Origin of the sequence: Nocardia sp. CA-119907 (assembly GCF_050955995.1) — a bacterium.
Taxonomy (GTDB): Bacteria; Actinomycetota; Actinomycetes; order Mycobacteriales; family Mycobacteriaceae; genus Nocardia.
The window spans coordinates 6,774,519-6,830,510 of sequence record NZ_CP192091.1 but is presented as its reverse complement, the minus strand read 5'-3'; the positions used below and the strand labels follow the sequence as shown (position 1 = coordinate 6,830,510).

The following is a 55,992-nucleotide window of genomic DNA, read 5'->3' as shown; positions in this document are numbered from 1 at the left end:
CAGCAGCACCATCGGCAGTTCGTCGATGGTGGCGCCGACGAGTTCGCGGCGGTCGTCGGTGCCGAAGATGCGCACGGCCGCGGGATTGGCCGATTCGATGCGGCCGTTCCGATCGATCACCACCACCCCCTCCTCCAACTGCGAGACGACGGTGGTGAAGTGCTGTTCGGCCCGGCGCTGGGCGGCCTCGGCGGCGCGCTGCGCGGTGAGATCGTGGATGACCACCTGATAGGCGAGATGGTCGTGCCATGCGGTGAGTACCGACACCGACTCGACCGGGACGGTCTCGCCGTCGACCCGGACCAGCTCCATTTCGGTGGGCTCGGTGGCGGCCCCCGCAGTGGTCAGGTCACTGGTGCGGTCCAGCAGGCCGGGCACCGAATCGGGATGGACGAAACGGGTCAGCGGCTGGCCGATCACCTGGTCGGCGCTGTCGGCGGCCAGCATGCGCACGGTGGCTTGGTTGGCGTAGACGACGGTGCCGCGCTCGTGCACCACGATCCCGTCCGGGGTGTGTTCGACCAGGGATCGGTAGCGCTGCGCGAGCTGCTCGGCCTCGATACCGACGTCGGCCGCCTTGTCCTGATCCACTCGAACCCCCGATCGTCGACCCGGTTATGGCCATTGGAACATGGGATTATTCTGGTCTCGACGTCTCCAAGATCACATCGTCCACGCTATTGCTTCGATCACAGTTCGGGCACTTCATCGGGCGCTATCCATGATCATTACAAAGCCCGGATCTGCGCACATTTCCGAGCCGAACGTCGGTCGGCTCGGGGAGGTCCGTGGCGGAACGATGCCGTGCCGGGTACCAACTCGAAGCGCGAAGAGCACCATCACGATCATATGACGATCGCCGGAATCGGTGCCGTTACCGGGGACGGCTGGGGACGGGAGACGCTGTGGCACGGGTGGCTGAGCGGTAAGTCCACGGCCACGCTCCAGCCCGGCTACCGCACGGGCCGCCGATCTCGGTGTTGCCGGACGGTCCGACGCCGTTCGCGGGCGGGATCACGGTGAAGCTATCGCTCGGCATGGGCGGGAACCATTCGACGGTGGTGCTCGGCGCTGTCGACTGAGCCTCGCCGATGCTCAGGGCAGGGGGACCGACCAGCACAACCTCGTCCCGGGCATGCCGTCCGGTTCGTGCATACCGGCCACCACCGGTCCGATGGTGAAATGACCGTCCGATTTCTCGGCCCGCTGCTCCAAATTCCGCAATCCGCTGCGGATCACGTGATTCGGGATGCCCCAGCCGTCATCGGTGACGACGATGGTCAGGTCATCGGCCACGCTGATCTCCACCGTGACGGTCGCCGCGCCGGAATGCCGCACCGCATTGCTCACCGCCTCGCGCACCACCGCCTCCGCGTGATCGGCCAGTTCGGCCTCGAGCACCGACAGCGGACCGGTCACCTGCACAGTGGCCCGCAGCGGAGCGTCGGCGGACTGCTGGCGCACCGCGTCCTCGATCCGCTGCTGTAGCCGGATGCTGCTGCCATTGCCGCCGTGCAGATCGAAGATCGAGGTGCGGATCTCCTGGACCACCTCCTGCAGATCACTGATGACCGTCGAAAGGTGTTGGCGTACTTCGGGAACCTCGGCTCGCGGCACCACGCCCTGCAATGTCAGTCCGATGGCGAACAGCCGCTGGATCACATGGTCGTGCAGGTCGCGGGCGATGCGGTCGCGGTCGGCGATGATATCGAGTTCGCGCATCCGCCGCTGAGTTTCGGCCAGCTGCATGGCGAGTGCGGCCTGATCGGTGAAGGCGTTGGTCAGCTCGACCAGTTCATCGGTATAGGGCGGCGAGCCGATCGGACGGACGGTGACCAGCGTGCCGAGGGTGGCGTCGGGGGTGCACAGCGGCAGGATCAGCGCGGGCCCGACATCGTCGAGCGGTACGCCGAGATCGATCAGCGCGGCATCGTCGAAGCGCAGCGGCGTGCGGCGGGTGAATGCCTCGCCGAGTGCGGTGCCCTCGGCGTCCACGGTCAGCCCGTCGAATCCGCTACCCGGACCGGACCATTGGGTAATGACCAGTTCGGATACCGCGGCGGGCTGCGGTTGTGGGGCCGCCGTGCTGGCGAGGAACGATTGGTGCGATCCGGTGAGGGCGCGCGCGTGATCGACCACATGCGCGAGCACCAGATCGGGTTCGCTGCCCGCGAGGAATTCGGTAGCGATATCGCGAGTGGCCTCGATCCAGGCCTGTCTGGTGCGCGCCGATTCATAGAGCCTGGCATTGTCGACCGCGATGCCGGCAGCGGCCGCAAGCGCCTGTACGAGCACATCGTCGTCCTCGGTGAAGGGCTGGCCATTGGCCTTCTCGGTCAGATAGAGGCTGCCGAACACCTCGTCGCGGATGCACACGGGTACCCCGAGGAAGGTGTGCATCGGCGGGTGGTGCGCCGGAAAGCCGACCGATGCCGGATGCTTCGACAGTTCGTCCAGGCGCAGCGGTTTGGGTTGGGAGAACACCTCGCCGAGTACGCCGTGTCCGGCGGGCAGTCGGCCGATGGCTGCCCTGGTCTTATGGTCCATGCCCTCATCGAGGAACTGCGTGACCTGCTGTTCGTGGCCGCGCACGGCCAGCGCGCCGTAGCGCGCGTCGACCAGGCTGGTCGCGGTGTGCACGATGGCGCGCAGAGTTTCGTCGAGATCCAGGCCCGAGGTGACGGTCAGCATCGCCTCGACCAGGCCGTCCATCCGGTCGCGTGAATCGATGATCAGCTCGACGCGTTCCTTGACCTCGGACAGGAGCTCCCGGAGCCGCAGTTGCGAGAGCGTGTCGCGTACCGAATAGGGGCCGCTAACCAGCTCTTCGGTCATATCGGCATCCTGTTCTGGTGTGCGCGCAACAGCGCGTAGGCCAGTCTAGTTGGCCGATCGGGGACTTTCGGCCCTGTTCGCGACCTCGTAGCGGTGATGGCATGGTCGGACCGGGAATAGAAAGTAGGGCTGTCCTATGAATTCGCCGTTGCGTTCGTCGGAGCTGTGGGCAACCGCCGCCGATCCCGAATTGGCCGTGACCACCCGGGGCGCGGTGCCGCCCGCGGATGTGACCAGGGCCGTGCGGGGGATCGGTCGTGTGCTGCGCCGGCATCACCTCGACGCGGCGGCGCGGGTGCGGGTGACCGCACCGGTGGATGCGGACGAACCGACGTTGGTACAGGCCAACATTCGCATTCACGACACCCCGACCCGGGTGCAGGTCACCGGGCCACGCGGCTTCGCGGTGACCTTCGCCGTGGAACGGCTGGACCGCCAGATCGCCCGGCTGGCAACCAAACAGTCACGCGAGTGGCCCGATCCGGCGCGCCCGCCCCTGGCCAGGGTCACCGAGCCGCGCCCGATCGCGCGGAGGAAGCACTGTGCGTTGCTGACCGGTACACCCGCCGAGGCGACCGCGGTGCTGAATGCGATGGATTACGACGCGTACCTGTTCATTGATGCCGAGACCGGCGAGGACGCCGTGGTGTCCTGGGCGGATTCACTGGGCATCCGGATGGCCAGGCAGCGCACCACCACCGCGCCGGAGGCCGCGGTGGACCGGCCGCTGACGGCGAATTCGCTGTCGGTGCTCATGGATGCGCAGCCCGCGCCGACGCTGATCGAGGAGGTGGCGGTGACCAGGCTATGCCGCAAGGGCCTGCCGTTCCTGTTCTTCACCGACGCCGATACCGGTCGCGGCAGGCTGCTGTATCGCCGCTACGACGGGGATCTCACGATCGTCGTTCCCGTCGACTAACCCTCGCGCAGTTTGGAGGCCAGCACCGCGGCCTGGGTGCGCCGTTCCATGCCGAGTTTTGCGAGCAAGCGGGATACGTAATTCTTGACGGTCTTCTCCGCCAAGAACATTCGCGCCGCGATCTGCCGATTGGTCAATCCCTCGCCGAGCAATGCGAGCAGTCGGCGTTCTTGTTCGGTGAGTCCGGCTAGTGGTCCGTCGTTTTCGGTGCTGCTGCGCAGCCGCGCTTTGAGCGCGCTTGCCGCGCGGTTATCCAAGAGCGAACGACCGGTGCCGACCTCCTTGATGGCCGCCGCCAATTCCATGCCCTTGATGTTCTTCACGACATAGCCGCTCGCGCCCGCCAGGATCGCGTCCAACATGGCGTGCTCATCGGTGTAGGACGTCAGAATGAGGCAATGCAAACCGTCGATTTCGGCGAGCAGATCGCGGCACAGTTCGATGCCGTTGCCGTCGGGTAGCCGGACGTCGAGTACGGCGACATCGGGTTGCAGGGCGTGAATGCCCGTCATGGCGGTGGCGACGTCGCCCGCCTGGCCGATCACGGTGAGCTCCGGATCGCTCTCCAGCAGGTCGACGAGGCCGCGTCGGACGATCTCGTGGTCGTCGACGAGGAACACTGTGATCACGCGACCTCCCATGCGCGGCAGGGGATCTCGCGCCCCTGATCGTCTCACTCCGACAAGGTATCTCGTCGCGGCGCACACCGGTATGTCGGAGCCGACAATTTCGAGTAAATGACGACTCTAATTTACCGGCGCGAGTTACGAACCTACGGCAGAAACCGACCACGCGAAAGGCTTCGTATGAATCGGGGTTCCAGGTATGCTATGGCCGAAAGTCATTCAAAGAGGGCTTTGGCAGCGTGGCCTGGAGGGCCCCATGCACAGTTATCTCGAACAATGACATATTCAGCGCCGCTGGATTTCGGCACTATTTTCGGTCCGCCGCAGAGCTGTCCCGATTGCGGTTCAGATGCCATCGGCATCTTGGACGACCTTCGGGATACCCTGTTCCGCTGCCGCACTTGCGGTGTGCAATGGCGGCTCGCGCACGGTCGCACCATTCTGGAGGCCTCGGCCTTCGATGCGCAGCCGGTGCCCGAAGAATGGACGTGCCCATGAGAATGGGGCTGATCGTGCCGCCGTGAGTGCCGGCACCGCCGCCCGCCCTGGGCGGCAGCCGAGCGGTGGTCGGCAATCTCGCATCGGGGCTGGCCATGCGTCGGATGAACGCGGAGAAGGGCGTGCACCGTCCGGTCGAGGTGGCCCGGCTCCCGCGGCGAAAACTGGTGATGATCACCGAGTTCCGCGAATCCGAGCAGTGGCGCTATTACACTGAGCGGGTGCGTCCACTGATGGGCCCCGACGATCCGGAACCGCGCGGTGAGCGGACGAGCCGGGCCATGCCGCCCCCGCCGGTCGCTTGACGAGCCCGTGGGGTGACGGTGTCGACCCGGGCGCGCCACGGGCGGTCGCCGGGGTGACGCTGGTCGAGGGATCGACGTTCTGCATCAGTGAAGACGGCGGTGTCATCAGCCCGAATCGTCCCGAGGGGCTGTTCGTTCGCGATACCAGGGTGCTGTCGCGATGGCGGCTGACCGTCGACGGATTGCCCCCGCAGCCGCTCACCGTCCAGCACGCCGAGCCCTACAGTGCGACGCTGCTGGCCAGAACCCCGCCGCGGCCCGGGCGCGCCGACAGCACCGCGCTGGTGAGTATCGCGCGGCATGTCGGCGACGGTATGCGTGAGGACCTGACGGTGCGCAATCTGTCCGGTGCGGCGATCAGCTGTGTGGTGGCGCTCGAACTCGACGCCGATTTCGCGGATCTTTTCGAGGTGAAGGAGGGGCGGGTCGGCGACACCATTGTGGTCACCAAGAGCAAGGCGATGGCGGGCGCGCTCGAGATCAGTCGGACCGATCTGGCCCTGGCGGTGACGGTGACCGCCGCGGGGGCGACCGTGACCGATCGCGAATTGCGGTGGGAGGTGGATCTGCCGGGGCGCGGTGATTGGACGGCGTGCATTCAGTACCAGCCGACGCTGGGATCGGTCGTGACGCCCCGACATGTGTGCGGAAAGTCGGTATCGCACAGCGCGCCAGCGCGGCGGATGCGGGAATGGTACGAGAACTCGCCGCTGGTCCGGACCGGGGACGAGACGTTGGCCGCGGTATTGCGCCGTGCTGTCGTCGATCTCGGTGCGCTGCGCATCTTCGATCCGGGGCATCCGGAGCGGGCGGTGGTCGCGGCCGGTGCGCCGTGGTTCATGGCGCTGTTCGGGCGGGACTCGTTGCTCACCTCCTGGATGGTGTTGCCGCTGGATCGGCGGCTGGCGGTCGGCACGCTGCAGAGCCTGGCCGGCTTGCAGGGCAGTGAGATTCGCGAGGTGACCGAGGAACAGCCGGGTCGGATTCCGCACGAGGTGCGATTCGGTCGGGCGGCGACGCTGCTGCTCGGCGGTGACACCGTGTACTACGGAACCGCCGACGCCACACCGCTGTTCGTGATGCTGCTCGGTGAGCTGCACCGATGGGGACTGGATGCCGAAACCCGGGATGAGCTGCTGCCGCATGCGGATCGGGCACTGGAATGGATCGAGCGCTTCGGTGATGTGGACGGCGACGGATTCGTCGAGTACGAGCGCGCGGCCGAGCACGGGTTGGCGAACCAGGGCTGGAAGGACTCCTGGGACGGGGTGAATTTCGCCGACGGCCGATTGCCCGAGGCACCCATCGCGCTGGCCGAGGTCCAGGGGTATGTGTACGCGGCGTATCTGGCGCGGGCGGCGCTGGCGGTCGATATGGGCGATCACGCGATCGCGGACCGGTTCCGTACCAAGGCGGCCACCTTGAAAGCCGCGTTCAATGCCGCGTTCTGGCTGCCCGAGCGTGGTTGGTTCGCCATCGGTCTGGATCGGGACAAGCGGCCGATCGACGCGCTGACCTCGAATATCGGGCACTGCCTGTGGACCGGGATCATCGATGAGGACAAGGCGGGCCGGGTCGCGGACCATCTGCTGTCGCCGCAGATGTTCAGCGGGTTCGGCATCCGCACACTGTCCACCGACATGGGCGCTTACAACCCGGTCAGCTACCACAACGGCTCGGTGTGGCCGCACGACAACGCCATCTGCGCCGCCGGGCTGATGCGCTACGGCTACACCGAACACGCCAACCGCGTGATCGACGGCGTGCTCGACGCGTCGACCCGATTCGGCTATCGGCTGCCCGAACTGTTCAGCGGTTTCGATCGCGCGGAATTCGACGCACCGGTGCCGTATCCGACCTCGTGCTCGCCGCAGGCGTGGGCGTCCGCGGCGCCGCTGCTGTTCATGCGGAGCATGTTGCGACTCGAACCCGGCAGCGGGTCGGCCTCGGTCGCGCCCGCGGTGCCGGACCGGTATCTGCCGCTGCGGGTGAGCGGGGTGCGGGTGGGGGCGGATGTGCTGACGGTCACCGTGGACAATGGGGGTTGGCAACTGAGTGGGTTGTCCGGAAAATTGCGTCGATCGGATACCTGACCTGGGCGGATGTCCGGTGTGCGCGGCGCGCGGGGAAACTTGTCGGTGGGTCGGCCTAGCATGGCGCTGGGGGTATCACGTCTGTTGGACCGACACGATCGAGAAGGGACCACCTGGTGGCGGAACGCCTCACTGTGCGCGGAGCTCGGGAGCACAACCTCAAGGGGATCGACCTCGATCTGCCCCGCGACAGTCTCATCGTGTTCACCGGTCTATCCGGTTCGGGCAAGTCCAGCCTCGCCTTCGACACGATCTTCGCCGAGGGACAGCGCCGCTATGTCGAATCGCTCTCGGCCTACGCCCGCCAGTTCCTCGGGCAGATGGACAAGCCGGATGTCGACTTCATCGAGGGCCTCTCGCCCGCGGTCTCGATCGATCAGAAGTCGACCAATCGCAACCCCCGCTCCACCGTCGGCACCATCACCGAGGTCTACGACTACCTGCGTCTGCTCTACGCCCGCGCCGGCACCCCGCACTGCCCGGTCTGCGGTGAGCTCATCGCCAAGCAGACCCCGCAGCAGATCGTGGACCAGGTGCTCGCCATGGAGGAGGGCATCAAATTCCAGGTGCTCGCGCCGGTGGTGCGCACGCGCAAGGGTGAATTCGTCGATCTCTTCGATCAGCTGAACACCCAGGGTTACTCGCGAGTCCGGGTCGACGGCGTGGTGTATCCGCTGACCGATCCGCCGAAGCTGAAGAAGCAGGAGAAGCACGACGTCGAGGTCGTGGTGGACCGGCTCCAGGTGAAGCCGAGTTCCAAACAGCGTCTGACCGATTCGATCGAGACCGCGCTGCGGTTGGCCGACGGCATCGTGGTGCTGGACTTCGTCGACCGCGACGAGCACGCGCACGATCGTGAGCGCCGCTTCTCCGAACGGCTGGCCTGCCCCAATGGGCACCCACTCGATATCGAGGATCTCGAACCGCGCTCGTTCTCGTTCAACTCGCCCTATGGCGCGTGCCCGGACTGCACGGGTCTCGGTATCCGCAAAGAGGTCGACCCGGATCTGGTGGTGCCCGATCCCGAGCTGAGTCTGGCCGATGGCGCGATCGCGCCGTGGTCGCGCGGGCAGACCGCCGAATACTTCACCAGGCTGCTGTCGGGTCTGGCCGAATCCATTGGCTTCTCCATGGATACGCCGTGGCAGGACCTGCCGCTGAAGGCGCGCAAGGCGGTGTTGGAGGGCAGCTCCGATCAGGTGCACGTCTCCTATACCAATCGATACGGCCGGAAGCGTTCGTACTACGCCGATTTCGAGGGTGTGATGCCGTTCCTGCAGCGGCGCATGGAGAACACCGAATCCGAGCAGATGAAAGAGCATTACGACGGGTATATGCGCGATGTGCCGTGCCCGGTCTGCAACGGTGCTCGGCTGCGGCCGGAGATTCTGGCCGTCACCATCGCCTCGGGTGGTGAGCAGAAGTCCATCGCCGATGTGAGCGAGTTGTCGATCGGTGAATGCTCGGCATTCCTGAACGCGCTGACCCTGGGGGAGCGGGAGACCGCCATCGCCGGCCAGGTGCTCAAGGAAGTGCAGGCGCGGCTCGGCTTCCTGCTCGATGTCGGCCTGGAGTATTTGAGCCTGTCGCGGGCGGCGGCGACGCTGTCCGGTGGTGAGGCGCAGCGCATCCGGTTGGCGACCCAGATCGGGTCCGGACTGGTCGGGGTGCTGTATGTGCTGGACGAACCGTCCATCGGTCTGCATCAGCGGGATAACCGTCGGCTCATCGAAACCCTTACTCGGCTGCGGAATCTCGGCAATACGCTGATCGTGGTCGAACACGATGAGGACACCATCCGGGCCTCGGACTGGGTGGTCGATATCGGTCCGTTGGCCGGTGAGCACGGCGGTCAGGTGGTACACAGCGGTCCATATCAGGAACTGCTGACCGATGCGAATTCGCTTACCGGCGCTTATCTTTCGGGCCGCGAGCGGATCGAGGTGCCGATGGTGCGGCGGCCGGTCAGCAAGAAGCGGCAGCTCACCGTCGTCGGGGCGAACGAGCACAACCTGCGCGGTATCGACGTGAGCTTCCCGCTCGGCGTGCTCACCGCGGTCACCGGTGTTTCGGGTTCGGGTAAGTCCACACTGGTCAACGACATCTTGGCGACCGTGCTGGCGAACAAGCTCAACGGTGCGCGGCAGGTGCCGGGTCGGCATATGCGGATCAATGGGCTCGATCATCTGGACAAGCTGGTGCAGGTGGATCAGTCCCCGATCGGACGCACGCCGCGCTCGAATCCGGCCACCTACACCGGTGTGTTCGACAAGATCCGAACCTTGTTCGCGGCGACCACCGAGGCCAAGGTGCGCGGCTACCAGCCCGGCCGGTTCTCCTTCAATGTCAAGGGCGGCCGCTGCGAAGCATGTTCGGGCGATGGCACGTTGAAGATCGAGATGAACTTCCTGCCCGATGTGTATGTGCCGTGCGAGGTGTGCCACGGCGCCCGGTACAACCGGGAAACCCTGGAGGTGCACTACAAGGGCAAGACCATCGCCGAGGTGCTGGATATGTCGATCGAGGAGGCGGCGGAATTCTTCGAGCCGGTCACCTCGATCCACCGGTACCTCAAGACACTGGTCGACGTCGGTTTGGGCTATGTCCGCCTGGGCCAGAGCGCACCGACACTGTCCGGCGGTGAAGCGCAGCGCGTGAAATTGGCGGCCGAACTGCAGAAACGCTCGACCGGCCGAACCGTCTACATCCTCGACGAGCCGACCACCGGTCTGCACTTCGAGGACATCCGAAAGCTGCTGCTGGTCATCAATGGACTGGTGGACAAGGGCAATACGGTCATCGTCATCGAACACAACCTGGACATCATCAAGACTTCCGACTGGGTGATCGATATGGGCCCCGAGGGCGGTTCCGGCGGTGGCACGGTCGTGGCCGAGGGTGCTCCGGAAGATGTTGCGGTGGTTGGCGGCAGCTACACCGGTCAGTTCCTGAAGGAGGTGCTGGCGCTCCCCGCCGCGACCGCGCCGAAGGCGCCCGCCAAAAAGGCGGCGAAGAAGGCTCCGGCCAAGAAGCCCGCTGCCAAAGCGGGGGCGGACACCTCCTCGACCGCGAAGGCAACGGCGACCAAGATCCCAGCACCCAATGCGGCGGCCGCGAAGCGCGCCTCCCGAAAAGCCGCTGCGCTGCGCTGATCTCGGCTACACACCCCGTGTCGCACCGTCACATCCTGACGGTGCGACAACGAATGTGTCGGTATACCCAATGAGCTGGGGCCGTGCGGTCGTGTGGCTCGCCCGTCGAGCCGCGTCGATTGGTGGTCGCATCGACTGTGTTCCGATCCGCGACGATCACCGGGTGCAGGACCCCGCGACAGGTTGGGTGGATGCTCCGGAAGCTGCCGCGCTGTGTCAGCCGATGAAGGTCTCGGGGCCGAGGCGGCCCCATGCCACGAACACGGCCAGGGCGAGATAGGCCAGATTTACCGCTACCAGCATGGGTTCGCCGTGGCGGAAATGGGTGATCATCGCGCCGACCATCAGTGCTATCCAGCAGATGGCGGTCACCGGCACCATCACCGGTGCGATATCGAGCACGGCGGGCAGGATCAGACCGGCCGCGGCCAGGATCTCGAGGGCCCCGAGAGTTTTGACGAAGCCAGCGCTGATCTCGCCGGTCCATGCCCCGCCGGGGGCGGTGGCCAGCTTCTCCCTGGGCACAAACGTTTTGGTGATGCCGCCCATCAGGGCGACCGTGGCCAGCAGTCCGGCGCAGATCCACAAGGCGAGGTTCATGGGCTTTCTCCTTTATGAGCGGTTCGCCCAGAAGACGCCGGTGCCGCGATCCTTGTGACAGCGCAGATTTATGACGTGCACCACATGCAGGACGTTCGCGGCGCAACCACCCGACCCGTGATCTGGTTGCAATCTGCCATCGGGTGACCTACTGTCGGTGCTGCCGATTGCAAAACGCAAGCAGATTGCGGAGGCTGCCCATGGTCGACACGGAGCCGCAGGTAGCGAGTGGAAAAGTGTTGTGGCACTTCACGATGTCGCTGGACGGTTTCGTGGCGGGGCCGAACCGTTCGATGGACTGGATGACCGGATTCTCGGTCCGTCCAGGGCTGGTCGAGGAGTACGTCGAGACCACCGGTGCCGTGCTCGGGGGTCGAGACGGTTGGGATGCCGCGGGCGAGTTCCGCCCGTACGGCGGCGCCTGGCACGGACCGATTTTCGTGCTGACCCATCACCCCGAGGACGCGACGCCCGCCGACGGTGTCACCTTCCTCAACTGTGACCCCGCCGAGGCGGTGCGGATCGGGCTGGCGGCCGCAGGCGGCAAGAACCTCGAAGTGTTGTCGCCGACCATCGGCCGTCAGCTCCTCGGGTTGGGGCTGATCGACGAGATCGACCTCCACCTAGCGCCGATCCTGCTCGGCGAGGGCATCCGGCTGTACGAGAATCCCGGCGGTGTGCCGATCCGCCTCCATCATGTCGATGCAGGCGATCCCGTCTCGGCCGTCAACGTCCGATATCGACCGAGCGCAACCTGACGCCTCAGCGGTTCGCGACCGTATGGATCAGTTCGGCGAGCTCCTTGTACCGGGACCACATCGGCCAGTGGCCGGTGGGGAGATCCAGGTATTCGGCGTCGATCTTGGTCAACTCGGCGAACATCGGTTCCTGGCCAGCGTCGCGGAGTTTCTTGACCAGGTCGGCGGTGATGCTGTTGCAGATGACCGTGGTCGGGATGGCCTGGCGCGCAGGTGAATCGCTCAGTCGCAAGGGAGCGGCGGCGACACCGGCGGGTTCGGAGACGGCGCGCTCGCGGAAGCGGGCCAGGGACGCCTCGTCCAGTCCGGTGAGGCTATTGCCCTCGGCCTCCAACCGACCCCAATCCGGCAGTGCGAGTTCGCGAATCGACTCGTCCAGGGCGGAGTTGAGGATGAACCCATTGGGGAGCGGAGCGGCGTCGACATAGATACCGCGGCTGAAGCGTTCCGGGGCGGTATCGGTCGCGAGATAGGCGGCCGCCGCGCCGCCCGAGTGCGCGACGACCACCACCGCTTCATCCGGGGCGATGGCCTCGAGAATGGCCTGTGCCTGCATCTCCAGGGTGGCGTCGAGCCGGTCGTCGTCGTCCGGATCGAGTCCGGGCAGGGTCAGCGCCAGCACATCGTCACCCCGGCCGCGCAGATCATTCGCGACGTCGTCCCATGCCCACGCGCCGAGCCAGAATCCGGGAATCAGAAGTATCCGTGCCATCGCGTGAGCATCGCATGCCGAACCTCCGAAAACACAATTTCCCAGCAGGTTGTCCGGTTATCGAGATATATACGCGTACAGTGCCTTTCATCGTTCATGATGTGAACTGAATCGGCCGGCGAGATTGTTCCGTGATACGGATTCGGCTCAGGCGGTCAGGGGCGCGCCGAACCAGCGCGTCAGTGCGCTCATGAGCCGATCGGCATCGGGTTGTCCGGCCGTGCTGGCCGCCCACGCGATATACCCGTCCGGTCGAATGAGCAGGGCGTCGGCGGGGGCGTCGGGACTGGTCGCGACCACCGTGTCGACTCGATCGCGCCAGGGTCCGGCGAGATCGGCGAAGCCGGTGTCGTCGGCGAGCACGAGCAGCACCGGTCGTGCTTCGTGCAGGAGGTCGGCGACGCGCGCGGGTCGTCCTTCGATTTCGATGGACAGTTCGGGGACCAGATGTCCGGCCAGCGGGTGCGGGTCGCCGATGTCGTAGTGGACATCCGATCCGGCGAGCAGGTTTGCGATATGTGCGGTGGTGGACGGGATTTCGAGCAGTTCGGTGAAGAGTCTGCGCATGGCGGTGACCTGGGGGCCGGGGGCCATCAGGGCGAGTTGCGACAGCGAGTGCATCATGACGCGCTCGCCGACGGGATAGCGCTCGGACTGGTAGGTGTCGAGCAATCCGGTCGGCGCCCAGCCGTTCACATGTGCGGCGAGCTTCCAGCCGAGATTGGCCGCGTCCTGCAATCCCAGGTTGAGGCCGGGTCCGCCCATGGCGGAATGCACATGCGCGGCATCGCCGACGAGGAAGACGGCGCCGTCGCGATAGCGTTCGGCCTGTCGGGTGTTCTGGCCGATGATCCGGCGCAGCGCATGCGGGCCCGGACCGTGCGGCGGCTGGAGCGGCACATCGACGCCGAGCACCCGCCGCACGCTCTCGCCCAGCTCCGCCACCGTCATCGGCACCTCCTCCGGCACGGGTTCGGTATCGAATTCGATGGTGGCCACGATCGGTCGGCCGGGTTCGAGCTCGGCGAAGACGAAGCCGCCGCGCTCGAAGCGATTGTGTCCGAACGGAAGTCGCCCGAAGCCCGGAATCTCGACGCCGCCGTCGGCGGTGCGCAGCTGCTCGGGCAGGCTGACATGCGCCATCCGAGTGGTCGAGCCCTCGAATGTGCTTCCGGGAAAGTCGATTCCAGCATGCTTGCGGACCACGCTCTTGCCGCCGTCCGCCCCGATCAGGAAGATCGTGTCGATCTCGTAGTCGCCGTCGGGACCGGTCGCCGACACCGTGACGCCACCATCGTGTCGCGCCAGGTCGGTCAGCTCATGCCCCCACCGGATCTCCACGCCCAGTTCCAGCGCTCGCTTCTCCAACAGGCGCACCAACTTCGGCTGGGGGAGCAGCAGCATGTACATCGGATTTTCGCGCAGTTGCGCGAACGACATCGGAATGCCGCTGAAACCGTAGCCCGGCAGCGCACGGGGCGCACCGGGCTCGCCGCCGAATTCGTGATACAGGCCGCGCATATCGAGCAGCCGAATCACCTGGCCGACAAGGCCGTTCGCTTTCGGCTCGGCGCTCGGTTCCGCGAGTCTTTCCAGCACTATCGGATGAACTCCGGCCAGTGCGAGTTCGCACGCGAGCATGAGACCGTTCGGTCCGGCGCCGGAAATGATGACGCTGACAGAGTTTTCGGGCATGGCGAATAGACCCCTTTATTTCATTGTGTGATCGGTGGAGTTCAGTCGGTCGTGGGCGCCGGAAGTCCGGCGGCCACATCATTGATGGCCTGCCGCAGCAGTGTGGTGATCAGCACCGGCGGATTCGCGTGGACATAGGTTTCGGTCGTGGCCTGATAGACGGCGCCGAGCACCCCGGCGACCAGGCGCGGGTACATGTCCCGCACCGGATCGGTGCCGGTACGTTCGGCGATCGCTTCGACCCAGTCGTCGAATACGCCCTTGGACAACGCGACTCGCGTCTCCGGGGCGTCCAGCAACTCGCGGATCACCGCGAGTTGTTCCGGCCGCGGCGGTGCGAGTCCGGCGCCATCGGCCTCCAGCGGTTCGACGATGGCCGCGCGGATCGAGGTCCACAGCGGTTCATCGGCGGGCCGCCCGCGGAGTATCGCGAGGCTGCGCCTGACCCGCTCGACCTGCCGGTAGACCAGCGCCTCGTGCTTGCCGGTGAAGTAGTTGTTGAAAGTCCGCACGGATACGCCTGCGCGGGCGGCGATGTCGTCTCTGGTGATATTCCCGAGGCCGCGGGCGAACGCCAGCTCCAGCGCGGCATCGCTCAACGCCAGGCGCGTATCGCGTTTCTTACGTTCACGAAGACCGAGCTGTTCGTCCGACATGACACAAGCCTAGGCGGAATTGTGCCCGACGGGCAATGTTTCCCGTCGGGCAATTTTTTTGAGGGGTTGGGGATCAGTGGACCGGACCGGTGTACTTCTCGCCCGGCCCCTTGCCGGGCTCGTCGGGATGTGCCGAGGCCTCACGGAAGGCGAGTTGCAGCGACTTCAGACCGTCACGGTAGGGACCGGCGTGCGGCCCGAAGTATTCGATCGACGAGGTGACCAGTCCGGCGAGTGCGGTGATCAGGCGACGCGCCTCGTCCAGATCGCGGCGTGGACTGTTGTCCGGATCCTCGTCGGCGAGCCCGAGCTTCTCCGCCGCCGCGCTCATCAACATCATCGCGGCGCGGCTGATGATCTCGACCGCCGGGATATCGGCCAGCTCGCGGACGTCGGTCGCGTCGGATACTGCCTCGTCACTCATGTGCACGAGGATGGCATCGTGGTGGGCGGGCGCGCTCGGCGGGGCGGGGCGATTCGGCGATAGCGAGCGGGAATGTTAGACTTTCCGCTGACGACCGCCCCGGGCTTGCTCGGGGCTGATAAGTGGAGCCCGACTCCCACCGTTGCCGGCGAGCGATCGTACAGGTTAAACGGTCCGGTCATCCGCCCTTCCGAGGGCGGTTTTCTTGTGCGGAGGGTCCTCGTTGGGGATCGTCACGGACAAGGTCGACGCGAGCATGCTCGTGGTCGAAGGCCGGTCGACTCGGGCCCCGAGGCGGAATACCGCACCGGGGCTTTTGTGTTGAAAAGGGGTTGCCGTTATTGCGTGCGGTCGTCGGACGACACCGCTTGACCTAGGAGGCCCCATCAGCACTGAGACCCGCATCAACGATCGCATCCGCGTTCCCGAGGTCCGACTCATCGGACCGGGTGGTGAACAGGTTGGGATCGTGCGTGTTGAAGATGCACTACGCGTCGCCCTCGAGGCGGACCTCGACCTTGTCGAGGTTGCGCCGGATGCCCGTCCACCGGTCTGCAAGATCATGGACTACGGCAAGTTCAAGTACGAGACGGCGCAGAAGGCGCGCGAGTCTCGCAAGAACCAGGTGCAGACCGTGATCAAGGAGCAGAAGCTCCGTCCCAAGATCGACGACCACGACTACGAGACCAAGAAGCGCAACGTCGTTCGCTTCCTCGAGGCGGGCTCCAAGGTCAAGGTGACGATCATGTTCCGCGGTCGTGAGCAGTCGCGCCCCGAGTTGGGCTTCCGACTGCTGCAGCGTCTGGCCTCCGACGTCGCCGAGTTGGGTTTCGTCGAGACCTCCGCCAAGCAGGACGGTCGCAATATGACCATGGTCCTCGCGCCCCACAAGGGTGCGAAGACGCGGGTGAAGGCGCAGGAGGATTCGCGGGCACCGCGTCCCGCCGCCACCGAGGCTCCGGCCGCTCCCGCACCGGCTGCGGACGCGCCGGCAGCCGAGCAGGCCGCGTCGGCCGACCCGCAGTAATACCGATCAGAAACCGGTGGTCCGCGAGGACCACCGGTACGAGACAGATAGAGGAATCCATGCCGAAGATGAAGAGCCACAGCGGCGCCTCGAAGCGATTCAAGGTTTCGGGCCGTGGCAAGCTGCTGCGTCAGCAGGCGAACCGTCGCCACCTGCTCGAGCACAAGTCCACTCGCCGGACTCGTCGTCTGGACGGCACGGAGTCCGTCGCGTCTGTTGACGTCCCTCGCGTCAAGCGCCTGCTCGGTCTCTGAGACCGCAAGCGACCGTCGATAGGTCGCTCGAAAGGTAAGCATCCGCGCGACCGGGACTCCGGACGCCGACCACCGACCAATTACGGGGCGCTACGCATGCGTCCCCTAGATCTAAAAGGACTGACCCATGGCACGCGTCAAAAGGGCCGTCAACGCTCAGAAGAAGCGTCGTTCCGTTCTCGAGGCCTCCAAGGGCTACCGTGGCCAGCGCTCGCGGCTGTACCGCAAGGCCAAGGAACAGCAGCTGCACTCGCTCACCTACGCCTACCGGGACCGCCGGGCGCGCAAGGGTGACTTCCGCAAGCTGTGGATCGCTCGCATCAATGCCGCGGCGCGCATCAACGACATCACCTACAACCGCTTCATCCAGGGCCTGAAGGCCGCCGGTGTCGAGGTGGACCGCAAGATCCTCGCCGAGCTCGCCGTCTCCGACGCCGAGGCGTTCGCCGGTCTGGTCGCCGTCGCCAAGGCCGCTCTCCCGCAGGACGTCAACGCCCCGGCTGCCTGATTCGCCGCTGCGTGACGACACAGCATTCGGAACGACCCGTGGACGCGCTCTCCGAGCACAATCCGCGGGTCGTTTCCGCTGTCAAGCTCCAGCGCGCCGCGCAGCGCCGCAAGACCGGACGGTTTTTGGCCGAGGGTTCGAATTCCGTTGCGGCGGCATTGGAAACCGGTCGGGTGCGCGAGCTGTTCTATTCGATGCACGCCGCAACGCGGGAGCATCAGCTGATCGCCGGCGCCGCCGCCGCAGGCGTGCGCACCACGCTGGTGAGCGAGCGTGCCGCCGAACATCTCGGGGAAACTGTCACAGCGCCAGGGCTTGTCGCGGTGTGCGACCACATCGACGTTCCGTTGGCGGACGTACTGGACGATGCGCCGACGCTGCTCGCCGTCCCGGTGGAGATCGCCGAACCCGGCAATGCGGGCACTCTCATTCGAGTCGCCGACGCAGTCGGCGCGAATGGCGTTGTGCTGGCGGGGGATACGGTCGATCCACACAATGGCAAATGCGTCCGTGCCAGTGCGGGCAGTCTGTTCCACGTTCCGATCGCGCGCCACCGCGATATCGGTGAGGTACTCGATGCCGTTTCGGCAGCGGGTATTACGGTGCTCGCCACAGCCGCCAAGGGTGAGGTCGATCTGGACGATGCCGACGAACTGCTGGCCGGTCCGGTGGCCTGGCTGTTCGGCAATGAGGCGCATGGCTTGGATCCGTCGGTCGCCACCCGGGCCGACCATCGGATACGTATTCCGATCCACGGCCGTGCCGAGAGTCTCAACCTCGCCGCCGCCGCCGCTATCTGCCTGTACGCGAGCGCGCGGGTCCAGCATACGAAATAGGCCGGGCGCGAACCCACAGCGGAACACCCGGGCCGGGTGAGCCCGACTCAGCGCGCCCGTACATTCCCGCCGCCCGGCATCCGCTGCTCCATCGCCTTGGCGTCGATCATGTGATATGGCACCATGCGGAACTTCTTGCCGTCCTCCGTCAGCCACTCGTGCTCGGTGCGCAGCGGATCGAACTCGACGCGCGAGCCACCTGGTTGCCAGGCATTCCGTTTCCAGCTCCCGCCTGTCAAGTGAACTCCGTGCGCGCGGTCTCCCGCGCACGGCTTACCCACGCCGTTCACCACCGGCATTCGGCATCGGTCGAAAAGGGCTGTCGGACAACCGATCAGGGGTTGGGCGTGGCCAATGCCTCGGCGAGTGATAGACCTGTGCGTTCGGCGAGCATCCGCCGCTCACGAACCTCGCGGGAGGTACGGGGCCGGTAGCCGGGACCGGTGCCGCAGCAGCCGCCGTAGTAGTTCAGCCCGGAATCGAGGACTGTCGCGAGCGCTCGCCAACCTGCGTTGTCGACTTTCCTGGGGACCGCGAGATCCGGTCCGGCGTCGATGAATTCGCCATGACATTGCGGACACTGTCCCGGGCCGTGTCCGATCGTGTGCTTGTGAGAAACCCGGCAGCGCAGGCACACCAGATGCGTCCGACTCGGGTAGATGCACATGCGGGCAGCCTACGTTCGCGGCTTGTTCGGGTCGAGCCATTTCAGCTCGGGCGCAACCGTGACCGTGGTGACAACCGGTGTCAGCGTGGAGGTTCGGGTGCAGTGGTGAGTGCGTTGATCCACAGGTCGGTGGCAGTTTGAAGGCACTGGTCGATGGTGCGGCCCGACGGCGGGTCGAGCACTGTGTGGTGGAGTTGGGCACCCTGCTTGATCCCGCCTGTGGCAGCGGAACCCTGCTTGTCGAAGCAGAGGAACTCGATGAGCTAGCTGAGGCGGCTTCGGATGCGCCTGCCCGGGGGCCGAACTCAAAGGGTAATTTCGAGCGCGAAGTTGACGCCGGTAAAGCAATCGGTAGCGTGTCGGAGCAGTTAGGCGGACACGCAACTACTCGATACAAGATCATTACCGACCGCTTCGGTGGCATTATTACGATGTATCCGATCCCATAGTTAGCAGGAGTTGAAATGGGAATTGACATAATTCTTCAAAATCAAATCCATGAACGGATCGAGCTGGTTTACGGGGACGCCTGGGGAACATTCGCCAAGCTTGTCGATCGTGCCCCGGTCGGCTCGATGTTGTGGCAAATTCACGAGCACGCTGACACGATGTACAATATGGCCCAGCTCGCTCTGTTTCTGGATGAACTCGCGGACCTGTCGCCGAATAATGACGAAGAGCGGGAGCTACTCTCGGCCTTGCGCGACGCTGCTCAGATTGCTATCCGCAGGCATGGTTATCTCTGGTTCAGTGGGGACTGAAGTCGTGAACGTTTCCGCCATTGCTGCAGCCGGTCCTGCGCGCATCGCGCGGCGGCGAATTTGTGCATCCGGGGACCCGGCATAATGGCCGGCGTGGTTGCCCAGCCGTAACGCTGTTTGCGTTGGTGATCCGCGTGGCCGACGCGGCGTACCCGTCGGTCGACGCTTCGAAGCATTTGGGCATTCGCCACTATCACCGTTGTTGTGGCCGCAGCGGCGGTACTCCTTGTGCTGCGGAGAACACCGCGGTCTCTGTGCACGGCGACGGGTATATCGACGTCACCGACCGATAGTTCTCCGGCACCGCTACGGTAGATACTGACGACAAATGGTGATTGCCTTCGTCTTTGTCGCCGTCAATGCACCAGATCTGGGTCAGGGTTCTGGGCGGCTGTGTGCAGTTGTCCGAGTTCGTCGGAGGTCAGACGCAGGGCTGAGGCGGCTCTGCCGGTTGCGGAGAAAGTGACTCCTTCGCTTTCGAGTAGCTGGCGCGGGTTCTCGGGGATGTCGCCGGGCCCATATGAAATCATGCCGTGTGCGTCGAGGACGCGGTGAGCATTGGGCGCTGGGTGGGACCGCAGCCGGGTGCCGACGCGGTGGGCTGCGGTGCCGAGCAGGTTGCCGAGGTCGCCGTAGGTTGTCCAACGGCCGGCGGGTAACACCGACAGCAATTGGTGCATGGCGGCCCAGGTCGGGTTGTCGGGAAAGGCTGATTCGTCTGCTGGTCCGGGCCAGAATTCTATGATCCGCTCAGCCAATGCCAGGCCTCGCTTCTCGATTTGGCTCGGACCCCACGATTCGTGCGCGGCGATGTCTTGGTTCATGCGAATGCTGCTGGCACGCAGGGTCTCACGCTTGCGGGCGAAGTCGTGGTTGCTCAGGGATTCGTTGTAACCAGTCAGGGTGAGGTTGCCGAGTGTGTGGAGGTACCGCTCATGCAGGACATCGACCTCATCCGCTCCGTATTCGGCGCTCAGCTCAGCGCGCCACTGTGCCGAAAGGCTTTGCGGCATTACATGTTCGATCGACAGGGATTCCGGTTGGACGGTTTCTCTCGAGAGGAACAAGTCCTCGATCCAAGTCATCAGAATCTTGCGATGTGCATTGCGGCCATTCAGGTACAGCGGCACGGTCACGATCGCCTCGGTCAGTTGCTTATCGGTCGCGTAATGCTTGCGACCAGCCGAGAAGTGGACACGCAGCGCGGTGTCCACCGGCAGCGCGGCGTCGAGTTGCTGCGCGGTTTCCGCGAACAGGCGATTCAAACCCTGAGATACGCGACCAACAAGGAACCGCCGCACCAGCAACGATTCGATGTACAGCAGTGCCCGCGCTACCTGCTCGCTCGAGGCTTCGCCGCGGTCGCGTAGCAGCAGCAGATGGAGAACCAAGGGTGCAGGTGTGGTGGAGTCCCACTCGGCGAGTCGGGTAAGCCGCACGCGAACCTCGGGGTGGGGCTCGGCTTCTGGCTCGATCATCAGCCGATACAGGCGGCCGAGCCGGGCGATCCGTTCGATCTCGGCGACGATTTGTTCTTCCGAGGTCAGCTTCTCGAGTCTGATCTGCTGCGCGGCGAAAGTCTGGCCCTGCTTGACATTGGGACGCTTGTGCAGCATGTCGAGCCAGAACAGTGTCTCGATGCGTTCGTTGTCCAACGAGGCCTGCAACGGCAACCAGTGGGTGCGGTAGATCTCTTCACTGCGATGTGGCAGCCGCATGAACAGGTAGTTGCGCAGGAGGTCACCCTGAGTGAGTTTCAACCCAGTGTTGTTGAGGGATTGGAAGATTCGGTGGACATTATCGCCGGGGTGCGCACTGATCGACACCACGGACAGTCCCGAGACCACGGCTTGGACGACCTGCGAAAGCCCAAAGGGCATGTCGTCGGCCGCCGTGAGTTCGGCAAGGCGACTGCTGAAGAAGCGGTACGCGCTGCCGACATTGCCGTTGTCGTCGGTAGCGCTGCCATCGATGATGGCTGTGTAGGCGGGTCGGTCCACCTGTGTCGGAAGCAGTTTCAGGCGATCCGGGTCGTCGTGATACTGATTTGTCAGCAGCTGGTTGTGAATGCGGTCGGTGTCGCGGCTCGCGGAGCCGTCGACTGCGCGCAGGTAGTCGCGGATCGCCGCGAGCAGCAGAGTCAAGGTTGTCAGTCGCTGCTGACCATCGACGACGAGAAAGCGGGTGACCGCGCCTGCCACGCCGGCCGGCGTCGGGGCCAACACCACAGACCCGATGAAGTGGGTCGCCTGCGGCTCCTCTGTGCGATCTTCGGCGAGCTGGATTACGTCGTTCCAGAGCTCCTGTAGCTGCTCGTCACCCCATCCGTATGGCCGCTGATACAGCGGGACAAGGTACTGCGAGCTCCCCTCGAGGATCCGCTGCAGACTGGTTTCCTGCGCCGCGACCACTTACTTCCCCTTCGTTGTGATTCACCGACCGCCGATGAGGTGCCCGGTTACTCGAAAACGACGCCCTGCTCGTCTGCTGCCGCATCGATAGGGCGCGCCACGCTCGTCAGTAGCGCATTCGATTCCAATGCCCGTCTTGTTACCGGCATAGGCGCCCCCGTTCCAGTATTCGAACGTCGAGGGCCTGGGCCCGGCGGGCGACAGACCCGTTGCCGGACAACGCGTAAGCCTCGACCCATTCCGCGTGCGGTTCCTCGACAATGCGGCTCTCCATCCACAGACTGTCCCGCGATAATCGCGGAGTTGCCGTTGATGCTCAGTTCCACCCGCTGGTCTCGGCGCTGGGCGGACCATTCTTGGATGAGGGCGATGAGCACCCGCGCGGCGGCCTCCACACTTGTTGTCGCCACTACCGGCCGCAGCTAGGGTCGCCCAGAGCACCAGGTCGTGATCGACGGCTCCCTTATGTCCGTGGTCCGCTGTGGCGGTGCTCGTTTCGAATGCCGCGTTGACCATCTCAGCGCCGTCGAGCTGGTGACGCAGCTCGCGGGTCATCCGCTCCATCCGCGCGGTGTCGCCGCTGGGCAGAACCCGGATACGCCATCGAACCTCGTTCAGGTCCACGCCGCCCCCTTGCATATCGTGATGCCAACCCCTCGAATTGTCCGGCCCCATCACTTCGAACGTGAGACCAGGATTTTCTACGATCGATGACAATAGCCGCGATATCGTGAAAAGTGTTGAAAAGGAACCGATTTGGTGTGTCGATCCGACTCGGACGCCGCCGGGCAGGGCACGTCGGTGGTGTACTGGCGTACCCGATCGAACTGGTTGGATCGGCATACGCAAACGGCTACAGCGGGCTCGGCGGATAGGGAAGCGGCGGGAATGCTCCGCGCCCTACCTACGGCAACCCGCGAGCTTGCGGTGGCCCCCATGCTGCTACGTCGGGCCGTGTACAAACGGGCACGGTATCGGTCGCCCCGCAGGCAGCCTCCTCGTGTAGGACGTAATGCGATGGACTGCAGAGGTTTACTGCTGGTAGTGTCGCATGCCGTTGATCATCAATGGGGGGAACGAGCACTACAACGGGCAAAACTGGTCCGCACCGACACCCCAACATCCCTACCCCAACTTTCCTGGCAATCAAGGTGGTTGGCCGCCGCCGGGATTTGCGCCGCAGCCAGGTATGCCGCCGTACCCCGGAACGCCCAGGTCGTCGAATCCCACTGGCTGGATCGTCGTTGGTGTGGTGGTGGCGCTTGTCGTGGCTGCTGTCCTGGCGTTGGTCGTTCATCCGCAGTAAGGGCGGGGGTGAGTCGGAGCTCGCCAAGATGAAGGACGCGTTTCCTGGTCTGGTGCAACCGGTCGGAACGGGTCTATCCGGTACCGGCTACGACGGGCGCAAGTGCTACCACGAAACCGCGGGCAGCACGTTGATTGCGCCCCATAACGACTCGCTGAATCTCGGTCCGTGGACCGACGCATGGGATTGCTGGGGCTTCACTGATAAACCCACGTATGTGGTGTTGGCTTATCCGGCGCAGTCGGATGTGCGCCGGGTCGTCGACTCGCTCCCGAGCAACGAACAGAGCTTCGGCGGCGGCTACAACGGCTATCGGTGGCAGACGCCCGAGTCGGCAACGCCGGTCCGGTACTGGAAGGTTGAGGCGTTCCCGTCCGGTGCGCGTTCCCGGTACCTGATCATTGCGCCGGACGAATATTGGCGGAACTCGAAGCAGGGTAGGGATATTCACGTTTTCGACCGCTGGTGCGTCGCCATGCCGCTGTAGTTGTCCGCCGATGCGGGTCAGGGCGAACGGTGTATAAAGGCTTCACCTGCAACTATTTATGCGCCAGCTTTCTGGCTACGTGCGAGCTCTCTGGCTACATGTGAGTTTGGCGGCGGAGCGCGTTCAACGTGCGGGATGGATTGCGTGGCAGCGTCAGTCGCCGTTGACGCGGAGGTCTTCGAGGAGGTCTTCGGCCCAGCAGACTTGGACCGAATCCGGTCCGGTGACACCCATGGCGGTCATCACCGTCAGCAGCATGCCGGTGCCGAGGAAGCGGCGCATCTCTTCGATCGATGCGTCGGTGAGCTCGCGGATCACGCGGTAGATGCCGCCGAAGCGTTCGCGGACGGCGGGGCCGATGGCCGGATCGGAGGAGGCGGCGAAGGACTGCAGCAGGACCAGGAGTAGTTCGCGTTCGTTGAGGAACGTGTTGTAGCCCTTGCCCAGTGCGCGCATCTTCTCCTCCGCTGTCGAGTCGGGTGTGATGCCCTCGGCGGCAGCCGCGCGGAAGACGTCCTCGATGCGGTCGCAGACTCGGTGCGATGCGGCCAGGAACAGCTGCTGTTTGGTGCCGAAGAGGCGGATGACATAGGGCTGCGAGACGCCGGCGCGCCGCGCGATCTCATCGGTTTTTGTTGCGGCGTAACCGGATTCGGCAAAGGCGGCGATTGCCGCGCGCAGTACTTCCTCGCTGCGTTCGGTGGCGGTCATTCGGGTACGGGCTGCACTCGCCATCGGGCTCCACTTCGTCGGTCGGCCGCTTGCGCTTGACATGTTATCAGTCGATGCATACTCTCCGATTCTGTTAGTTATCAGTCGATTACAACAAAGGCTGGAACATGTCTCTCGAAACCTCCGCGCCACCGGTTCTGGTCGAACAGCGCATGGGTGGACGCCGATTCGCCGCGGTACTCGCCGCCGTCGGCCTGCCGATGTTCATGGTCACGCTGGACAACCTGGTGGTGACCAATGCGCTGCCGGTGATCCGCACCGAACTCGGCGCATCGCTGGCCGACCTGCAGTGGTTCGTCAACGCCTACACGCTGTCGTTCGCATCGCTGCTGCTCACGGCCACCTCCATCGGCGACAGGCTCGGCCGCCGCCGGGTCTTCCTGTTCGGTATCGCGCTGTTCACCCTGGCCTCGGCCGCCTGCGCGCTGGCCACCGAACCGTGGATGCTGATCACCGCCAGGGCGGTGCAGGGATTCGGCGCCGCTGCGGTGATGCCGCTATCGCTGACCCTGCTGTCATCGGCCGTGCCCGAGCGGATGCGCAGCGCCGCTATCGGCATCTGGGGTGGCATCTCCGGACTCGGCGTCGCACTCGGCCCGCTGATCGGCGGCGCGGTGGTCGAGGGGCTGAGCTGGCAGTGGATCTTCTGGATCAATGTGCCGATCGGCCTGCTGGTACTGCCGTTCGCGGCGCGGGTGCTGACCGAATCGCACGGCCGGGCCAAGCGGCTGGATCCGCTCGGGCTGGTGCTGTCCGCGGGCGGTGTGCTGGCCGTAGTGTGGGGCGTGATCCACGGTGCCGATGACGGCTGGACCTCGACCGGTGTGCTGTCCACACTGATCGGCGGAGCGGCATTGCTCGGCCTGCTGATCGTCTGGGAGCTGCGCACGACCGACCCGATGCTGCCGCTGCGGCTGTTCCGTTCCCGCGCCTTCCGGGTGAGCAATACGACCGGCTTCACCTTCTCGGTCGGCGTCTTCGGCTCGATCTTCCTACTGGCGCAGTACTTTCAGGTCGTCCAGGGCTACGGGCCACTGCAGTCCGGTATCCGCACCATGCCGTGGACGATGGCGCCGATGGTGGTCGCTCCGCTCGCCGGTCTGGTCGTGGACCGCGTCGGCGCGCGGACGCTGCTGACGGCAGGTCAGGCGCTGCTGGCCGTGGCGCTGGGCTGGATGGCGGCCATCACCTCGGTCGATGCGAGCTACGGCGCCTTCGTCGGGCCGTTCCTGCTCGGCGGCATCGGCATGGGCCTGACATTCGCGCCCAGCTCCACGGTCGTGATGGCCAGCGCGAGCCCGGAGGACCGAGCCATGGCCTCGGGCACCAACAGCACCATTCGCGAGGTGGGCGTCGCCATGGGTGTCGCGATCCTGGCATCGGTCTTCGCCTCCCACGGCTCCTACACCAACCCGCAGACCTTCGTCGACGGCCTGATCCCGGCCATATGGGTCGGCGCGGCGATCGTCGCGGCAGGCGCAGTGCTCTCCCGTCTCCTGCCCAGCCGCATCGAATCCGCACAGTGATCCGCTGATCGAGACCGCGCACCCGCCCCAGGCCGATCGCCTCGGGCGGGCGCATTTGCGTGTGGCCGTCCCCTGCGGTGTGGACGTCGCGTTGCCTTGCGCTGATCGGCGGCGCGGGCTGACTGAGGTGGCTGATTTCGAGCGGTCGTACTTCGGTGGCGGTGCATGTGCGGCTGGTTCACCCGCAAAGCGGTGTCCGATGCCGTGTGTTGAATCAACTGCCGACCGAGACCCTGCACCTGGCGTGGACTGATCGCCTGGGGCGGCGCATTTGCATGTGTTCGTCCCTCGCGGCGCGGCCACACCTCGGCGATCCTGCGCAGTAATTCGCGCGCGGGTCGCATCGTGGGCCGCCTCAGGTCGCTGGTGGCGGCGCAATTTCATATCGGCGCGCGGGTGGTTCAGCCGTCCGTGCTGATCGACGTCGTGAATCATTCGCTGATCGAGACCGTGCGTCCGTCCGGGGCGGGCCGCATTTGCGTGTGGTCGCGCCGCGCCGTGCGGGCACACCGCTGCCTGCGCGATCGCCGCCCTGCGCTGATCGGCGTCGCGGGCTCGCCGCGGGTTGCCGCCGCAGGCGGGCGCATTTCCGTGTGGGCATTGCGCTGCGTTGCGTGCTGATCGCGGTTCGGGCCGCTTCAGGTTGCCAGCCGCGGGCGGGTGCACTTCCGTGGCGGTGGGTGGGCTGCTGGGCATTCCTTCATGCGCTGATCGGGGGTGGGTCCCTTCACCGGTTCCCGCGTGGCGTACTTGCATGTGGCTGTCATGTTGGTGGACGCGTGGTCTGTCCAGCGCGAACGCTGTCGGCTGTCGCGCGTGGGTGGTGGGTAGAAGGTCGGAGGTGCGGGTATTTGCGCGACCTGCAGTGATGCTCGAGTGCTATCGGTAGACTCGCGGTGTGGCGAGCCCAAGGGGTGAAGTGCTGCGGGGGCGCGTTCCCGCTGTGGTGCGGGTGGCGGGTGGGCTGATCGCGGTGGAGGGGGCGGGGTTGGTGGCCATGGCGGCGGGGTCGATCGGTAGCGAATCGGGTATCGCTATTCAGATCTACTGGTTGATGGCGCTCGGACTGGTGGTCTTTCTGGCGGGGGTGGCGTTGATCGTCGGCCGGAAATGGGGGCTGTTGCGTGTTATTGCGATCGTCATCCAATTGCCGCTGTTGCTGGCGGCGCTCGGACTCTTGCTGGCCGGCGATCTGATCTATGGGATCGTGATCGGTGCGGTTGCCTGTTCCGTCGTTGGTCTGCTGTATGCCCCGTCGGCCCGAGAGTGGCTCGGGCCGCCGCATGGGCGCTGGCCTGGGTGAACTCTGCGCGAGCTGGTGGTGGCACAGGTTCGGCACGCGACGCGGCGGTAATCCGGATGAATTGGCTTCGGCGCATCGAATACGATTCGACCAGCAGCAATGTGGGTAGGCAATCACGCGGACCCGCGAACCGATCCCCAGGGGAGAGACGAACGATCGTGGCCGACGACAACGATGGAGTCGAGAACGCAGCGCTGACCGAGGAGGCTTTGGCCGCTGCCGCGGCGGAGGCCGAGAAGGCGTTTGCGGCGGCCGCCGATCTCGATGCGCTCGCGGTCGCGAAGACCGAGCATCTCGGCGGTAAGGCGCCGCTGGCCTTGGCGCAGCGCGCACTGGGCGGGCTGCCGAAGTCGGAGAAGGCGGATGCGGGCAAGCGCGTGAATGTCGCGCGGGCCCGGGTGTCGGAGGCCTTCGAATCGCGCCGCACGGTGCTGCTCGCCGAGCGCGACGCCGCCGTCCTGGTCGCCGAGACGATCGATGTGACACTGCCCGCGAGGCGGGCCGCCGTCGGCGCCAGACATCCGATCACCGTTATCTCCGAGCAGATCGCCGATGTCTTCGTCGCGATGGGCTGGGAGGTCGCCGAGGGTCCCGAGGTCGAGACCGAGCACTTCAACTTCGACGCGCTGAATTTCCTGCCCGACCATCCGGCCCGGACCATGCAGGACACCTTCCACATCGCGCCGGAGGGTTCGCGCCAGGTGCTGCGCACGCACACCTCCCCGGTCCAGGTGCGTTCGCTGCTCGAGCGCGAACTGCCCATCTATGTGGTGTGCCCCGGCCGCACCTTCCGCACCGATGAGCTCGACGCCACCCACACCCCGGTCTTCTCCCAGGTGGAGGGGCTCGCGGTGGACAAGGGCCTGACCATGGCACATCTGCGCGGGACCCTGGACGCGTTCGCCCGCGCCCTGTTCGGGCCGGATACGCGGACTCGTATGCGCCCCAACTACTTTCCGTTCACCGAGCCATCGGCCGAGGTCGATGTGTGGTTCCCGGACAAGAAGGGCGGCGCTGGCTGGGTCGAATGGGGCGGCTGCGGCATGGTGAACCCGAAGGTGCTGATCGCCAGCGGGATCGATCCCGAGGTGTACAGCGGGTTCGCGTTCGGCATGGGGCTGGAGCGGACGCTGCAGTTCCGCAATGGCATCCCGGACATGCGCGACATCGTCGAGGGCGACGTGCGGTTCACGCTGCCCTTCGGTATCCGGTCCTGACCCTCCATCCATCGAGAGAGCGAAACGTCAAGTGCGAGTAGCGCAGTCCTGGCTGACGGACATCATCCGCCGGACCACCCCCGAGTGGTCGGTGACGCCGGAGGAGCTCGACGCCGGGTTCGTCCGTGTCGGTTTGGAGGTCGAAGAGGTCGACAAGCTCCAGCGGGTGACAGGTGATATCGATAAGCCGCTGGTGGTCGGCCGCGTCGCCGAGATCACCGAGCTGACCGAGTTCAAGAAGCCGATTCGGTTCTGCAAGGTCGATGTCGGAAATCCGGACCTACAGGAGATCGTCTGCGGCGCAACCAATTTCGCCGTCGGCGATCTGGTGGTCGTGGTCCTGCCCGGTGGTGTGCTGCCCGGTGGCTTCCAGATCTCCTCGCGTAAGACCTACGGGCATACCTCCAACGGCATGATCTGCTCGGTCGCCGAACTCGGTATCGGCAAGGATCATTCGGGCATCCTGGTGCTCGAGCCGGGTACCGCCGAACCCGGTACCGACGCCAATGAGCTGCTCGGGCTCGACGATACGGTCATCGAGTTGAACATCACGCCGGACCGCGGCTACTGCTTCTCGGCCCGCGGTCTGGCGCGCGAGCTGGCGTGCGGATTCGATCTGGAATACGCCGATCCCGCCGTGCGGATACTGCCCGATGACGAGCAGCAGGCGTGGTCTGTCCGGCTCGAGCCGGAGTCGAAGTGCACCCGGTTCGCCGTCCGCCGAGTCACCGGCATCGACCCGAATGCGGTGAGCCCGTGGTGGTTGCAGCGCCGACTGCTGCTGTCGGGTGTGCGCCCGATCTCGCCCGCGGTCGATGTCACCAACTACGTGATGCTCGAACTCGGGCAGCCGCTGCACGCCTTCGACGCGGACAAGCTCAATGGCGGTCTGGTCGTGCGGACCGCCAACGCTGGCGAGACGCTGCGCACCCTCGACGAGGTCGAGCGGGTGCTCGACGCCGAGGATGTGGTGATCGCCGATGATTCCGGCGTCATTTCGCTCGCGGGTGTCATGGGCGGTGCGACAACGGAAGTCGGCGTCGGGTCGACCGATATCGTGCTCGAGGCCGCCACCTGGAACCCGCTGCTGGTCTACCGCACCGCGCGCAGGCACAAGCTGGTCTCCGAGGCCGGTAAGCGCTACGAGCGGGTCGTTGATCCGGAGATCAATGTCGCCGCGCTCGATCGCGCCGCCCACCTGCTGGCCGAAATCGCCGGTGGCACGGTGGAATCCGCGCTCACCGATGTGCGGGTGTCGGTGCCGGCCGCGCCGCCGATCCGGATCGATATCGATCTGGCCGATCGGGTGGCGGGCGTGGTCTACCCGACCGGTACCTCGGCGCGCCGCCTCGCGCAGATCGGCTGCACGGTCGAGGTGGGTGTCGACGAGGCCACCGGACACGGTCAGTTGGTGGTCACGCCGCCGAGCTGGCGGCCCGATCTGGCGCAGCCCGCGGACCTCGTCGAGGAGGTGCTGCGGCTGGAAGGGCTCGAGCAGATCCCGTCGGTCATTCCGACCGCCCCGGCCGGACGTGGTCTGACCGCCGGGCAGCGGCGTCGTCGTGCGGTGAGCCGGGCGCTGGCCTTCGCCGGATGTGTCGAGGTGCCGCCGCCGGTGTTCCTCCCGGCCGGGGTGTTCGATACCTGGGGCCTGGATGCCGACGACCCGCGCCGCAACACCACGCGGGTGCTGAATCCGCTCGATACCGAGCGTCCGGAACTGGCGACCACACTGCTGCCCGGTCTGCTGGAAGTCGCCGCGCGCAATATCTCTCGCGGTGCGCGTGATCTCGCGATCTTCGGCATCGCGCAGGTGGTGCAGCCCGGCCCGAACGTGCGCCCGGTCGACGTGCTTCCGGTGGATCGCCGCCCCACCGACGAACAGATCACGGAACTGCTCGATTCGCTGCCCGCGCAGCCGGTCCATATCGGCGCCGTCCTCACCGGTCGCCGGGAACCGCGCGGGCCGTGGGGTGCGGGACGTCCGACCGAGGCCGCCGACGCCTTCGCGCTCGCCGATGCGATCGGTGATGCGGCGGGTGTGACGATCGAGCGGCGCACGGCTTCGTATCTGCCGTGGCATCCGGGACGGTGCGCCGAGTTGGTGGTCGATGGCCAGATCATCGGGCACGCGGGCGAATTGCATCCGGCCGTCTTGGAGCGTGCCGGTCTGCCGCCGCGCACCTGCGCCCTCGAACTCGATCTCGATGCCCTGCCGCTGCGCGAATCTCGGCCTGTCCCAGTGGTTTCCCCGTTCCCGGCGGTGCTGCAGGACGTTTCGGTGAGTGTGGCCAAGACCGTTCCCGCCGCCTCGGTGGAATCGGCGCTGCGCACCGGCGGCGGTGCGCTGCTCGAGGATATCGCCCTGTTCGATGTGTACGAGGGCGCGCAGGCGGGCGAGGGACGCAAGTCGCTCACCTACGCCCTGCGCTTCCGCGCCTCCGACCGCACGCTCACCGAGGATGAGGCGAGTGCGGCTCGCGACTCGGCGGTCGCCGCGGCCGCCGACGCGGTCGGCGCGGTGCTGCGCGGGTAGACGGTCAGTTCGACGGCTGCATAACCGCATCGCGTACGCACCGGCCTCGAACGAACTGTTCGACCCCCGAGCACCGGCTCGTACGGGCTGTCTTATCGCAGCTGATGAGCGTTTGCCGAGCCGGTGCGGGGGCTGGGGCCGGGGTAGCAGATCAGATTCACCTATCCCGCGGATGCCCGACTTGTGCTCGGGCTATGCCGCAGTCGGTGCTGTTCGATACCGCGATGCTGAATTGGGGCGCGCAGTCGGCGCCCGGAACCACCCAGGCAGCGGGGGCCGTTCACCCATGCCGCTGGCGTTCACGATGATTCCGTAGGGGTGGTCGACAACTGCTGCCAGTTCATCGCATCGAGGTGGCTGGTGATCCGGCGGACCAGTTCGCCGCTGCTATTCGCCGTGCTGTCGGTAAAGAGGTTGCCCGCGACATGGCCGCCGGTGCAGTGTGCGCAGACCTCCGGCGACACGCCAGGTCTCCTCGATCGAACATCTCTCTTCGAGGATGCCGCGCGGTGGCAAGGCGTGAGCGCCGCCGCCGCTTCCTCGTTCGGTCCCATGAGCCGCCCCCTCGCTCCGCCGCACAGATTGTGGACGAAAGCCCATAGGCTGACCAAGGTTCGCGGTATGCCTGCCCGGCTCGATTTCGAACTCGGAGACTCGGTCTGCAGCAGAATTGGTGCTCGTCGACAGGAGATGGTTCACCATGCGTGTGCTGATTGTCGAGGACGAACCGAAGATGGCCGATCTGCTGCGTCGCGGCTTGGCCGAGGAAGGGTATGCCGTCGATATCGCTGTCGACGGGCCCGACGGGTATGGGGCGGCGGTGAGCCGCGCGTATGACGCGATCGTGCTCGATGTGATGTTGCCCGGGTACAGCGGGTTCGATGTGTGTCGGCGGTTGCGGGGCGAGGGAGTCCGGGTGCCGGTGCTGATGCTGACCGCGCGCGGTGCGGTGCGCGATCGGGTCAGCGGATTGGACGGTGGTGCGGATGACTACCTGACCAAGCCGTTCCACCTGGACGAGCTGTTCGCGCGACTGCGGGCGCTCATTCGGCGCGGACCCGCCCCGCGGCCGACCGTCCTGGCCGTCGGCGATCTACGTTTGGACACCACCGAGCGACGATGTTGGCGTGGTGACGACGAAATCGTGCTCACAGCAAAGGAATACGCGTTACTGGAGATGTTCCTGGCGCAGCCGGGCGCGGTACTGACCCGCGAGGTGCTGACCGAGCACTGTTGGGACTTCGCCTACGAATCGAAATCGAATGTCGTCGACGTCCACGTCCGCGGACTGCGGGACAAGATCGACCGGCCGTTCGGGGTGGTCTCGCTGGAGACGGTGCGCGGTGCGGGCTATCGGCTGCGCCGCGATGGCGGGCGGATGGAAGGTTCTGCCCCATGATTCGCCGCTGGCCTATTCGGATCCGGCTCACCGCCGCGTTCACGGTCATGATGGCCGTGGTGCTCGCCGTCATCGGGTACGCGACGGTCACCCATACCCGAACATTCTTGGACAGGTCGGTGACCGAGTCGCTGACCTACCAGCTCGCCGAGTCGCGCCCGCTGGCCGCCACCATCGAGCCGACGCTGCCCGGGCCGAGCGAGGACACCGCCGTGCAGATTCTCACCGACAGCGGGCAGGTCGTCGCGTCGACTGCGGAACTGCCTGGGCCGTCGGTGCTTTCGAGCTCCGAGCTGGTAGCCGCACAACGTGGGACTGTAATCGTCGATCACGCGGCGGCCGGGCAATTGGCTGGTCCGGTGCGCTTGGCCGCCACCGGCGCACCTGACAACCGGGTCGTCGTGGTCATGGTGAGTCTGGCCGACCGCGATGCCGCCGTGGCGGAGCTGGCTCGCGAACTCGCGGTCGCGTTCCCGCTCGTATTGATCGCCGCGGCCGTCGGTGCGTATCTGCTGGCCATGGCCGCTTTGCGGCCGGTGGAACGCATGCGCGCCCAAGCCGCGGGCATCACCGACACCGATCCGGCCGCGCGTCTGTCGATTCCGCCCGCCGACGACGATATCTCGCGTTTGGGGACTACCTTCAACGATCTGCTGGAACGGCTGCACGAGGCGGTCGAGCGGGAGCGGCGCTTCGTCGCCGATGCGGGCCACGAACTGCGCACGCCGCTCGGCCTGCTCACCACCGAACTCGAACTCGCCCTGCGCCGTCCCCGCGACAACGCCGAACTCACCGAAGCGCTGCGCTCCGCACTCGACGAGGTGGAACGACTGTCGCGGCTGGCCCGGAATATGCTCGCGGCCACGACGGGCAAGCCCCGCGCCCCCCGCGCCCCGTTGCCCGCCGTCGAATTGCGGCCGCTGCTCGACACGGTGATCGCGCGCCACAACGCGGCCACACATGACATCGCCCTCGAGTGCCCGGCAGATGTTCAGGTCTGCGCGGACCCGGACGATCTCGACCGCATCATGACCAATCTGCTCGATAACGCGATCGAATACGGCAGCCCGCCCGTCGTCGTGCACGTCGATCGCCCCGATGCCGTGACGGTCGCCATCGGCGTTCGAGATCATGGGCCGGGCATCGCGTCGGAATTCCTGCGGCACGCATTCGAACCGTTCACCCGCGCGGACACCGCCCGCACCCGTGGTGGCAGCGGCCTCGGTCTGGCCATCGTCAGCACGCTCGCACTGCGCAACAACGCAACCGTCACCGCGGCCACCCATCCGGACGGCGGGCTGGCCATCACCGTCCTGCTCCAGGCGTCTGGCAGCTGACTATCCGGCGGGTCATCGCCTCGCTGAGCCCATCGGATGTGACGAGTGGTCGGCCGCCCGAATCGAGAGGGTGGTCTCGTTCGCTATTCGGGTGATTCGCCAACAGCCAGCAGCATGCGCAGAGTCATTGCGGCAAGGTGTTCTTCGAGGTGGCGTCGGCCGGGCATAACCGCGGCGCGGAAGCGGTGGGCGGACAAGAAGGACAGCACCATCCAGGCTCCGGCCTCGGGGTCGAGATCGGCGCGCAGCTCGCCGCCGCGCTGCCCGCGCTCGATGACTTCGCCCAGCACACTTGCCAATTCGCCGACGTGCTGGCGAACGGCCGCTTCGATCGCGGGTTCGGCGGTCAGGGTCATGGCGTCGGCGAAGATGACGCCGAGCGAGCCGGGAGAGTGCAGTTCGTCGATGTGCTCGGGGTTCAGCAATTGCGTCAACACCTCGCCGATCGAGTCGGTGTGCTCGGCGAAGGCGCGCATCATCGCGGCCATATGGCCGGAGGCGTGGGCTACGACGGCGGCGTAGAGGGCGTTCTTCGAGCCGAAGTTCTGGAACAGCACGGGTTCGGTGACACCGAGTCGAGCGGCGATCTGCCCCATGGTGGCCCGCTGGTACCCCGACTCGGCGAACACCTGAGTGGCCGCGTCGATGATCGATGCGCGCCGGTCGGCGGCACTGAGGCGGGTACGGGGTCGATCGTTCGGGGGCGAGGAGCGGGGGCGGGGCATGTCGCAATGGTATCGACCCTTGCGGAATAACTTAGTTCCTACTAAGTTGACTTTATCTTAGTCGTCACTAAGTTAAGGAGGGGTCATGGCCCTCGGATATTTCTTGCACAGTGCCGGATCAGGGCCTGGCTCAGGTCATTTCGCGGGGGCGAGGTTGGTGGCATCCAGTGCCGGGCGCAGTGCCTTCGCGAGGGTGACCGCGTCGTCGACGGCCCAGTAGTGCAGGTAGAACAGGTGCGGATCGTCGGCCAGCATATGGTTGTGCAGTTCGACCACCTCGATGCCACCCTTGCGCAGGGCCTCGATCACCTTGTTGACTTCGGTTCCGATCAGTACGAAGTCACCGTTGATCGCCGCCTTGCCGTCGCCGACCGGCTGGAAGTTGATCACCGTGGTGACGCCGAAGGTCGGCGGCAGCACATGCCCCGCGTCGCTGATGGTTTCGGCACGCGCCAGGTTGTACTTGAACAGGCCGCCGTCGGCGGTTCCCTTGCGGCCCAACGCCGCATCGATACCGGCGGTGTCGATGTCGACCGGCGTCTGCTGCGCGGGCGGCGCGGTGGCCGGGGCGATGGAGGTGGCGGCGAGGGCGGCCTGCAGGCCGTTGGCCAATTGCGTCGGGTCGCCCATGCCTTCGATATGCGTCCACCAGATCGGCGGTGACTGCTCGAGCAGGTGCTTGTGCAACGCGGTCTGCCGGAAGCCGTTGGCGTGCAGGGCATCGGTGACCTTGGGCAGCTCTTCCTCAGTGACGACAAGGTCGCCCATCACCATGGTCCCGTCGTCGTATTTGCCGAACACGGCATAGCCGCCGAGGGACAGGCCGGGTTTGACGGCCACGCCCCGGGATTGCACCTGTAGGTCCGAGCGGACCAGCGGAATGCGGTAGACGGTGTTGTTGTCGCCGAACTTGCCGGTGCGGCCGAGGGTGTCGGTGACGGGCTTCCAGTCCGTGTCGGTGGTCGACACCGGTTTATGGGTGCCGCTCATGGGCGTGGTGCCGGAGGAGGTGCTGCTGTTGCTCGAGCAGCCTGCCGCCACCGTGACGGCCAGTAGTGCGATCAGTACCGCAATGCGTCGAACAGGTCGGCGAGCACAAGCGCGCATGGGAGTTCCTGTCGTCGTAGGAAGCAGTTCGGTTGGGACGAGCCGAGCTATACGGCAAGGTCTAGCGGCAGTTCATGAAGCCGCGATGAAGATCCCTCTCGGTTACGCGGTGGGCTCGAACTCCCACGACACGGGTTCGCCATCGCGGTGCCCTTGGGGATCGGGCAGTAGATGTGCTGGCTGGCCAGGCGAGTGCCGGAGTGCGCGCGCCTCGTCACTCTGGGCGGCGCGACGCCTGTCTGGGTGCGATCGCAATTTGCTGCCTGGTGGAGCTGGAGCTATCGCGCACAGCATGTCTATATGTTCGCAATTGCGCACTCTTTGTCGTATGGTGTTCAAGTTTGTCGGATGCGGTTGGTTCGGAGGCTCGTGTGATCGAGGTGTTGCGGCACCCCCAGTTCCGTCGTCTGTTCACCGCCCAAGTGGTGGCGCTCGTCGGCACAGGGTTGCTGACCGTGGCCCTCGGGCTGCTCGCCTACGACTTGGCGGGCAGCGATGCCGGTGCGGTTCTCGGTACCGCGCTGGCGATCAAGATGATCGCGTATGTCCTTGTGGCGCCGGTGATCTCGGCCCTGACCGACCGTGTGCCGCGGCGCGTCCTGCTGGTGTCGGCCGATGTGATCCGGATGGTGATCGCATTGACGCTGCCGTTCGTCACACACGCCTGGCAGATCTACGTGCTTATCTTCATTTTGCAGTCGGCGTCGGCGACCTTCACCCCGGCGTTCCAGGCGGTGATTCCGTCCGTGCTCGTCGACGAGGAGGACTACACGCGCGGACTGACGCTGTCCCGGCTCGCCTACGACCTCGAATCCCTGCTCAGCCCCGTGCTGGCGGCCGCGCTGCTCACGGTGATCAGCTACAACCTGTTGTTCGTCGGCACCGCGGCCGGATTCGTCGTTTCGGCGATCATGGTGGTCGGCACTCGGCTGCCGCGGCTGGTGCCCGCCGATCGCTCCATCCCGCTGGCGCGGCGGATCACCGGGGGAGCGCAGCTCATGTTGGCACGCCCGGTGCTGCGCGGCCTGCTGGCCATGAACCTCGCCGTCGCCGCTGCGACCGCGTTGGTCGTGGTGAATACCGTTGTGTACGTGCGCGATCTGCTCGACGGCCCCGCCTCGGCGGTCGCCCTCGCGCTGGGCTGCTACGGCGGCGGCTCGATGCTCATCGCCCTGTCGATCCCGCTCCTGCTCACCACCGTGTCCGACCGCCGCCTGATGCTCACCGGCTGCGCGCTGCTGCCGGTGGGTCTACTCACGGCGGCCCTCATCGCGGGACTCGCGCCCGCCTCCGCGCTCGGCTGGACGCTGCTGGCGATCGCGTGGATCACCCTGGGCGCGGGTACCTCGCTGATCAACACCCCATCGGCGCGACTGCTGCGCGCTCAGTCCGATACCGATACGCGCACAGCGGTTTTCACCGCTCAGTTCTCGCTTTCGCACGCCTGCTTCCTGGTGACCTATCCGATCGCAGGGTGGGTCGGCGCGGGCGCTGGCCAGCTCGCCGCCGCGTTTGCGCTGGCCATCGTGGCTACACTGGCTGGAACGACGGCCGCACGGATGTGGCCGATCGGCACTCCCTCGGGAGCCGAGCCGGTTGCAGTAGGAAGTCGATAAAACATGAGCGGGATGGACAATTCGCCAGCGATCGAGCCTCCGGTGAGCCTCGAACACCCCGTGGTGGCCGACCAGGCGCACCTCGAGGCCGCCACCGGAGCGTTCCGCATGCTCGCCGACTCCACCCGCCTACACATCCTATGGCTGCTCGCCGATGGCGAGGCCGATGTCAACACGCTCACCGAAGCCTGCGGCGCCTCCCGCACCGCCGTCAGCCAACACCTGGCCAAACTCCGCTTCACCGGCATGGTCGCCACCCGCCGTGAAGGCCGCCGTGTCATCTACCGCATCCGCGACGGCCACCTCGCCCGCCTCGTCCGCGAAGGTCTCAACCACGCCGACCACATCGTCACCGGCGAACCCCCGCACGCGTAGACATGCCAGCGCACCGATGACGTGGTCCCCGGCCGCGCCGTGCGCCATCCTCGACGATCGCATCCTGATGCCGCGGCCGGGCATACGGAAGTATCTCCCCGCCGCAGCAGGCCGCGGCGCCACCCGCGGCCGCACCCGGCCGGGCCGCCTGCCGCGCCGACGCAGGTACCGGAAGCAGAGAAGGGACCATCCCTCGTCGCAGTGGCGGGTACGGATGGGGGCGATGATCCCAAAACGCCACGCGCAGACGGTGATCGACTGTGCCTCTAGTGCCAGGGCTGAGAACGGTTTGGTGAGGGGCAGGTGGGGATACCGTTTGATACGGTAAGGATCTTCGGACGGTCGAGAGGGTGGGGATGGCGCACCGAGTGACGTTGATGCTGCGATCGATGGGCGGTTGATCCATGGGATTCGGCATGTTCAATTGGAGCGCAGGTGATCTCGGGTCCGCGATGTTGGAAAGTCTCACCGACTGGATCGCCGGTGAGCAACGTCAGCCGGGCGTCGATCCGGCGGCCGTGCAGGACAAGTACAACCAGCAGCGCGACGGAGTTCGCAGCGCCGCCAATGGCATCGGCTTCCAGGGCGATTACCGACCGCGTTCGGTAAAGGGCCGCGACGATTTCGATCGGCCGTCCACCGCAGAGCTGCGCGAGAAGGTCGACAAGATCGATATCACCGCGGTCGACAATCTCGCGACCGCATGGAATGAGATCGGCAAACGCGCCGAGACGTCGTTGGATACCTTCAAGAAGGCGATGGAACGCGCGACCGATGAAGGCATCTGGAAGGGGGCCGCGCGCAACGCCGTCGCCAAGGCCGTCGGGGATTACAGCACCCAGGCGGTGCAGCTGGCCAATGCCGCCAAATTGACCGGCAGCAAGGTCGCCGAACTCACGACCGGTTTGGAACCGACCAAGGCCCTGGTGCCGCACGCACCCGAGCTGCGTTCGAATGTCGAGAATGCCAGGCACTGGATCGCGGGCCGCGGCTGGCGCGATAACGATGAGGCCGAGGGCACCGCACATGCCGAGGCGGTCCGGGTGCTGCGCACCGTCTACGCGCCGGTCATCGAGGAGACCGACACCGACGTTCCGGTCATCCCCAAACCCGACAACCCCACGACGAAGCCGGGCGAAACTCCCGGCGGCGGGCCGGGCAACAGTCCTGGCGGCGGTCCCGGCTCCTCCCCGGGTAGTCAGCCGACGGACAAGCAGGAGCCCAAGCCCACCGAGCAGAGTCCGTCCACCGATCCGTCGAGCACGCAGTCGACGGGTAGTTCGACGACACCCTCGTCGACCACCAGCACCGAGCCGACATCGACGAAGCCGGATACCACCGCGACCAACCCGTCGTCGACGACAACGCCGACCACCACGGGTTCGCCGATCCGTTCGGCCAGCCCGAGCGGCACCCCCGGTACCACCAGCCAGTCGCCGGGCCGAACCGTCACCGGCACACCCACCGGCACCGCCGCCGCCACCGCGGCGGCCGCAACCACCGCCGCGACCTCGGGGCGCAACGGTATGTCCGGTATGGGCGCACCCGGCAATCGCGGCGGCAAGGACGAGAACGAGTCCACCAAGGGCATCCCCGATTACTTGATCAACCAGCAGAACGGCGAAGAGCTCACCGGGCTCACCAATGCGCCGAAGACGGTCCCGCCGGTCATCGGCGAGTAGGAACAGGAAGACCGCATGACAACCGCGCGGCGGTGGCGATTCACCGCGCTCGAATTCCGAGTGCTCTGGGAGTCGACCGGACGGGACGTGCTCCCGTATCCGCTGCGACATCGCTCCACCGAGGTCTTCCAGGAGGATTCGGATCGGCTGCGCCGGGCCGCGGCCGAGGTGGTGATGCCGCAACTGGACGAGGATCTGGTGCGCGCCGTCGAGGTGCTGCTGGCACCGGAGGCGCGGGTGGAGGTGGCCGGATTCCACGGTCCGCGCAACGAGCGGAAGATCCGTGCGCACGGTGGCGTGCATTTCCAGCACGCCGCGCTGGCGATCCAGCAGCCCGGCCTCGATCACGAGCACGGCGGGGCGGTGGACCTGCTGTTCCTGACGGTCGAGGATCTGGTCCCCGCGGTAGTCGATGTACTGCCGGAATGCCGTGCGGGACAGGGTAAACCGATGCAGGTCCCGATCGAGGAGTTGGAAAAGCCGCCGCCGGTGGTGCGCGATGCATGGCGTCCGACGGTGCGCGAGGAGTTCGAGAAGTTCTTCCGTCGGCCGACCTCGGCCACCGTGCACGTCGGGGTGTACCCGTTCGGCAGTGTGGACAATCGGCATACCAAGGGCCGCAAGGACTTTCAGATCACCGATTTCGACAATGACGGCCGCTACGTCAGTTTCGGTAGTCGGACCGTGGTCGTGAAGCCGACCGACCGTCAGCGCATCACCGCCACGCTTCGCGAAATGATCTGCCGCACTGTCGAAGAGGTCCGCAACGGCGATCATCTGGCCCCCTGAGGGGTTCCCCGCGCCCACCGGACGCGGGGAATCTCATACTCAGCCCTTGACCTCGCCCAGAATCCCGAGCACCACATCCGAGGTGTAGAACGGCTCCAGCCGCTCGCGAATCAGCTTGCCCAGCACGCCATTTCGCTTCGCGCCCTCGATCACGGCGGGACCGTAGCGCAGGATCTCCTTGGCGATATCGTCGCCGGACAGGCCGAGTTCCGGCAGCATCGCGGCCAGCGTGTAATCGCCGTACTTGGTGAAGAAGACGTCGACGCATTCGTCGACGAGCAGCCCGAAGTATTCCTTCTCCCTGGTGGTTACGGCGATCTCGTAGCAGAGCAGGACCAGTTCGTTCAGATCTTTCTGGGTCAGGTAGTCGCGCAGACCGCTCACCGGTTCGTCGGCGTGCAGGTCCCAGAACTCCATCGCGGCATCGTGCACCGGAGCGTCGCGCAACATCTCGCGGATGGCATTGTTGGTGCGCTTGAGTGCGAAGACCGCGCCCTTGCCCGCCATATCGCCGATGAAAGTGCTCTCGGTGGCCTTCTTGGCGGTTTTGGCCGCCGACTGTCCCATGGAGATCAGCGAGGAGACACCCGGAATCTTGCCCGCGATCTGCTTGTTCGCCTCCATGAAATCGGAGATGAGCTTGTCCACGAATTTCGAGGCGACGGTGGCGACCAGCGGGCTCTCGGTGAGCCGCTCCAGGATGCGCTCCTGCGCCTGGTGCATACCGAAGATCTTCTCCAGCAGCGCCTCGACCGGTTCGCGTTCGACCACCTGGCCGAGGGTGTAGTCATTGTTCGCGGCGATATTGTCGTAGATCGAGTCGGCGAAGACCCCGACCATATCCGCGATCACCGGGCTGCCGCCGATCAGGTCGATAACGGTGCGGACCGTCTCCTTGGCCTGGTCGATCTCCACGATGTCGCGGAAGATGAGGGTGTCGGCCACCCCGATCACCGATTCCACGTCACGGGCGACGACCTCGGTGAATCGGTCGCCGCTCACCTCGGCCAGCAGGAAATCCACCTGGGCATCGAGAAGCCGTTCGGCGATCTCACGCGGCTCGCTCATCGAATTCCACCATCACATTCATAGTCCGTCGCGCTCGGCCAGCCTACGGATCGTTCGATTCGACGTCGTTGCCGCGCAACGATTTCCGTATCTGTTCCAGACGCTCACGCGCGGCTTTCTCGCGCGCCTCCCATTGTTCGTCGGCACTGCGGCCCGCCGGGGTCTGCCGGTCGAGTTCGCCCATCCCCTGCGCGGTGCCGAAGCGCTGCTCGACCTTATCGCGAACTGACTCGAAGGTAGGGACTCCGCCGGAGGAATATCCGCCCACCTCGGGGCCGGACGGAATACCGGTCGGCGGTACCGGTACCGCGGGTACCGGAAAAGCGCCTCCGACCTGGCCGGATGCCGCGGCATCGGATTCCCGATCATACGTCTGCGGCGTTGGAGTGGCGCGACTCACAGTCGCATCGGATCCCATATGACCGAGGCCAGCGGCCTCGACTACCGCGGTGTGCACCCAGGCAAGCCGCGGTCGTCCGGCGGTGACTGTGCCCAGCACCGCCAGGAGTTCGTCATCGGACAGTGCCGCGAGCCGTGCGGTGATCTCACCCAAATCACTCATATCGCCAGGCTACGCACGCCTGCGATCAGGCCGTGAGCAGATTGCCGGCCCAGGTGCGGATCAGATCCAGCCAGGAGACTTCCAGCGACATGATCAAGTCGTTGTGACCTGCGCCGGGGAAGATCACCAGCTGTTTCGGTTCGGGTGCGGCCTCGTACAGGCGCTCGGCATGGCGCAGCGGCAGGAGTTCGTCGTGGTCGCCGTGCATGATCAGGACGGGGGCGCGCAGTGTGCGGATGCGGCGCAGGCTCGGGTAGGCGTCCGGGACGAGTGGACCGGGGAGGAAGGGATATACCGAGCGAGCCGCGTCGCGCAGGCCGGTGAAGGTGGACATCAGCACCAGTCCGGCGGGCGGATGTTCGGTGGCCAGCTCGAGCAGTACGCCGCCGCCGAGCGACTTCCCCAGGTAGAGGACGCGTTCCGGGTCGACTCCCGGCTGTTCGAGCAGCACCCGGCGAGCCGCGTGGGCGTCGAGGTAGGTGCCGCGCTCGGTGGGTCGCCCGGTGCTGCGGCCGAAGCCGCGATAGTCGAAAGTCAGTACGTCCAAACCGATTTGGGTGAGCATCGCGTAGATCGGCACCCGGTCGCTGATATTGCCCGCGTTGCCGTGCGCGAACAGGACATGCCCGATCGAGCGTTCGGCGGGCACCCACCAGCCGTGCAGCGTCTCGCCGTCGATTGTCGGGATGGACAGCTCGGTGTAGTCCAGATCGAGGACCGACGGCGTCTGCACGACCTGCCGATCGGGCATGAAGGTCAGCGCGTTGAGGATCGGGCTGGCGGGGTGTCGCATGCCATCGTTCTTACTCGGTGCACGCCACCTGTGTGCGCCGACTGCCCGGACTACGCCTCGACGACGTCGACGCCCTTCCAGAAGGCGACGCGATCGCGCACCTGCTCGGCCTCCGGCTTCGGATCCGGGTAGTACCACGCGGCATCCGCATTCTTCGCACCCTCGACCTCCACCGTGTAGTAGGACGCGAGCCCCTTCCAGCCGCACACGGTATGGGTATCGCTGTCCCGGAAATACTCGGTATTCAGCGACCCCGCCGGAAAGTAATGATTGCCCTCAACTACTACGGTGTCATCGCTCTCGGCCAGCACAATGCCGTTCCACACCGCTCGAATGCTCATCGAATCTCCCACCGTCGCACCGGATTCCGCCGCACACACAGCACGGCTACGGGGTGTAACCCAAACCACACCCGCCGTATTCCCCGCACCCAGTGCTCCCACTCGTTCTCTGCCCCCGCACCGATTTCGCCCACCTGCTCTCGGCACGGGCGTGCAAGAGGTTTGCGTCTTATACGCCGAGACCGGCTTTCAGGGCGGGCCAGGATTTGGGGAGGGCGGCCTTCCAGTACGGCCAGGAGTGGACGCCGATGGCGGCGTAGTCGAGGGAGAGGTCGGCGCCGAAGAGTTTCATTGCGGGCGAGAGGGCGAGGGTGCAGTCATGCGAGACCTGTTCGATCTCGTTCGACCGGATCGGGTCGTTGGGCCACGACCAGCGATCATCGAACGGGGCGTCGTCCGGACCGGGCACGCCCGTACCCACGTACAGGTGGACCGGTTTGCCGCGCAGCGTGTCGAGATGTTTGCTCGGATCGTGTGCGGCCCACTCCGGGTTGCCCGCGGTGCCCCACATGTTGTCCGGGTTGCCGCCCTTCGATTCGACGACGGGGCGCACCGACAACTGTCCGACACCGTCGGTGGAGTAGCAACCGCTGAAAGCGGCGAGGGCTCGGAACATATCGGGGTGACGGACGGCGAGAATGGCGGCCGCTCCCGCGCCCATCGAAAGTCCGCCGATGGCGTAGACGCCATTGCCCTTCAGTTCGCGGTCGATCAGCGGCGGCAGTTCCGAGGTGAGAAAGGTTTCCCACTTCTGGTGCCCGATTTTGGGATCATCCTGCAACCAGTCGGTGTAGTAGGTGCCCCCGCCGCCGACCGGCATCACCACATTGACCGGCTTGTCGGCGAAGAACTCTTTGGCGCCGCCGCGCAGCGTCCACGTGCTCGCCGACTGGGATTCCGTCGCCCCGTTACCGTCCAGCAGCAGCAAGGTGGGGCGGGGTGCCGATTGGTTCGCGGGCACCAGCACGTCGAGGTGGATGGTTCGCTTCATCGCGGGGGAGCGAACGTACATCTGCCATTGCTGTGCGGAGGTGCGCTCGATTCGCTCGACGACGGCGTCCGCGTTCGCGCTCGCCTGCGGAGCGACGACGAACAGCGGCGCGACCGCGACGACCACGGCCGCGGCGACAGCTGTCATCCGCCGGTACCGCCGGCGTCCTCGCAATACCGATATGCGCAAATCCATGCTGCCAACCCTCATCGACGGTTGGCCCCCATAGGAGGCCGTGACATTTCGCGTCGACAATGCCATGGAACCGGCAGCGTCGGATTCCCACCGCCGGTGAAGAAGTTGGGTTTCAGATTGCGGCATCGTTGGGTGGTCCATGCGGGCAATGCGGGTATTCCGCAATCGGTCGGCAACCCAAATGGATTGGGGTGCAATTTGATTCGTCCAGTGCCATGATGCGCGCTGACGGTCTGGTCCCGGTTCGTGTGTCGGGCCGAGGCGGCCGTATTTCTGGAGGGTCTCAAAAGGCTTGGCCAGCGCCGACTTTCTGACCTACGGATGCCGATGTCGTCTCAAATGGTGGCCGCATTGATCTGTCTCCAGCTCCTCTGTCGAGTGGCAGTAAGGGTGGCCATTCCTCAACTGGACGACGCGCTGCGCTGGCTCGCCAAGGTCGTCCACCCTCGGCTGATGAGGATTCCTAGAGCCACCACGGCGCGCGACTGGAGAGCCATCACCCGGCGGCTCCTTCGCGGGCACCGCAGTCCGGGTCGCGTACTCGAATTGGATTCGTGGACGGGATGATCAGGGCTTTCGCGCGTCAGATGATGTGGTTGGGCTGCTGGGCGTGCGAAGAGTCCGGCGGATGGCATTACGGAGCCAGTGGTGGGCTCCGTCGGCTGTGTGTCGGGGGTGCCAGGCCATGCCGATGGTCAGTGGTGGCAGTGCCAGGGGGATGTCGAGGAGGCGCAGTCCGAGGGTGGTCGCGTCGTCGGTGAGGGGCGACGGGTCGGCACCGGGGAGTGCGGCAGGTACGAGGCAGACGATGTCGCTGCCGGCGGCGAGCGTCATGGCGGCCAGGTGGCTGGGGAGGACGACGCTGACCCGCCGTTGGAGGTTCTGTTCGGCCAGCGCGGTGTCGAGAGGGCCGGTGAACCGGCCGCGGCGGCTGACCGCGACGTGTTGGGCGGCAGCGAGCCGGGCCGGGGTCAAGGGTTCTTCGGTGAGGGGGTGGCCGGGCCGGACGGCCGCCACCATGCGCAGCCTGACCAGTTCTTCGACCTGGGTTTCGGGATCTACGTGGTCGATGGATCCGATCTCCAGATCGATCCGGCCGTCGCGGAGTGCGGATCCGGCCTCCAGCTCCTCGGCCCGGAGCCGGAACGAGACCCCCGGCGCCTCCTGCTGGGCCAGTTGCAGCAGTCCGGGGGCCAGTGCCGCGCCGACGAGGTCGGCGGCCTGGAGGGTGAAGGTGCAGCTCAGGCCGGCGGGGTCGACGCCCGTGCCGGGGCTGAGCAGTGCTCCGAGGCTGCGTACCACTGCGGCGGCTTCGTCGCGCAGGGCCTCGGCACGCGGGGTGGGGACCATGGTCTGCCCGGCCCGGACCAGGAGGGGGTCTTGGAGGATGCGGCGCAGGCGGGCGAGGGTGCGGCTCATGGCGGCGGGCGACGTGTGCAGGCGGGCGGCGGCGCGGGTGACACTGTGCTCGGCCAGCAGGGCGTCCAGCGCGATGGCGAGATTGGCGTCGATGGCCGGATTCGGGCTGTTCACCAGCATTATTCCATTTCAGTCAATGATTCAGTGCTGAAGTTCCTATTGTGGCAACGCTTGGCTCTCCGCAGGATGACGGGTGTACCCGATCCGACACGACCTGCGAGGCATTCATGATCGTTATTACTGCTCCTACCGGGAACATCGGCCGTCCCCTGCTCTCCGAGCTCCTGGAGTCCGCGCCCGCCGCGGGCGAGGAACTGCGGGTGATCGTGCGCGATCCCGCGCGGCTCCCGGACGCGGCCCGCGGACGTGTCGAGGTGATCACCGGCTCGCACGCAGACGCCGGTGTCCTCGACCGGGCCTTCGAGGGCGCGGACGCCGTCTTCTGGCTCGTCCCCCCGGACGCCTCCCTGCCCCCGCACGACGGCTTCAGCGGCTTCACCCGCCCCGCCGTGAAGGCGCTCGCCGCCCACGGCGTCGGCCACGTCGTCGGGGTCTCCGCGCTCGGCCGCGGTACCCCGGTTGCCGACCGCGCCGGCCTGGTCACCGCCTCCCTCGCCATGGACGACCTCATCGCCGGCACTGGCGTCGCCTACCGGGCCCTGGCCAACCCATCCTTCTTCGAGAATCTCCTGGAGGAGTCCGACTCGATCCGCGACAAGGGCGTGTTCACCGACGTCGTCGACCCCGACCGCAAAGCACCCCTCGTCGCCGTCGCCGACATCGCGGCCGTCGCTGCCGGCCTGCTGCTGGACCGCTCGTGGACCGGCACCGACAGCGTCCCCGTCCTCGGACCGCAGGACCTGTCGCCCAACGACCTGGCCCGCATCATGACCGAACAGCTCGGCCGCCCCGTCCGCTACGAACGCCAGCCGCTCGACGAGCTGTACACCACCCTCGTCGGCTATGGCCTCAACGAGGCGTTCGTCCAGGGTGTCGTCGATATGAAGCGGGCCAAGGACCAGGGCCTCGACGCCGGAGTCGCCCGCACCCCGGACACCGCGTCCCCCACCAGCTTCGAGCAGTGGTGCGCCCAGACCCTCGAGCCCGCTGTCCGCTCCTGAGGTCCACCACCCGTCGCCCGAGCCCATAATGCCCAGCGCACCAACACCTTTGGAGACACCCTGATGCCCGCTGAAAAGACCGAACCACCGGTCACGGCGTTCATGCTCGTCAAAACCACACCCGAGTGGCTCGCTCTGACCGTCCAGGAACGTGCGGACGCCTTCACCACCCAGGTTCTGCCCGCCATCGAGGCCAAGACCACCGGCGTACGGTCACGCTTCTACGACACCGAGTTCTACTCCGCACGCATCACCGACGTCTGGGTATGGGAAGCCGAAGACCACCACACCTACCAACTCCTCATCGACGCACTGCGCGAAACCCCGTTCTGGGATCGCTACTTCGAGGTCATCGACCTCCTCGTCGGCACGGAGAACGGCTACGCCCGAACCTACGGCCTCGAACCCGTTGCCACCATCACCACCTGATCCCCCGCGCGACTGGGTTGATGTCAACCGGCCGGAGGACATCGGCCAACAAGCTCGCCCACGGCCATCGCACGCGTCGATGCCGCTATCGCGGCCAGACACTTCCTGCCGCCAGCCGTAACTGGCGACGATCATGCATCAGCGAAGGTGACCGCTAGGGCCGGTTGAACTCGCCGTTCTGGATGCCAGTGGTGAAGGCGTCCCACTCGGGTGGGACCGAAGACGAGTGCCGGGCCGGTCGGGTTCTTGGAGTCGCGGACTGCGGCATCGATGGGGGATCAATTCGAAAAATGCCGTATTTCGCAATCGGTCAGCAATGCGAATGGCTTGTGCTGCAACCAGATTCGTTTTGCTGGTCCGGCCCACCCGTTTCCTGGTGGGCCGGACCCAAGCCATCGTGGTCACCCGCGTCGTCTGGTCAGCGGCTGAGCAGCTGCATGTGCCTGGCCTGCTGCCGGATCTGATTCAGCTGCATGTCCGCCTGATTGGACCGGTCGTTCGCCCGTGAAGCCTGATCTTCGGCCTGCTGCGCCAACTGGCTGGCCTGCTCGGCCTGATCCTGCGCCGAGCTGGCCCGTTGCTGACACTGGTTGGCCTCTGCCTGGGCCTGTTGCGCCTGGCTGTGTGCCTGATCGGCCTCATTCTGGGCCTGTTGCGCCTGACTTATGGCCTGTTGCGCCTGACTTGCGGCCTGTTGCGCCTGCTGACGAGCCTGCTGTGCTTGCTGAACCGCCTGTACCGCGCTCTGGTGCGACATCTGGGCCTGATGATGTATCTGCCGCGCCTGCGTCTGCGCCTGACGTGCCAGGGCTGTGGCCTGGGTCGCGGCCTGGCGGGCGTTCTGCGCGTCCACGCGCGCCTCATTGCAGAATGCCTGGCACTGGATCTGTGCCATTTCCGCATCCCTCCTGGCCATATCGAGCTCGTCGCCAGTGCGGGTCGCGCGGTCCGTGCGTGTATCAGTGTCCTGAGCTGGCATTACCTAACTCCCTTCCTCAAAAGTGGATGTGGATTGGTACGGGCAGAACTCAGGGTGACCGGTCTCATCTTCACTGAAGCTGCACCGGATCGTGGATACTTCGCAGCAAACTGTCGGAAACCGCGGCGAAATATATCCGAGACCGGGAACAACGTCTCTGCGCCCACCGCCGGTCGGGTCATCGGGGGGAATGGAATCTCGAATCATGGCCAACTGGCCAAGTCGTGGCCGATCATTCTGGGAATTGGCCACGACTTCTGAGACTCTGAAAACCGTATTTCAGAGGGTGGCCGCTAAGAGGGCCGGTTGAACTCGCCGTCTTGGACGCCAGCGGTGAACGCATCCCACTCGGAGGGGGTGAAGACGAGCGCTGGGCCGGTCGGGTTCTTGGAGTCGCGCACTCCGACCATGCCCGCCTCGAGGTGTGCGACCTCGACGCAATCCGAACCGGTTGTGCTGCGGCTGCTCTTGAACCACTTGGCTTCGGAGAAGTAGATGTTCACGTTTCTTCCTCCTTGCTTCGAAGGCTCGTTGCTACACAGGCCGATTGAACTCGCCGTTATGGATGCCAGCGGTGAAGTCGTCCCACTCCGAGGGAGTGAAGACGAGTGCTGGGCCGGTCGGGTTCTTGGAGTCACGGACTCCGACCCTGCCCCCGTCGAGGTGCGCGACCTCGACACAGTCCTTACCGCTGGCGCTGCGGCTGCACTTGAGCCATTTCGCACCGGACAGGTTGGTGTTCACGCCTCGTACTCCTTTGCAAACGCCACGATGCGACTTCGAGTGTCGTGCTCGTCCAACGCTACTCGGTGGATGTCGGCATACGCTGCCAGATACTGCTCAACCTCTTCGCCCTTGTCCAAGTACAGGGCACCGGTGAAGCCCTCCACGTAGACCACGGGCGGCTCCTCGAGTGCCGGATTCGGATGATCTGGAAACTCCATGTAGACGAAGTCTTTAGTGGTCAGCCCCAAGTGATTCGATGCATTGAACCGAACGATGCGAATTGACACGTTCGGACGATCGCCAACCTCGATGAGCCGATTCAACTGACCTGCCATGACTTCGTCGTCCCCCGACGCGGTGCCGCAACACGGACTCGCTCAGCAGCACTTCCAACGTGAAAGTCTCCGAATCGTGAATCCGGCTCTGCCGCTTTGTGATCAGATCAACTTCACGATCGGCATCAAGAGGCCGACCCGGCTGGGCCGTGGATATTTTCCACATGGCACGCCGGTAACCGGGTGTTTGGAGCAAGCCTGGCAGCAACGTCGACTGGCACGAGATAACGCGGCTGGCGGATTGCTCGAGCCCGAAGAACATCCCGAAATTCGGAGCTATTGCGTCGGTATACGACTGCCACCATCCATCCTTCCGGGACTCCTGGGCGAGCCACAGTAGCACCCGCCGATCGTCATCGCTGGCTTGATAAAGGTCGCAGAGCGCGTTGATAACCATTCTCTTGATTTCGCTGCCGCGTCCAGATTCCAAGCGCCACAAGGTCTGTGATCCCATTTCGCACGCCTGCGCGGCGCGCGTTCGGCTCAGGTTGCGCTCCTCGCGAAGCTCGCGCAGGCGTCGTCCGAGCACTCGGCGCGGCAGAGTCGTGTTGTTCGATTCGGTCGACAAAGTAATGCCACCCGCCCTCTTCGTTAGCGTTACTCACGGTCATGTCGAGCTAGCTGGAATAGTCAGCCTGTTTGGAGCGAATTCGATTCGGGCCGAATCGAATTGGAGTGCTCCCAACGTACCCGTTCGGTGTTTTACTGGCCATGCGCCAGACGGTCGGGTCGACCGAACATTCGCCCCCGCTCATCCACCCCGCGCGGTGGCGAATTCGGCGATGCCGCGACCGACCGTCTGACGCTCCAAAATCGCTGCCGTCACAATATCTTTCGGAGGTATCCCCGTGTCCGGTCCGACAGCAATTGAGCACAATACGGTGCCGCCCGATTCGAGGACGACCGCGATTCGCCCCGCGAGTGTCGCAGCGCGCGGTGCCGATGTCGAACGGGAGCGGCCGAAGGCGGTCGGATTGGTGCGCAGCGATGTGTCCGGACTACAGGCACCTCGGCACGCGATCGCGGTGCAGCGGCACGCCCGCACGCTCGGCTATCACTACGTGTACACCATCCGACCGCCGCAGGATATCGACGATGCGATCGGCTACGCGCTCGGCATCGCGGCAGGTCTGGATGTGGCCGCGATCGTGGTCTACGGCCTGGACCAGGTGGACGATCGGCCCGCGCGAGTATGTGAGGACTTCGATCTCGAAACCGTCTGTCCCGCAATGACATGGGCGCGCGTCGCGAGTCCGGCACCGGTCGAGACGGGTGCGGCGTGAGCGACGAGGCGATACTCACCCGAGATGGGAGCGGCGTGAGCGACGAGGCGATACTTACCCGAGACGGGTGCGGCGTGAGCGACGAGGCAATACTTACCCCGCCGCAGGTCTGCGGTCGTGCCGATGTGCGACTGGCGCACAAACTGATGCGGCAACACCGGGTCTGCCGGGTCGATCTGTGTATCTGGAAGTCGGCGGCGTACTACACGCTGGTTGCCGCGGGCCATCTCGCGCCGCAGACATTGACGCCGCGCGAGCGGGCCGCGGCGCGCAATATCGCCTTCCCGCCGTTGGACGCGCAACTGCCGGTATGCGGTGGCCCTCCGCTACGAACGCCGCGCGAGGTATTGGAGAGGTTGTCGGAGTTGGCGGTGCCGGTGCCCGACTCGAACGGCACTGCCAACCACAGGGATTGACTCCGATGGGGGCCGAATATGCGCGAACGTCGCACCGCGGTCGACGGGTGGGTGGTCATTTAGGAGATCGACCATTGGCACATCCGAATCATGCACGTGCGCAGCGTTATCGATAGTGCTCGGCCATTGCTGAGCGCTGATGTCGCGGCGGCTGCACCCGATCTGGCCGATATGCGCGAAAAACATCCGAACCTGTCCCCGTTGTGGGATGCGGTGCGGCACGAGTTCTGGTCGGAAGTGATTACGCCCCAGGAGCATTCAGAAGGGACTATTTGATCGAGGGCGAGAGCATCGCGCTACGGCTCTAGCGCCCCGTCCAAATAGATTGCTGCACTACCCCACTTCGGCTGCTCGTCGAGCGTAGTCATACGGCGGTCGAATACGGCCTGGGCGACCGCCATTCGACTACGTTCGACGGAGCCCGGACCCGGGCTTGATACGGCAGGAGCTATGTGGAGGCGGTACTAGCTGCGCGGTGATTCGGTGTTGGTGTTGAAGTGGATGGAGTTGGTGACGTCTTGACCGGTAATGCGTTTGATGGATAGAGCCATGATCTCGCCCATATCCTTGATGACTTCGATGTGCTCCCGGATGATTGCATCGATAGAGTTGTTCTCGCCGGTGGCCTGGCCCTTGAACATCTTGACCAGATCGTCGGCCATGTGGAAATCGCCGAAGCCGGAAACGTTTTGGGCGTTTACCGACAAATTGAGCATGTCATTCAGGTCTTCGAGACGTTGGTCGCACGCGGCTAGGCACTGCCTAGCTGCCGCTTCGCTGTCCAAATAGAGCTCTCCGGACTTCGCCTGCGCGGCGAAACGGGTCCACTGCGCCAACTCGGCTTCACTCATGGCCTGCCCCCTCGATTACTGCGGTAGGACCGGAACGATCGCGTCACCGACCCGGTAGAGCTCCACGCACGGGTCCTCGGGGTTGTCCAAGGACGCCTTGTTGAGGACCCGAAGCTGGAGTACCCCCTGAGTCGCTGGGAAGAGGACGTCGCAGCCCAGGTCTTTGGATGCGCCAGCGACCTTGAACTGCCTGCCCTTACGGCCAGCGACGGTGACGTCCTGGAAGTCGACGTTGCCTTCCTTGTGTTCGAACTCCGTCACAGTGCGTCCGGTCGAGAAGACGGTGACGTAGTACTTCGAGCCTTTCCAGTTGCAGATTTCCCAACCCGACTGGTGAACGCCCGCAATCCCGCTTTCCTTGGTCGCCGGGTCCACGCCCGCGGCCGCGAGCACACCATCCGCGATGCCCGTGCACGGATCGAACAGCTTGACCGGCACCGCATTCGTCTCACTGCTCGCGCTCGGATTACCGCTCTTCGAACCCCCGCATGCGACCAACCACGGCAGGACTGCCGCCGCGAGCAGCATCAACTTCGATCGGTGCGCCATCCCCGCCCTCTCAAGCTGCGACTATCTGGAGAGGTCGACCCTATCAAACGGTATCCCCGGCACTGGGAGTCGCGCGGGGAGGCGGGTGCCGAGGATTCAGTGCAGAATCATGCGCGCTGAAACCCTCGGCAAGGCCGTATGCGACGGCCGTCACGTCACACCTTCGAGTGGCATGGTGTGAGCGGATCGATACCGCGGAAACGTTGGATTACCAGCGTGTATACAAACGCGTCCCGCGTCCGTTTTGTCCGATTTTCGCGTTGACAGTGCCATACCCCAGGAGCAGGCTGCTGCGTGACTTTCCGTGCGCGCCCCGTGGAGCCGTCACGGTCTGGCAATCGGAGGAGCAGGGTGGTGCGTTTACGTCAACGGTCGGAAAAATCCGGGGGCACACCGGATGTGACTGGCGACCCCGGAAGTGAACGCCAGGTTGCCGGGAACAGAATAGTGCGGCCGCGCACGATTCGGGGGCAATTGGCTCGAATCCTTGTCCTGTCATTGGTTTTGGTGCTGGCGCTACTCGGGGCAACGGTCGCCCGGGAGGTCAAGGCGTTCCGCGAGAGCGGTGACGCCGTGCACGCGGTCTCGCTCGCACTGGCCGTACAGGATCTGGTGCAGCAGGCGCAGCGCGAACGCGGGCTCAGCAATGGCCTGCTCGGCGGCGATATCCGGCTGGTGCAGGCGGTATCCGACCAGCGGGTCGTTACGGATCGGACGATGCGCGCACTCGCGGAGGCGGCGGCCGGAAATACGCCCGGTGCGGGCCAAGTGCGTTCGGCGATCGGACAATTCGACGGCCTCGATGCGACCCGCACGCAGATCGATGCCCGCCGCACCAGCAGGCAGGCCGCCTTCCAGTTCTATACCGACGGCATTTCCGCGCTGAATCGTCTGACGCTCGGGCTCGATCAGGCGCGCGATGCCGAGGTTCGGCACGGTCTCGAGGCGCTGTACGCGCTCGGGGACGCCAAGGAGCAGACGGCCAAGGAGCGCGGCTTCCTCAATGGCGTTTTCGCCGCCGACGAATTCCGCAACGGCGAATATGTCGAATTCCTCGATATTCGCGCCGCCAAGATGGCCGGATTGACCGCCTTCGCACGCGATGCGACTGCCGCACAGCAGGCCAGGCTCGATGCGGCGCTGCGCAGTGAGAATGCCGTCAAGGCGGGCGAATCGGAGCAGATCGCGATTGCGTCGAGCACCGGTCCGCTGGTGCGTTCGGTGGATCCGAGCACCTGGTGGGCGCAGATGACGGCGGTCATCGATGAGCAGCGCGCGGTGCAGCAGGCGGTCGGTGACGATGTGCAGCGGCGCGCGGAGGCGCTGCGCCGGGATGCGTTCCTCACCCTGGGTGGCTATCTGCTCGCGGCGCTGATCGCCATTGCGGCCGAGGTGGCGCTGGTCGTCGCGAGTGTGCGCGCCATCGTGCGCCCGCTCGGCGCGCTCGCGGCGGAGGCCGACGATGTCGCCAATCATCGGCTGCCCGAGGTCATCGCGGCCTGGCAGGCATCCGGCGACACCCACCCGGATCCGCCAGCGCCGGTGCGCACACCGCGCGGGGCGAGTGCCGAAATCGCCGCTGTGGCAGGTGCGTTGGACGGCGTGCAAACCACCGCCTTCGAATTGGCTTCGCAGCAGGCGCTGGTCCGGCGCAATACCACCGAATCCATGGCGAATCTGGCGCGGCGCAATCAGAATCTGGTGCGCCGCCAGCTCGGGCTGATCAGTGAATTCGAACGCGAGGAACTCGATCCCAAGGGGCTGTCGAATCTGTTCGAACTCGATCACCTGGCCACCCGCATGCGGCGCAATGCCGAAAGTCTGCTGGTGCTGGTGGGTGCGGCGAGCCCGCGGCGCTGGGCCGAGCCGATCGCGCTCACCGATGTGATTCGCGCCGGACTGTCCGAGGTCGACGACTATCGCCGGGTGGTGCTGCGGCGGGTGGACGATATCGCGATCACCGGCGCGGTGGTCAGTGAACTCGCACATATGCTCGCGGAGCTGATCGAGAACGGATTGGCCTTCTCCCCACCGGATATGGAGGTGGAGATCTACGGACGCAAGCTGCCGAACGGATATCTGCTCGCCGTGGTGGACCACGGTATCGGCATGCCGGTCGAGCAGCTCGAGGAGGCGAATGCCCGGCTGAGCGGCGAAACCGATTTCGTTGTCGCGCCGATGCGGTATCTGGGGCATTACGTGGTCGGCCAGTTGGCGCGGCGGCTCGGGATCGATGTCGAGTTGAATGTGTCGCCGGTGAGCGGGATCGTCGCGCGGCTGCTGTTGCCCGTGGGAATCATTGCGGGAGAGAAGGATCGGCGCGCACCCGGGGAGCGCGGCGAGGTGGTGCCCGGAATGCAGGGGCATACCGAGTCGGCGGCGCTTGTCGATGCCTCTGGAGGATCCCTTGCGGGTGAGAAGGATCGGCGCGCATCCGCGGCTGAGGGCTCGCTACCTGCTGGTGCGGAATCGGGTGTGCAGGGGCATGCCGCCGAGCCGACGGTTGGGTTTGTCGGTGCCTCGGAGGGATCCTCTGCGGGTGAAGCCGTTTCGGCGAGACCGGTGCTCGATGCGCCGCGGCGCGGTGCTCCGGTCGACGGCGCTCCGGTCGACGGTGCTCAGATCGAGAGCGGTCAGCTCTACGGTGCTCAGATCGACGGCGCTCAGCTCTACGGGGGTCGGATCGACAGCGCACTGATCAACGATGCTCGGGTCGACGGCGCTCCGCTCAATAGCGCTTCAGTACCTGGCGCGCATGGTAAGCGAGTGACCGGTGGGTCCGAGGCCGACGGTGCCGCGCCTCAGCGACAGCGGTCCGGTGGCCCCGCGCATGCACGACCGGGACATCCATCGCCGACACCGGCACCCGCGCCGTTCGCGCACTTCCATTCCGCGCCGGACGATTTCGGCGACGATGTCGTATCCATCGGAAGCGACGTCGACCGAGCCGTAACAAGGGGCGATAGGGCGGCGTCCGAGGTTATCCCCACGGGCGATCGGGCCTCGTATGGGGCCATTCCGACCGGCGATAGGTCGGCATCCGGGAGTATCCCGACGGGTGACAGGTCCGCGTCCGGGATCAACGGATCGCTGACTGGTCTGCCGAGGGGGAACGGCGCTGGGAGCGATGGTGCCAGCGGATCCATGACCGGCCTGCCCGCAGTCAACCGATCCGGGACCGGCCGGCTCGCAGCCAGCGGATCCCTGACCGGCCTGCCCGCAGCCAACGGATCCGGGAGCGATCGCCGCTTCGAACCCGTACCTGCGACCGATCGCCCTACCGACGCCGGACCCGCGACTGGTGGTCCGCGCCCGGCTGCCCGGTCTTCGGTGAGCAGTTCGTTGTGGCCGCTTCCCGAAACTGCAACGACAACAGCGGAATCCGATTCCGCACCCGCCGGTGTTCAGCGAACCAAGAACGGGTTGATCAAGCGCAACAAGCGAGCACGCGCGGGTGGCATCGGAAGCAACAGCGCACCAAGGGATCTCACCCCGGCCCCGCCCAGTGCTCCCGCCGTAGAACGCTCTCCGGCCGAAATCCGCAGCATGCTCTCGTCGTTCCGTGCCGGACACGAGCGCGGCGCTCCCGACCCGCCGCAACCGGAGGCATCCGAAAATATCCCGCGCGCCACGGATTTGGCGCAAACCCCGGCTTCGCCCCCTACCGCAGAGGAGATTCGGTGACCACCCACATACCGACCGCGGACCCGCACACCTTCAACTGGATGCTGGCCAACTTCGTCCGCGATACCGACGGCGTCCGCGACACCGTCGCCGTGTCCTCGGACGGCCTGCTCATCGCCATGTCCGATGGGCTGGACCGCACCGGCGCGGATCGACTTGCCGCCATGGTCTCCGGCCTGGCGAGCCTGGCCCGAAGTGCCTCGCGCAGCTACGCATTCGACGGACTGAAGCTGATCATGATCGAGATGAAGCGCGGCTTCCTGCTGGTCTCCGCGCTCGGTGACGGCAGCTGCCTCGGCGTCATCGCCGACGGTGGTTGCGATGTCGGTCTGGTCGGCTACGAGATGGCGGTGCTGGCCGAACGCGCCGGTGCGCT

At 65.7% G+C, this 55,992-nt stretch carries 58 protein-coding genes and 1 pseudogene (2 of these 59 running past the window's edge); 30 read left to right on the top strand and 29 right to left on the bottom strand.

The window, feature by feature from the left end:
- Both ACQP2D_RS30445 and ACQP2D_RS30440 read right to left on the bottom strand, forming a co-directional pair.
- On the bottom strand, positions 1-591 hold the 5' end (the start) of the coding sequence (locus ACQP2D_RS30445) for a diguanylate cyclase domain-containing protein (protein WP_433679364.1). It extends 753 nt beyond the left edge of the window; the window shows 591 of its 1,344 coding nt (coding positions 1-591); its start codon is at positions 589-591; its stop codon lies beyond the left edge, outside the window.
- A gap of 504 nt (positions 592-1,095) precedes the next feature.
- Entirely contained in the window at positions 1,096-2,835 is a 1,740-nt protein-coding gene (locus tag ACQP2D_RS30440; protein WP_433679363.1) for a GAF domain-containing protein, read from the bottom strand.
- A 136-nt stretch (positions 2,836-2,971) separates the two neighbouring features.
- On the opposite strand from ACQP2D_RS30440, the gene ACQP2D_RS30435 reads away from it, so the two are divergent.
- Positions 2,972-3,754 carry a sigma 54 modulation/S30EA ribosomal C-terminal domain-containing protein gene (locus tag ACQP2D_RS30435; protein WP_433679362.1) on the top strand — a complete coding sequence of 261 codons (783 nt, stop codon included), beginning with the start codon at positions 2,972-2,974 and terminating at the stop codon, positions 3,752-3,754.
- Here the strand turns inward: ACQP2D_RS30435 and ACQP2D_RS30430 are convergent.
- Positions 3,751-4,383: a response regulator gene (locus ACQP2D_RS30430; protein WP_433679361.1), complete on the bottom strand. Its 633-nt coding sequence runs from the start codon at positions 4,381-4,383 to the stop codon at positions 3,751-3,753. The two genes, ACQP2D_RS30435 and ACQP2D_RS30430, sit on opposite strands and share 4 nt — an antisense overlap.
- A gap of 521 nt (positions 4,384-4,904) precedes the next feature.
- Here ACQP2D_RS30430 and ACQP2D_RS30425 point away from each other — a divergent pair.
- The 3 genes from ACQP2D_RS30425 (at position 4,905) to uvrA (ending at position 10,428) form a co-directional block, all read left to right on the top strand.
- Entirely contained in the window at positions 4,905-5,183 is a 279-nt protein-coding gene (locus ACQP2D_RS30425) for a hypothetical protein (RefSeq protein ID WP_433679360.1), read from the top strand.
- Positions 5,180-7,276, top strand: a complete 2,097-nt coding sequence (locus tag ACQP2D_RS30420; protein ID WP_433679359.1) for an amylo-alpha-1,6-glucosidase — start codon at positions 5,180-5,182, stop codon at positions 7,274-7,276. Before ACQP2D_RS30425 ends, ACQP2D_RS30420 begins: the two co-directional genes overlap by 4 nt.
- Before the next feature lie 116 nt (positions 7,277-7,392).
- On the top strand, positions 7,393-10,428 hold the full coding sequence (uvrA, locus tag ACQP2D_RS30415; RefSeq protein ID WP_433679358.1) for an excinuclease ABC subunit UvrA: 3,036 nt from the start codon (positions 7,393-7,395) through the stop codon (positions 10,426-10,428).
- A gap of 216 nt (positions 10,429-10,644) precedes the next feature.
- On the opposite strand, the gene ACQP2D_RS30410 is transcribed toward uvrA, so the two are convergent.
- A complete protein-coding gene (locus ACQP2D_RS30410) occupies positions 10,645-11,028 on the bottom strand; it encodes a DoxX family protein (RefSeq protein ID WP_433679357.1) in 384 nt (127 codons plus the stop codon).
- A 200-nt stretch (positions 11,029-11,228) separates the two neighbouring features.
- Between ACQP2D_RS30410 and ACQP2D_RS30405 the strand changes: the two genes are divergently transcribed.
- Entirely contained in the window at positions 11,229-11,786 is a 558-nt protein-coding gene (locus ACQP2D_RS30405) for a dihydrofolate reductase family protein (RefSeq protein ID WP_433679356.1), read from the top strand.
- Positions 11,787-11,790: 4 nt separating this feature from the next.
- On the opposite strand, the gene ACQP2D_RS30400 is transcribed toward ACQP2D_RS30405, so the two are convergent.
- The 4 genes from ACQP2D_RS30400 to ACQP2D_RS30385 form a co-directional block, all read right to left on the bottom strand.
- Positions 11,791-12,498: an alpha/beta fold hydrolase gene (locus tag ACQP2D_RS30400; protein WP_433679355.1), complete on the bottom strand. Its 708-nt coding sequence runs from the start codon at positions 12,496-12,498 to the stop codon at positions 11,791-11,793.
- A gap of 147 nt (positions 12,499-12,645) precedes the next feature.
- Positions 12,646-14,193, bottom strand: a complete 1,548-nt coding sequence (locus tag ACQP2D_RS30395) for an FAD-dependent monooxygenase (protein ID WP_433679354.1) — start codon at positions 14,191-14,193, stop codon at positions 12,646-12,648.
- 41 nt (positions 14,194-14,234) lie between these two features.
- Complete coding sequence (locus ACQP2D_RS30390; protein WP_433679353.1) at positions 14,235-14,849, bottom strand: TetR/AcrR family transcriptional regulator; 615 nt, start codon at positions 14,847-14,849, stop codon at positions 14,235-14,237.
- Positions 14,850-14,922: 73 nt separating this feature from the next.
- Positions 14,923-15,273, bottom strand: coding sequence for a DUF1844 domain-containing protein (locus ACQP2D_RS30385; protein WP_433679352.1), 351 nt, complete (start codon positions 15,271-15,273; stop codon positions 14,923-14,925).
- Positions 15,274-15,613: 340 nt separating this feature from the next.
- Here ACQP2D_RS30385 and infC point away from each other — a divergent pair, with 340 nt between their 5' ends.
- The 4 genes from infC to ACQP2D_RS30365 all read left to right on the top strand — a co-directional run bounded on the left by infC (position 15,614) and on the right by ACQP2D_RS30365 (position 17,898).
- Positions 15,614-16,300: a translation initiation factor IF-3 gene (infC, locus tag ACQP2D_RS30380; RefSeq protein WP_354960394.1), complete on the top strand. Its 687-nt coding sequence runs from the start codon at positions 15,614-15,616 to the stop codon at positions 16,298-16,300.
- Positions 16,301-16,359: 59 nt separating this feature from the next.
- On the top strand, positions 16,360-16,554 hold the full coding sequence (gene rpmI, locus ACQP2D_RS30375; RefSeq protein ID WP_328411703.1) for a 50S ribosomal protein L35: 195 nt from the start codon (positions 16,360-16,362) through the stop codon (positions 16,552-16,554).
- Between the two features lie 127 nt (positions 16,555-16,681).
- On the top strand, positions 16,682-17,062 hold the full coding sequence (gene rplT / locus ACQP2D_RS30370) for a 50S ribosomal protein L20 (RefSeq protein ID WP_354960377.1): 381 nt from the start codon (positions 16,682-16,684) through the stop codon (positions 17,060-17,062).
- A 38-nt stretch (positions 17,063-17,100) separates the two neighbouring features.
- Positions 17,101-17,898 carry a TrmH family RNA methyltransferase gene (locus ACQP2D_RS30365; protein WP_433679351.1) on the top strand — a complete coding sequence of 266 codons (798 nt, stop codon included), beginning with the start codon at positions 17,101-17,103 and terminating at the stop codon, positions 17,896-17,898.
- A gap of 47 nt (positions 17,899-17,945) precedes the next feature.
- On the opposite strand, the gene ACQP2D_RS30360 is transcribed toward ACQP2D_RS30365, so the two are convergent.
- Both ACQP2D_RS30360 and ACQP2D_RS30355 read right to left on the bottom strand, forming a co-directional pair.
- Complete coding sequence (locus tag ACQP2D_RS30360; RefSeq protein WP_433679350.1) at positions 17,946-18,137, bottom strand: hypothetical protein; 192 nt, start codon at positions 18,135-18,137, stop codon at positions 17,946-17,948.
- A 95-nt stretch (positions 18,138-18,232) separates the two neighbouring features.
- Positions 18,233-18,565, bottom strand: a complete 333-nt coding sequence (locus ACQP2D_RS30355) for a hypothetical protein (protein ID WP_433679349.1) — start codon at positions 18,563-18,565, stop codon at positions 18,233-18,235.
- Positions 18,566-18,702: 137 nt separating this feature from the next.
- Between ACQP2D_RS30355 and ACQP2D_RS30350 the strand changes: the two genes are divergently transcribed.
- Positions 18,703-19,014, top strand: a complete 312-nt coding sequence (locus ACQP2D_RS30350; RefSeq protein WP_433679348.1) for a hypothetical protein — start codon at positions 18,703-18,705, stop codon at positions 19,012-19,014.
- Positions 19,015-19,029: 15 nt separating this feature from the next.
- The gene (locus tag ACQP2D_RS30345; RefSeq protein WP_433679347.1) at positions 19,030-19,326 is read left to right on the top strand and encodes a hypothetical protein; all 297 of its coding nucleotides are present in this window, start codon (positions 19,030-19,032) and stop codon (positions 19,324-19,326) included.
- Positions 19,327-19,682: 356 nt separating this feature from the next.
- On the opposite strand, the gene ACQP2D_RS30340 is transcribed toward ACQP2D_RS30345, so the two are convergent.
- Positions 19,683-21,737 carry a GmrSD restriction endonuclease domain-containing protein gene (locus ACQP2D_RS30340; RefSeq protein ID WP_433679346.1) on the bottom strand — a complete coding sequence of 685 codons (2,055 nt, stop codon included), beginning with the start codon at positions 21,735-21,737 and terminating at the stop codon, positions 19,683-19,685.
- A 1,262-nt stretch (positions 21,738-22,999) separates the two neighbouring features.
- Between ACQP2D_RS30340 and ACQP2D_RS30335 the strand changes: the two genes are divergently transcribed.
- The gene (locus ACQP2D_RS30335; protein ID WP_433679345.1) at positions 23,000-23,530 is read left to right on the top strand and encodes a hypothetical protein; all 531 of its coding nucleotides are present in this window, start codon (positions 23,000-23,002) and stop codon (positions 23,528-23,530) included.
- 153 nt (positions 23,531-23,683) lie between these two features.
- Here ACQP2D_RS30335 and ACQP2D_RS30330 read toward each other — a convergent pair whose 3' ends face one another.
- Complete coding sequence (locus tag ACQP2D_RS30330) at positions 23,684-24,241, bottom strand: TetR/AcrR family transcriptional regulator (protein WP_433679344.1); 558 nt, start codon at positions 24,239-24,241, stop codon at positions 23,684-23,686.
- A gap of 128 nt (positions 24,242-24,369) precedes the next feature.
- Between ACQP2D_RS30330 and ACQP2D_RS30325 the strand changes: the two genes are divergently transcribed.
- The 5 genes from ACQP2D_RS30325 (at position 24,370) to pheT (ending at position 30,844) form a co-directional block, all read left to right on the top strand.
- The gene (locus ACQP2D_RS30325; RefSeq protein ID WP_433679343.1) at positions 24,370-25,788 is read left to right on the top strand and encodes an MFS transporter; all 1,419 of its coding nucleotides are present in this window, start codon (positions 24,370-24,372) and stop codon (positions 25,786-25,788) included.
- Positions 25,789-26,154: 366 nt separating this feature from the next.
- The gene (locus ACQP2D_RS30320) at positions 26,155-26,409 is read left to right on the top strand and encodes a hypothetical protein (protein ID WP_433679342.1); all 255 of its coding nucleotides are present in this window, start codon (positions 26,155-26,157) and stop codon (positions 26,407-26,409) included.
- Positions 26,410-26,686: 277 nt separating this feature from the next.
- Entirely contained in the window at positions 26,687-27,091 is a 405-nt protein-coding gene (locus ACQP2D_RS30315; RefSeq protein ID WP_433679341.1) for a hypothetical protein, read from the top strand.
- 158 nt (positions 27,092-27,249) lie between these two features.
- The gene (gene pheS, locus ACQP2D_RS30310) at positions 27,250-28,308 is read left to right on the top strand and encodes a phenylalanine--tRNA ligase subunit alpha (protein WP_433679340.1); all 1,059 of its coding nucleotides are present in this window, start codon (positions 27,250-27,252) and stop codon (positions 28,306-28,308) included.
- 31 nt (positions 28,309-28,339) lie between these two features.
- Entirely contained in the window at positions 28,340-30,844 is a 2,505-nt protein-coding gene (gene pheT, locus ACQP2D_RS30305) for a phenylalanine--tRNA ligase subunit beta (protein WP_433679339.1), read from the top strand.
- Positions 30,845-31,143: 299 nt separating this feature from the next.
- Here the strand turns inward: pheT and ACQP2D_RS30300 are convergent, their stop codons facing one another.
- The gene (locus ACQP2D_RS30300; protein ID WP_433679338.1) at positions 31,144-31,398 is read right to left on the bottom strand and encodes a hypothetical protein; all 255 of its coding nucleotides are present in this window, start codon (positions 31,396-31,398) and stop codon (positions 31,144-31,146) included.
- Positions 31,399-31,544: 146 nt separating this feature from the next.
- On the opposite strand from ACQP2D_RS30300, the gene ACQP2D_RS30295 reads away from it, so the two are divergent.
- Both ACQP2D_RS30295 and ACQP2D_RS30290 read left to right on the top strand, forming a co-directional pair.
- Entirely contained in the window at positions 31,545-32,243 is a 699-nt protein-coding gene (locus ACQP2D_RS30295) for a response regulator transcription factor (RefSeq protein WP_433679337.1), read from the top strand.
- Positions 32,240-33,580, top strand: a complete 1,341-nt coding sequence (locus ACQP2D_RS30290; protein WP_433679336.1) for an ATP-binding protein — start codon at positions 32,240-32,242, stop codon at positions 33,578-33,580. Before ACQP2D_RS30295 ends, ACQP2D_RS30290 begins: the two co-directional genes overlap by 4 nt.
- Positions 33,581-33,663: 83 nt before the next feature.
- On the opposite strand, the gene ACQP2D_RS30285 is transcribed toward ACQP2D_RS30290, so the two are convergent.
- Together ACQP2D_RS30285 and ACQP2D_RS30280 are read right to left on the bottom strand one after the other, a co-directional pair.
- Positions 33,664-34,305 (bottom strand): TetR/AcrR family transcriptional regulator, encoded by a 642-nt coding sequence (locus tag ACQP2D_RS30285; protein WP_433679335.1) that lies wholly within the window; start codon positions 34,303-34,305, stop codon positions 33,664-33,666.
- 135 nt (positions 34,306-34,440) lie between these two features.
- Positions 34,441-35,412, bottom strand: coding sequence for a DUF1259 domain-containing protein (locus ACQP2D_RS30280; protein WP_433679334.1), 972 nt, complete (start codon positions 35,410-35,412; stop codon positions 34,441-34,443).
- A gap of 371 nt (positions 35,413-35,783) precedes the next feature.
- Here ACQP2D_RS30280 and ACQP2D_RS30275 point away from each other — a divergent pair, with 371 nt between their 5' ends.
- From ACQP2D_RS30275 to ACQP2D_RS30260, 4 genes are all read left to right on the top strand, one after another.
- A complete protein-coding gene (locus ACQP2D_RS30275; protein WP_433679333.1) occupies positions 35,784-37,028 on the top strand; it encodes an MFS transporter in 1,245 nt (414 codons plus the stop codon).
- A 12-nt stretch (positions 37,029-37,040) separates the two neighbouring features.
- Complete coding sequence (locus ACQP2D_RS30270; RefSeq protein WP_433679332.1) at positions 37,041-37,403, top strand: ArsR/SmtB family transcription factor; 363 nt, start codon at positions 37,041-37,043, stop codon at positions 37,401-37,403.
- A 416-nt stretch (positions 37,404-37,819) separates the two neighbouring features.
- Positions 37,820-39,085, top strand: coding sequence for a hypothetical protein (locus ACQP2D_RS30265; RefSeq protein ID WP_433679331.1), 1,266 nt, complete (start codon positions 37,820-37,822; stop codon positions 39,083-39,085).
- A 15-nt stretch (positions 39,086-39,100) separates the two neighbouring features.
- Positions 39,101-39,874, top strand: coding sequence for an ESX secretion-associated protein EspG (locus ACQP2D_RS30260; RefSeq protein WP_433679330.1), 774 nt, complete (start codon positions 39,101-39,103; stop codon positions 39,872-39,874).
- 39 nt (positions 39,875-39,913) lie between these two features.
- On the opposite strand, the gene ACQP2D_RS30255 is transcribed toward ACQP2D_RS30260, so the two are convergent.
- From ACQP2D_RS30255 to ACQP2D_RS30230, 6 genes are all read right to left on the bottom strand, one after another.
- Positions 39,914-40,942 (bottom strand): hypothetical protein, encoded by a 1,029-nt coding sequence (locus tag ACQP2D_RS30255; RefSeq protein WP_433679329.1) that lies wholly within the window; start codon positions 40,940-40,942, stop codon positions 39,914-39,916.
- Between the two features lie 43 nt (positions 40,943-40,985).
- Entirely contained in the window at positions 40,986-41,504 is a 519-nt protein-coding gene (locus ACQP2D_RS30250) for a hypothetical protein (protein WP_433679328.1), read from the bottom strand.
- Between the two features lie 25 nt (positions 41,505-41,529).
- Positions 41,530-42,297: an alpha/beta hydrolase gene (locus tag ACQP2D_RS30245; RefSeq protein ID WP_433679327.1), complete on the bottom strand. Its 768-nt coding sequence runs from the start codon at positions 42,295-42,297 to the stop codon at positions 41,530-41,532.
- 50 nt (positions 42,298-42,347) lie between these two features.
- The gene (locus ACQP2D_RS30240) at positions 42,348-42,638 is read right to left on the bottom strand and encodes a DUF427 domain-containing protein (protein ID WP_433679326.1); all 291 of its coding nucleotides are present in this window, start codon (positions 42,636-42,638) and stop codon (positions 42,348-42,350) included.
- A 169-nt stretch (positions 42,639-42,807) separates the two neighbouring features.
- Entirely contained in the window at positions 42,808-43,776 is a 969-nt protein-coding gene (locus ACQP2D_RS30235) for an alpha/beta hydrolase (protein WP_433679325.1), read from the bottom strand.
- A 615-nt stretch (positions 43,777-44,391) separates the two neighbouring features.
- A complete protein-coding gene (locus ACQP2D_RS30230; protein ID WP_433679324.1) occupies positions 44,392-45,363 on the bottom strand; it encodes a LysR family transcriptional regulator in 972 nt (323 codons plus the stop codon).
- Positions 45,364-45,470: 107 nt separating this feature from the next.
- Between ACQP2D_RS30230 and ACQP2D_RS30225 the strand changes: the two genes are divergently transcribed.
- Both ACQP2D_RS30225 and ACQP2D_RS30220 read left to right on the top strand, forming a co-directional pair.
- Entirely contained in the window at positions 45,471-46,364 is an 894-nt protein-coding gene (locus tag ACQP2D_RS30225) for an NAD(P)H-binding protein (RefSeq protein ID WP_433679323.1), read from the top strand.
- Between the two features lie 63 nt (positions 46,365-46,427).
- Entirely contained in the window at positions 46,428-46,793 is a 366-nt protein-coding gene (locus ACQP2D_RS30220) for a darcynin family protein (protein ID WP_433679322.1), read from the top strand.
- Positions 46,794-46,924: 131 nt separating this feature from the next.
- Here ACQP2D_RS30220 and ACQP2D_RS30215 read toward each other — a convergent pair whose 3' ends face one another.
- The 6 genes and pseudogenes from ACQP2D_RS30215 to ACQP2D_RS30190 form a co-directional block, all read right to left on the bottom strand.
- Entirely contained in the window at positions 46,925-47,065 is a 141-nt protein-coding gene (locus tag ACQP2D_RS30215; protein WP_433685805.1) for a DUF397 domain-containing protein, read from the bottom strand.
- Positions 47,066-47,211: 146 nt separating this feature from the next.
- Positions 47,212-47,688: a hypothetical protein gene (locus tag ACQP2D_RS30210; RefSeq protein ID WP_433679321.1), complete on the bottom strand. Its 477-nt coding sequence runs from the start codon at positions 47,686-47,688 to the stop codon at positions 47,212-47,214.
- A 377-nt stretch (positions 47,689-48,065) separates the two neighbouring features.
- On the bottom strand, positions 48,066-48,275 hold the full coding sequence (locus ACQP2D_RS30205) for a DUF397 domain-containing protein (RefSeq protein WP_433679320.1): 210 nt from the start codon (positions 48,273-48,275) through the stop codon (positions 48,066-48,068).
- Between the two features lie 31 nt (positions 48,276-48,306).
- Positions 48,307-48,516: a DUF397 domain-containing protein gene (locus ACQP2D_RS30200; RefSeq protein WP_433679319.1), complete on the bottom strand. Its 210-nt coding sequence runs from the start codon at positions 48,514-48,516 to the stop codon at positions 48,307-48,309.
- Positions 48,513-48,839, bottom strand: a pseudogene (locus ACQP2D_RS30195) (Scr1 family TA system antitoxin-like transcriptional regulator); the annotation flags it as partial. The gene ACQP2D_RS30200 and the pseudogene ACQP2D_RS30195, both read right to left, overlap by 4 nt.
- Positions 48,730-49,362 carry a Scr1 family TA system antitoxin-like transcriptional regulator gene (locus ACQP2D_RS30190; RefSeq protein WP_433685804.1) on the bottom strand — a complete coding sequence of 211 codons (633 nt, stop codon included), beginning with the start codon at positions 49,360-49,362 and terminating at the stop codon, positions 48,730-48,732. The gene ACQP2D_RS30190 and the pseudogene ACQP2D_RS30195, both read right to left, overlap by 110 nt.
- A 319-nt stretch (positions 49,363-49,681) precedes the next feature.
- Between ACQP2D_RS30190 and ACQP2D_RS30185 the strand changes: the two genes are divergently transcribed.
- The 3 genes from ACQP2D_RS30185 to ACQP2D_RS30175 all read left to right on the top strand — a co-directional run bounded on the left by ACQP2D_RS30185 (position 49,682) and on the right by ACQP2D_RS30175 (position 50,808).
- Positions 49,682-50,116, top strand: a complete 435-nt coding sequence (locus ACQP2D_RS30185; RefSeq protein WP_433679318.1) for a hypothetical protein — start codon at positions 49,682-49,684, stop codon at positions 50,114-50,116.
- A 74-nt stretch (positions 50,117-50,190) separates the two neighbouring features.
- A complete protein-coding gene (locus tag ACQP2D_RS30180) occupies positions 50,191-50,532 on the top strand; it encodes a hypothetical protein (RefSeq protein ID WP_433679317.1) in 342 nt (113 codons plus the stop codon).
- Positions 50,533-50,622: 90 nt separating this feature from the next.
- On the top strand, positions 50,623-50,808 hold the full coding sequence (locus ACQP2D_RS30175) for a hypothetical protein (protein ID WP_433679316.1): 186 nt from the start codon (positions 50,623-50,625) through the stop codon (positions 50,806-50,808).
- A gap of 188 nt (positions 50,809-50,996) precedes the next feature.
- On the opposite strand, the gene ACQP2D_RS30170 is transcribed toward ACQP2D_RS30175, so the two are convergent.
- Entirely contained in the window at positions 50,997-51,383 is a 387-nt protein-coding gene (locus ACQP2D_RS30170; RefSeq protein ID WP_433679315.1) for a hypothetical protein, read from the bottom strand.
- Positions 51,384-51,398: 15 nt separating this feature from the next.
- A complete protein-coding gene (locus ACQP2D_RS30165) occupies positions 51,399-51,932 on the bottom strand; it encodes a DUF3558 domain-containing protein (protein WP_433679314.1) in 534 nt (177 codons plus the stop codon).
- 474 nt (positions 51,933-52,406) lie between these two features.
- On the opposite strand from ACQP2D_RS30165, the gene ACQP2D_RS30160 reads away from it, so the two are divergent.
- Positions 52,407-55,616, top strand: coding sequence for a nitrate- and nitrite sensing domain-containing protein (locus ACQP2D_RS30160; protein ID WP_433679313.1), 3,210 nt, complete (start codon positions 52,407-52,409; stop codon positions 55,614-55,616).
- Positions 55,613-55,992 carry the 5' portion of a roadblock/LC7 domain-containing protein gene (locus tag ACQP2D_RS30155; RefSeq protein ID WP_433679312.1) on the top strand. Its footprint extends 49 nt past the window's final position, so 380 of the gene's 429 nt are visible here — the first part of the coding sequence; its start codon is at positions 55,613-55,615; its stop codon lies beyond the right edge, outside the window. Before ACQP2D_RS30160 ends, ACQP2D_RS30155 begins: the two co-directional genes overlap by 4 nt.

Excerpts from the sequence above, each read along its gene's own strand:
- ACQP2D_RS30345 (WP_433679347.1), top strand. The coding sequence starts at position 19,030 with ATGGGAATTGACATAATTCTTCAAAATCAAATCCATGAACGGATCGAG.
- ACQP2D_RS30325 (WP_433679343.1), top strand. The coding sequence starts at position 24,370 with ATGTCTCTCGAAACCTCCGCGCCACCGGTTCTGGTCGAACAGCGCATG.
- ACQP2D_RS30225 (WP_433679323.1), top strand. The coding sequence starts at position 45,471 with ATGATCGTTATTACTGCTCCTACCGGGAACATCGGCCGTCCCCTGCTC.
- ACQP2D_RS30395 (WP_433679354.1), bottom strand. The coding sequence starts at position 14,193 with ATGCCCGAAAACTCTGTCAGCGTCATCATTTCCGGCGCCGGACCGAAC.
- ACQP2D_RS30250 (WP_433679328.1), bottom strand. The coding sequence starts at position 41,504 with ATGAGTGATTTGGGTGAGATCACCGCACGGCTCGCGGCACTGTCCGAT.
- ACQP2D_RS30280 (WP_433679334.1), bottom strand. The coding sequence starts at position 35,412 with ATGCGCGCTTGTGCTCGCCGACCTGTTCGACGCATTGCGGTACTGATC.
- ACQP2D_RS30330 (WP_433679344.1), bottom strand. The coding sequence starts at position 24,241 with ATGACCGCCACCGAACGCAGCGAGGAAGTACTGCGCGCGGCAATCGCC.
- ACQP2D_RS30240 (WP_433679326.1), bottom strand. The coding sequence starts at position 42,638 with ATGAGCATTCGAGCGGTGTGGAACGGCATTGTGCTGGCCGAGAGCGAT.
- ACQP2D_RS30435 (WP_433679362.1), top strand. The coding sequence starts at position 2,972 with ATGAATTCGCCGTTGCGTTCGTCGGAGCTGTGGGCAACCGCCGCCGAT.
- rpmI (WP_328411703.1), top strand. The coding sequence starts at position 16,360 with ATGCCGAAGATGAAGAGCCACAGCGGCGCCTCGAAGCGATTCAAGGTT.
- ACQP2D_RS30300 (WP_433679338.1), bottom strand. The coding sequence starts at position 31,398 with ATGGGACCGAACGAGGAAGCGGCGGCGGCGCTCACGCCTTGCCACCGC.
- ACQP2D_RS30230 (WP_433679324.1), bottom strand. The coding sequence starts at position 45,363 with ATGCTGGTGAACAGCCCGAATCCGGCCATCGACGCCAATCTCGCCATC.
- ACQP2D_RS30410 (WP_433679357.1), bottom strand. The coding sequence starts at position 11,028 with ATGAACCTCGCCTTGTGGATCTGCGCCGGACTGCTGGCCACGGTCGCC.
- ACQP2D_RS30245 (WP_433679327.1), bottom strand. The coding sequence starts at position 42,297 with ATGCGACACCCCGCCAGCCCGATCCTCAACGCGCTGACCTTCATGCCC.
- ACQP2D_RS30295 (WP_433679337.1), top strand. The coding sequence starts at position 31,545 with ATGCGTGTGCTGATTGTCGAGGACGAACCGAAGATGGCCGATCTGCTG.
- ACQP2D_RS30235 (WP_433679325.1), bottom strand. The coding sequence starts at position 43,776 with ATGACAGCTGTCGCCGCGGCCGTGGTCGTCGCGGTCGCGCCGCTGTTC.
- ACQP2D_RS30170 (WP_433679315.1), bottom strand. The coding sequence starts at position 51,383 with ATGAGTGAAGCCGAGTTGGCGCAGTGGACCCGTTTCGCCGCGCAGGCG.
- ACQP2D_RS30265 (WP_433679331.1), top strand. The coding sequence starts at position 37,820 with ATGTTCAATTGGAGCGCAGGTGATCTCGGGTCCGCGATGTTGGAAAGT.
- ACQP2D_RS30255 (WP_433679329.1), bottom strand. The coding sequence starts at position 40,942 with ATGAGCGAGCCGCGTGAGATCGCCGAACGGCTTCTCGATGCCCAGGTG.
- ACQP2D_RS30290 (WP_433679336.1), top strand. The coding sequence starts at position 32,240 with ATGATTCGCCGCTGGCCTATTCGGATCCGGCTCACCGCCGCGTTCACG.
- ACQP2D_RS30210 (WP_433679321.1), bottom strand. The coding sequence starts at position 47,688 with ATGGCACAGATCCAGTGCCAGGCATTCTGCAATGAGGCGCGCGTGGAC.
- ACQP2D_RS30285 (WP_433679335.1), bottom strand. The coding sequence starts at position 34,305 with ATGCCCCGCCCCCGCTCCTCGCCCCCGAACGATCGACCCCGTACCCGC.
- ACQP2D_RS30390 (WP_433679353.1), bottom strand. The coding sequence starts at position 14,849 with ATGTCGGACGAACAGCTCGGTCTTCGTGAACGTAAGAAACGCGATACG.
- ACQP2D_RS30220 (WP_433679322.1), top strand. The coding sequence starts at position 46,428 with ATGCCCGCTGAAAAGACCGAACCACCGGTCACGGCGTTCATGCTCGTC.
- ACQP2D_RS30400 (WP_433679355.1), bottom strand. The coding sequence starts at position 12,498 with ATGGCACGGATACTTCTGATTCCCGGATTCTGGCTCGGCGCGTGGGCA.
- rplT (WP_354960377.1), top strand. The coding sequence starts at position 16,682 with ATGGCACGCGTCAAAAGGGCCGTCAACGCTCAGAAGAAGCGTCGTTCC.
- ACQP2D_RS30355 (WP_433679349.1), bottom strand. The coding sequence starts at position 18,565 with ATGTGCATCTACCCGAGTCGGACGCATCTGGTGTGCCTGCGCTGCCGG.
- ACQP2D_RS30405 (WP_433679356.1), top strand. The coding sequence starts at position 11,229 with ATGGTCGACACGGAGCCGCAGGTAGCGAGTGGAAAAGTGTTGTGGCAC.
- ACQP2D_RS30165 (WP_433679314.1), bottom strand. The coding sequence starts at position 51,932 with ATGGCGCACCGATCGAAGTTGATGCTGCTCGCGGCGGCAGTCCTGCCG.
- ACQP2D_RS30270 (WP_433679332.1), top strand. The coding sequence starts at position 37,041 with ATGGACAATTCGCCAGCGATCGAGCCTCCGGTGAGCCTCGAACACCCC.
- ACQP2D_RS30260 (WP_433679330.1), top strand. The coding sequence starts at position 39,101 with ATGACAACCGCGCGGCGGTGGCGATTCACCGCGCTCGAATTCCGAGTG.
- ACQP2D_RS30440 (WP_433679363.1), bottom strand. The coding sequence starts at position 2,835 with ATGACCGAAGAGCTGGTTAGCGGCCCCTATTCGGTACGCGACACGCTC.
- ACQP2D_RS30385 (WP_433679352.1), bottom strand. The coding sequence starts at position 15,273 with ATGAGTGACGAGGCAGTATCCGACGCGACCGACGTCCGCGAGCTGGCC.
- ACQP2D_RS30175 (WP_433679316.1), top strand. The coding sequence starts at position 50,623 with ATGCACGTGCGCAGCGTTATCGATAGTGCTCGGCCATTGCTGAGCGCT.